The organism is Bradyrhizobium campsiandrae (assembly GCF_014529705.1).
Classification (GTDB): Bacteria; Pseudomonadota; Alphaproteobacteria; order Rhizobiales; family Xanthobacteraceae; genus Bradyrhizobium; species Bradyrhizobium campsiandrae.
This window is the reverse complement of the sequence record NZ_JAANIH010000064.1, coordinates 1-50,104: the sequence shown is the minus strand read 5'-3', so window position 1 is coordinate 50,104 and position 50,104 is coordinate 1. Positions and strand designations below refer to the sequence as shown.

The window sequence follows — 50,104 nt, the reverse complement described above, 5'->3', positions numbered from 1 at the left end:
GGATCGGTGGGCACGCAACCTTCGAATGTCACGCCGCCGCTCTCGTCCAAAACACAAACGCTGGTTTCTTCCATGGAGATGTCCAAACCGACGTACTGTTTCATAGCATTGCTCTCCCTTGCCATCATCCGCTGAGGCGGGATCCTACTGGATCTCGAGTCTTCGAGAAGCCGTCAGCCGCGATTACGCCATGTGAAGAACTCTGGCTTCAGGCTGGAACGGTCTGAACCGCGGCAGTGAGAGCCGAGAGGATTTGGCACAGCAAGAGGCTTAGCCAGCGGATGAGGCGACGGAAGTTGTAGCCGGCAGCGGCGAGGACGGCGTTGGCGGCGTCGCCTTGGCGGAACCAGAGATAGTTGCGGCCCATGCGGTGCTCGGCCTTGAGATGACCGATGACGGGTTCGACGGCGGCCCTGCGGCGCAGTTCGCGCTTGATCTTGGGCGTCACCCCTCGCTTCTGGCCGGAGATGAAGACCCTGAACTTGTGATCGGGCGGCGCGTTGTGGCCGCGGTATCCCTTGTCGGCGAGGATGCGTGCGATGACGTTGCCGACCAGCGTCTCCATGTCCGGGATCACGGTGGCCAGCGTGTGACCATCATAGGGGTTGCCGGGCAGCGCCTTCACGTGGGTGACGAACTGGCCGGCCTTGGCGCGGCTGATCGTGGTGGCAACGGAGACTTTGACGCCGAACTCGTAAGGCCGGTGGGCCTTGCCTTTGCCGATGCATTCGACCTCCGGCGCGTGCAGGGAATAGACCTTCGGCCCGCGGTGACGCTGCTGCTGCTCGCGGACGCGCCGTGCCAACGGCAGCAGCTTTGCAAATGCCGCTTCGAGCCCGCTGTTGCCCTCGATCTTGCGGCTGATGTCGCGGATCACGCGGCCGAGATAGGTCCGCAGCGTCTTGAGCTTCCGGTTGGCGCGTTTGAACTGCTTGGCGTGGGCATAACGCTGATGCTGGATCAAGGCGAGCTTGCCCACCCGCGCATAGGACTGGCGTAAGGCCATCCCGTGATGCTTCGCCAGCCGTACCAGCTTCTCGCGCGCCCGGTTCAGAAGTTTTGCATCGGTGGGGAACGTCACGTTCTTGGGCTGAACCGTGGTGTCGACGATCACCCGGGACAGCTCCGACGGCTTGATCGCCTTGGTCCTGGTGGCAACCGACAGGCTCTCCTGGATCAGCGCAGCCAGCCGTTCCTCGCCCATGCGGTGGCGCCAGCGCGTCAGCGACGAGCGATCGAACACCAGCCGGTGCTGGAAGAACTCCTCGCCGCAGAAGTGTTGGTAATAGGGGTTCTCGATCCAACGCTCGCACAGCACCTCGTCGGACAGGTCGTAGGTGTGCTTGAGGATCGCCAGCCCCGCCATCAAGCGCGTCGGCAGCGGCGGCCGCCCGGGATCATCGGTGTAGACCTCGCCGAACCGCTGCTCCAGGAAGCTCCAATCCACCGTCCGCCCCAGCGCCACCAGCGGATGCTTCATGTCGATGATCTGATCGAGCCGAGACCGGAAAAGATCCTGCTCCCCCGTCTCGCTCCGCTCCCGCGGTCGCATCTCGTCCCCTCGCCAAAGCAGTCAAAGGCGAGTGAATCACAAATCAAGTTTGCAAGGAATCCCGATCCAAAAGCCCGCTTTCCGGCAAAACCAGTTACGGCAAAATGCCGGTTCTGGATTCCAAATCAACAGCTTGGGATTTCTTCACGGACGACCCATTAAAGTCAAGCTGCTCCTGCTTCTCCTCACTCACGCCGTCGGTTGGTATCTTATCTCGGTTCCGTGAGCTACTCGCTTCTCTTCGCGGTCGGCGCATTGGCCGCCGCATGATGGGGTCAGAAGAGCAAGGCGTCCCAATTTGTCTTACGACCTACCGTTCCGGACTCTCAACGATATCACCTTGCCCATCGTCCCCACGGGGACGATACTTTCGGCTGGCGCGGATTTCTTGATGTATCTCGGTTTGTCTCCTTAGGCCGCGACGACGGTGATCGTCTTGACGTCTGGGGTCGCCGCCGGTTCGTGACCGAAGCGGAATTCCGCATCGTCGATCCACATACGGTGCAAAATTGTTGCGAGTTTGCGAGCGACCGCGACACGCGGGCGCGCCATTCCACGATGTTTGGCGATCTTCATGCCCATGCCCGCAAGGCACCATTTCTGCTGCGAATGAGGAGCGAATGCACCGCTTCGTAGAGCGCCGTTCGCGCCAGTTCGTCGCCACATCAGCTGATCCGCCCTTGAATATCCGTCTCGTGGGACTGGTAGCGTCGTGGGGTGAGCCCCAGATGAGCGCCGACGTCCCTCGATTTCCTGAACAGCTCGGGCTGGTCGATCGGCGCCCGGAACGCGAGCGCCGTCAGTGGACCTGATCCCACGCCATATTGCTCACTCATCCCGCAGCGGGGGGCCGCCATGGCCAACATCCTGATCTTTACCATGGCGTCGGGAATCCCTCACATGAGTCAGCCACCCCGCAGGTTGGTATCGGCCAAGAGCGACGCAGTTGCTCGCCCGATTTCCGACCCGCCGCCAGTGACGATCGCTACTTTGTTCGCGATATTCGCTACTTTGTTCGCGATATGTTGTTTTGCCTCGCGAATTCGTCCGGTTGGAACCACGGGCGACAGCATGAGCTTGCCGACGCCCACATCGAGAAGAAATCACTGTGCGGCGATTTCTTCGGCATGCTTCTTGACAAGCACGAAGTTGGGAAAGCCCTTGTCCAACTCCTCGTACAACGCGGCACGATAGGCCGGCTGTCCGCCGATAAATGGCTGGATCTCAGGCCGTTTGCCCGGAACATTTGCTGCCATGTACCACGACTTCGCTTTCACGAAAAGGCTCTTTTCGGCCACGTCGTAGCAACGCTTGCCCCACGCCTCGGCCGCATCGCGTCTAGCTTCGAATCGGCGGACGCCCATTTTGTCCATATTCTCAATGAACTTCACAACCCAGTCGCCTTCGAGTTCACCGCCGGTCGGCCCATTGATAAAGGCCGAAGGGGACTGAAGCGCATAGGTGTAGAGCAGGTTTGGATAGCCGGGAACTGCCTTGCCTAGATAGGTCAGAGATTGCTCCTTCCACAGATCGCCGATCGTGCGGCCATCCGCATCCTTGATGTCGACCGCCGAGATAGCGCCGGTGCAGGTGTCGAAGCCGATTGCATAGACGATTATATCGACCTCGTGCTCCTTGCCTCCGGCTACGATGCCTTTCTCGGTGATCCTCTCAATCGGTGTGGCCTTAAGGTCGACGAGATCGACATTATCCTGATTATAAAGGTCGAAATACCACTGCTGTAGACAGGGACGTTTCGTTCCAAAGGGGTGGGGCGGCTCGGTCGGGGCAAGAACCTCGACCAAATGTTTCTTCTTGATTAGCTTGCGCGTCTCATCGCGCCAGAAGTTGTAGTGCGCGCGATTGCATTCATCATCGAAGAATAAATCCACCGGCGCCGCCAGCCAGAAGGTGAAGCCTTTCTGCTCCCAGTTAAAGCGCATGACTTGCTGGCGCTCATCCTCGCTCATCTCCTTCCACGGCTTGTAGATCAGGTCATAGGCAAAGCCGGCAAAAGTTTGTTTGGTCCTCTCCATCACTGGCTGGAAGAGCTGCCTAATCTTGTCGTATTCCTCGCGGGTATATTTCTCCTGTCCCATCGGTAGAGCGAGGTTGGGAGTCCGCTGGAAGACGATGAGATGGTCCGCCTCGCGCGATGTTTCCTGGATGATCTGTACGCCCGACGCACCCGTGCCGATGACGGCAACCCGCTTGCCTTTCATCGCGACGCCGTCGCGCGGCCAACGTGCGGAATGATAGGACTGACCCTTGAAGGTTTCCGCGCCGGGAAAGGACGGCGTGATCGGTTTCGTCGTCGATCCCAGCCCGAGCAAAAGATATCGGGCGGTCCGGTTCTGGCCGTCGCTCGTCCTTACCTGCCAAACGCCGGCTGCCTCGTCGAACGTCGCCCCGCCGACGCTTGTCGCGAAGGTCATGTAGGGCCGGATGCCCCATTTGTCCGCGACATAGTTGAAGTAGGATTTCAGCTCCCGCCAGCCGGGGAACTTCTCCGTGAAATAATAATCCTTCCAAAGCGCCGGGTCGGTGTACTGGTAGACCCATATCTCGGAGTCAACGCGGGCGCCCGGATAGTGGTTCTTATCCCACGTCCCGCCCGGCCCGTCGCCGTCGTCGAATAGATGCACCCTGTAGTTGCGCTTCACCAGCTCATGCAGGATATGAAGGCCAGAAAATCCAGCGCCGACGACTATCACATCCAGATCGGTGTCTTTGTTGACTTTAGCGTCCATGTTTGTTTCCTCCTTATATGATGAATATGTCGTGCGCCCTTTCTCCCCTGACAGAGCGCCAGGCGCAGGTATTTGGATCCCAATAGAGCACCGTCGCGGAGCACAGACTTGCATTCATCCGGCTCGCGCGATTGGTACATTTCTCCCTGTGGGGATCAGCTTAGACCAAGCTTCGGGCGAACCCACTCGGCCATGCGCTTAACCGCATCGTCGGCTTCAGGCGCAGTTCCCGCGAGAAACTGGAAGACATGCTGCATGTCGGGGAAAACATCGATCCTAACGTCCACGCCCGCTTTCTTCGCTCGCTCCGCTATCCGCCGGCTGTCGTCGAGAAGAGTCTCGGCGTCTCCGACCGTGATGTATATCGGCGGGAATTTCGAATATTCGGTGTAAAGTGGATTTGCCAAAGGATCCTTTGGATTGCCCTTCTCACCGATGAAAAGACTACCCAAGGCCGTGGTGGTGTCTCGCGAAACCAGCGCGTCCCTGTCCTTGTTCGTGTCGTACGTTTGGCCCGAGGTGTCCATTCCAGCCCAAGGGGACATCGGCATGGTTGCCACCGGAAGCGGCAACCCCTTATCCCGCGCGGCGGCGATTGTCGTGAGCGCAAGCGCGCCGCCGGCGGAGTCGCCCGTCAACGCGACATGTTGCGGCTTCAACCCCTCCCGCTCCAGTAACCAGCGATAGGCGGTGACCATGTCGTTGACAGAACCGGGATGCGGATTCTCGGGGGCGCGCCGGTAATCGACAATCAGCGCCCGGCAGCCGACCGCCTTGGCGATATGTCCAAAGAGCTTGCGGTGAGTGTACATCGAGCCGACGACGTAGCCGCCGCCATGCGAGCAGAGCAGGACGCGATCACGCACGGCACCGTGGGGGATCGCCCACATCGCCGGAATGCCGTCGACCTCGATCTCCAGATAGTCGACGCCCCTCGGATCGGCGGTCACGTCGCCCCAATGGCTGAACAGACGTCGGATCTCGTCGAGGCCCATGTCCGGCTTGGCCGTCATCGCGGCGACCCATGACCGGTAGAGATCGGCGAGCTCTGCGGATTCCTTGCTTGGCATATCGGTGCTTCCTTCCCTTGGTGAGCGGAGGTATTCGGTCCCCTCCACGTATGGACACGCGGCAGTTCCCTTCACGGAACGAGGCTTGCGCGCAGCACGGCGCGCCTGTCCGCCTGAGCGAAAGCCTCGTTGATCTGGTCCAGCGGAAATTTGGCGCTGAGCAGCTGGTCGAGCGGCAGCCTGTCGCGGTTGCGCTCGAGGAAACGAAGCGCCTTGCCGAGCGTGTACGGCTCGTAGAGCGCGACGCCGAGCATCGACTTGTTGGTCATGACGAGGCGCGACGGATCGAACGGGTGGCTCTGGCCGGCGTTGATGTTGCCGATGCCCACATAGCGGCCGAACTGCGCGAGCATGCGTATGCCCTCCGGCACAACGTCGGCGCGCCCGACGAGCTCCATGACAACGTCGGCGCCGCGGCCATCGGTAAGCGCCTTGATCTGGTTGATGCGTGACTTTTCGTCCGTATCCTCGGCGATGTTGATGGTGACGTCCGCCCCGAACCGCTTCGCCATCGCGAGCCTGTCGCTGATTGCGTCGAGCACGACGACGAGCCGCGCCCCGAAGGCTTTCGCGACCGCCGTCGCATAGAGGCCGAGGCCGCCGGCGCCCTGGATCACCACGGTCTCGTCGAAGGAAAGGTTCGCCCGCTCGAACCCGGCGATGACCTGCGACAGGGCGCAATTCGCGCCGGCGACGATTTCGAGGGGAAGCTTGGGCGGCACCTTGTATATGGTCGAGCCCGGCTTCACGTAAAAATACTCGCCGTAGCCCCCGACGAAATGCGGCCATTCGGTAGCGTCGCCGGTCATCGCCATGTCGATGTGGTCGCAGGCAGCGCGGCGTCCGCGCAGGCAGGAAGGGCAGTGGCCGCAGCCGGTGAAATAGGCGAAGACGACGTGGTCGCCCTCGTGAAGCGGCTCGCCGTTGCTGTCGCGATCCACGTCCCGGCCGAGCGCGGCGATCGTGCCCGTCATCTCGTGGCCGAGCACCGTGGGCAGCTTGCCGCCGAGGCCAGCAAGCCGGAAGTCGCCGCGCCATGCATGCAGGTCCGAGCCGCAGATGTTGGCAATCCGCACACGCACGAGGACCGCGCCGGGCCGGGGCTCCGGCACCGGCATTTCGGCCATATCGAAGGGCTTTCGCGCCCCCCGGAACAAGGCGACGCGGCCGGTCGCGGTCATTTAGAAAGTCCTCCTGGCGGGGATGCGAGCAACATGCGGATGAGGCTGGCGGTCACGGGGCGAGCGTCGCGGCGCGCTCGCGAAGGGAGCGCTTGTCGACCTTCCCGACGCCGCTTTTCGGCAGCGCCGGGACGAAGACGAATCGATCCGGTATCCACCACTTCACAAAGCGGCGGGCGAGCCACGCGCTGAGGTGAGCCGGGTCGAGTTCGTCGCTGTCCTGCACGGGCACGACGAATGCCACCGGACGCTCCTGCCAGCGCGCGTCTGGCATCGCCACGACCGCCGCCTCCCGAACGCCGGGACAGGCAGCGAGTTCGTTCTCGAGATCCACCGAGGAGATCCATTCGCCGCCGGACTTTACGAGATCCTTCGCGCGGTCGATGAGGTGGATCGAGCCGTCGGAACCTTGCGTCGCAATGTCGCCGCTTCGCCACCATCCATCAACGAATCCGGCGCGGCTGCGCGTGTCGCGGTAGTATTCGGTGGCGATCCAGGGGCCGCGCACATGCACCTCGCCGGGGTGGCCGTCGTCGCGGGGCACGGGTTTGCCGCAATCGTCCAGCACCTTGAGTTCTACTCCGGGCACGGGAATGCCCTGCCGGACCCGGACCTTGATCCGCTCTTCCGGTCCGGCCTCGAACACGCTGCGCCGCACATGAGTGATCGTCGCGAGCGGGGCGGCTTCTGTCGCGCCCCAGGCGGTGAGGATGGGGACGCCGTACTCGTTGTGAAAGCGCTTCATGAGCGCCTCGGGCGTGGCCGAGCCTCCGAGCATGAGGCCGCGCAGGCTGCTGATGTCGCGCGGCTTCTTCTTCAGCTGCGCATAGAGTTCGACGCCGATCGTCACTGCGGCGGCGCAGAACGTGCCGCGCTCGGCCTCGATGAGATCGAGAATGTCCGCGGCAGTCGGATGCGGGCCTGGCAGCACGATCGTCGCGCCGACGGCGACCGCAGCGTAGGGCAGTCCCCACGAGTTGGCGTGGAACATGGGCACGACCGGCAGCACGGTGTCATGCTCGCTGATGGCGAGGACATCGCGAAGGCAAAGCGCGAGCGTGTGCAGGTAGAGGCCGCGTTGGGTGTAGACGACGCCCTTGGGATCCCCCGTCGTGGCCGAGGTGAAGCACATGCCGCAGGGGCTGTTCTCGTCGAGCTCGGGAAATGCGAAGTCCGGATCGCCTGTCGCGAGAAAGCTCTCATAGTCACAATCGCCGAGAGGCGCCGGCCGATCGTCCATGACGATGATGTGGCGGAGACTGCGCACCGAAGGAGCGACTCGTTCCATGGTCGGCAGGAGATCCGGATCCACGAAGAGGACCACGTCTTCGGCGTGGTTCATGATATAGGCGATGTGCTCGTCGGTGAGGCGGATGTTCACCGTGTGCAGGATGGCGCCAAGGCACGGAACGGCGAAGTAGAGCTCCATGTGCCGGTATGTGTTCCAGCCCAGTGTCGCGACCTTGTCGCCCGGCTTGACGCCGAGCCCAGCCAAGGCGCTGGCGAGCTGCCGGGTGCGCCGGCAGTAATCGGCATAATGGTAGCGAAAGAGCTTGCCGTCGGCTTGCCTCGATACGATCGCGTTCTGCGGGAGGTAAGACTCCGTGCGCTCCAGGAAGGTCTTCAGGTTGAGCTGCATGGCGGTCGCCCTGGATGTCAGGCCTGCGTTCTGGCGGAGAGGTCAGTTTGCGACATAGCCCCCGTCCACGAGTAGCTCGGCGCCATCAACGAACGACGGATTCGTCGGACGCGAGGAAAAGAACCGCCTGCGAGACCTCCTTAGGCTGGCAGGGCGCCGGCCCAGCAGGGTCGGGCCGAGGATCGCGCTTCGTGTCGCCTCGTCGCTATGCAGCAGATCCTTGGTCATCGGCGTGTCGATGACGCCCGGATGGATCGAGTTCACGCGGATGTTGAAAGGCGCGAGGTCCACTGCACAGGATTTCGTCAACAGGCGGACGGCGCCCTTCGAGGCGATGTAGGCGCCAGCCGACGGGGCGCCGATCATCCCGTAGATCGACGAGATATTGATCAACGAGCCTCCGCCCGACTTTTTCATCAGCGGAACCGCGGCACGCGTGCCGAAATACACGCCCCGCACGTTGACGTCGAATACCCGGTCCCATTCCTCCGTCGTGGTTTCATGCACGGGCTTCAGAATCAGGATTCCCGCGTTGTTGACCAGAACGTCGAGCCGGATGAATTCAGCCTTGCCATTCGCCGCGACGATTCCGTTCGCGACGGCCATGCCCTTTTCAGCCTCCCGGTCACAGCCGAAGACATGCGCCCCTTCGGCCGCGAGCAATTCGGAATGGGCCTGTCCCATTCCCATCGCCCCGCCGGTGACCAGAGCAACCTTGTCTTTGACCCGATCCATTGAAAATCCTCCCTGAAAGACACCGCGCGCTCAAATTCTCCCGTCATGCTGGCGGCTCGATCGTTATGAAAGTCCTCTCTCCCGACAGGCGCGCGATCCCAAGCCAACGCCGCTTCTAGTCGGCGACAGCGAGTTTGTTCTTGTCGAAGATCATACCCTTAAAGCCAGACTCCTTCACCGCACTGATCGCCTGCCGGTAATTGCCAAGCCCGCCCAGATAGAACATGACGGCGTTCTTCTTTCCGGGAATGTTGGCGCCGAAGATCCAAGACTGCGCGTTCGGAAACAGCGTCATGCCTGCGATGGCGCGGCAAGTCGTCAACCACTCCGCCTCGGCGTCTTCCGACGGCTCGATGGTGTCGATGCCGTGGCGTTCCATATGGGCGATGATATCGCCGATCCACTCGACTTGAGCCTCAATGCTCGGCGGCAGGTTCGTGAACGGGCCGTTAGGGCCGAGAATCATGAAGAAGTTCGGGAAATCGGTCTCCATCATGCCGAGATAGCCGAGGGGCCCATCCCGCCATTTTTGCTGCAGGGTAATGCCGCCCCGGCCGCGCATGTCGATCTTCGCGTAGTTGCCGTCCACCGCGTCGAACCCAGTGGCGAAGATGACGACGTCGAGCGGGTATTCCGCGCCGCTTTCGATCCGGATGCCGGCCGGGGTGAATTCGGTGATCGGATCGGCCTTTACATCCACGAGCGAGACGTTGTCACGGTTGTAGATATCATAGTAGCCGTCACAGCAAAGCGGGCGCTTGGCGTATAGATCGGATGGCATCAGCTTGCGTGCCGTCTCGGGATCCTTCACGATTTGTGCGATTTTCCGCTTAATGAAGTCAGCGGCAGCATCATTGGCCTCCTTGCTGGTTGCAATGTCTGAGAAGGTCTCGAACATGAAGCGGAATCCGCCGCCGCGCTCCCACGCCTGCTCAAAGACGCGTTCGCGCTCCTCTGCCGAGACCGACATCGCGGGCACGCTGCTTTCCACAAAGCCGAAAGCGACTGCGGATCGCCTGACCTGGTCCCAGATCGCGTCGTAGCTCGACTTGTATTGCCTGATCTGGTCCTCGCCTTCGGACCAATTCGCAAGGGGGACGACGTATTGTGCCGAGCGCTGGAACACGGTGAGATGCCCGACCTCCGGCGCGAGCGCGGCGATCGCCTGGACGCCGCTCGATCCCGTGCCTATGATTCCGACGCGCTTGCCCTTCAGATCGACACCATCGATCGGCCAAGCACCAGTGTGATATTGCCCGCCCTTGAAGCTGTCGAGGCCCTTGAAGTCTGGTTTGTTGGTCGCCGAAAGCAACCCGAGCCCGGTGACAAGGTATTTGGTGGTGACCGTCCGTCCCTTGTTGGTCGTCACCCGCCACAATCCCGATGCGTCGTCGAAACGAGCGGCTGTGACCTTGGTGTTGAATTGATAGCTGTGGCGCAGGTCATAGCGGTCGGCGACCTGGCCCAGATATGCGAGAATCTCCGGCTGGGTAAGATAGCGTCTCTTCCAGGCACCCTGCAGGAGCAGTTCCTTGTCGAATGAGTAACGATAGACGAAGCTTTCCGTATCCGAAAGCGCTCCGGGATAGCGGTTCCAGTGCCAGGTTCCGCCGACATCGCCGCCATTCTCATAAGCCTCCACGGTCAGGCTCAGCTCGTTGCGCAGCTTGTGCACGGCGTAGAGCCCGCTGAACCCGGCCCCTACGACGACCGCGTCATAGATCACCGGCTCGGTTTTTTTTGCGGCAACAACCAACTGTTCGTTCATCGAACCCGTTTCCTTCCCCTTCAGCTTGGCGCCACCGGCGCGGAGCATGACACGCAGGCGGCGCCAAGCTGCGGCGTCCTGAATGCCACCGCGGGCCTTGGGCAGTCTTGAACGCTCCATATGGAGTTTAGTACATTCTTGTTGCGTCGTTCGGTCGACTTGGCCGGGCCGAGCGGGCAGCCCCGCTTCAGCCTCGGCTCGCCATGCAGGGTGCGAAGGGGGCAGCCATCACTACCGCATGGCCATGTGGCGGCGGTAATAGGGGTGATGCACAAGTTGGAGATCCCGCGCCTGCTTGGGCGCCGGGGTTCGCGTGTGCACGATCTCGCCGTGGCGCTGATCGCGAGCCGGGTGATCGCCCGGGCTCGAAACTCTCGACCCTGCGCGCGCTAACCCCGGAGACCGCGACCTCGAGCCTTGGACAGGTGCTCGGGCTCGGCGCCAGTGCGAGATCTACGCAGCGCTCGACTGATTGGGCGCACAGCAGGGGCGGATCGAGCCGGTCCCGCGTTCGCTGCCATGGCCGCTGTCGCGCACTCCGCCGAAAGGGGACTCGGGAAGCGCAAGGCCAAAATGTTTGATGCTCACCATGCCGGCCTGAAGAGCTGCCGCTGCCATGTCGGCCCGTTCGTACGCCCACGATGGAGGCCGCCTTGTTCTGAGAGGCGGATTGAGCACTCATAAGCACGTGTTTAAGAGCGAGCTTAAGAGCGATTGATGGGTCAGATTTCGGTGCTGACAGGGCCGGAACGCCGGCGGCGTTGGAGCGAGGATGAACGGTGCCGGATCGTTGCGGAGGCCTTTGCGCCGGGATCGTGTGTGGCGCAGGTTGCGCGGGATCACGATATTTCGACGGGGCTGATTTACACTTGGCGGCGCCGGCTTCGCCAGGACCTTGCTGACCAGGGCTTTGTGGAAGCGGCGATGGAAGCGGAGCCGATCAAGGAAGCGGCACCGTCCGGTGAAGTGATCGTGGTGGAATTGACGGGGAGCGGACGGATCAGGATTTGCGGGTCGGCGCCGCCCTTGCTGGTGTCGGCGGTGTTGAAGGCGCTGCGATGATTCCGATCCCATCTGGCGTGCGGGTATGGCTGGCGACGGGCCATACCGATATGCGGCGCGGCTTTCCGAGCCTGGCTTTGCAGGTGCAGGAGGTCTTGAAGCATGACCCACTGGGAGGTCATTTGTTTTGCTTCAGGGGCGCCGTTCAGATCTGATAAAAATCATCTGGCACGATTGAACGAAGCCGCTGGCGCGGCATTTGAGGAGAGGTGGTAACGGCCGCCTCCTGTCTGAGAGGATCGAGGGTTTTCAGAGCCCAACCCTTCAGACAGGAGGTTTTCCGATGGCCCAGCTGAGCCCTCTCCGCCGACGCATGATCGAGGACATGACGGTCCGCAATTTGTCGCCGGCGACGCAACGATCATATCTCAACGCAGTATCGAAGTTCAGCCGATATTTTGGCCGATCGCCCGACCATTTGGGCTTGGAGGACGTCCACGCGTTCCAGGTTCATCTGGTGGCGACGGGGATCTCATGGCCTGCCCTGAACCAGATCGTCTGTGCGTTGCGATTCTTCTACGGGGTGACGCTCGGCCACAGCACGATCCCGGAGCGCATCGCCTACGCGCGGGAGCCACGCAAGCTGCCGGTCGTGCTAAGTGCCGACGAGGTGGTGAGCTTTCTGGAGGCGATCCCGAGCCTAAAGAGCCGCATAGCGTTGACGACCGTCTATGCCACCGGATTACGCGTGTCGGAGGTGGTTTTCCTCAAGATCGCGGATATCGACAGCCAGCGGATGGTGATCCGGGTCGAACAAGGCAAAGGCGGCAGGGACCGTTACGTTATGCTCTCGCCGCAGCTTCTGAAGATTCTAAGGGCCTATTGGCGGCTAACCCGACCGACACGCTGGCTATTTCCCGGCCGCGACAGTGAGCGGCCGCTTGATGCGACCGTGCTGCACGCGGCATGCCGCTCGGCCCACATCGCAGCCGGTCTGAACAAGCGCGTGACGGTGCACACACTACGGCACAGTTTTGCGACCCACCTTCTGGAGAACGGCGCCGACATTCGTGTCATCCAGGTGCTGCTCGGCCATGCCAGCCTGCAAAGCACGGCACGCTACGCCCAGGTTGCCACCAAAACGATCAGCCAGACCCCGAGTCCGCTTGACCGGCTGCGATTGGAGATCGTTCCACCCGGCTGATCGGGTATCATGGGTCCGGCTTTGGAGGTGGCGGACATATTCCGCCGCCACGGCGAAGCTTTTCGACAGGCGCATGCCGGTCACCTCGGCCGCGTCGAGCGACGCGTGATGGGCGCCATCACGGCGTGTCGGACGGCGGTGCTCGGTGGCCACGTCGAGCAATGCGACGACTGCGGTGCGACGCGCATCGCCTACAACTCCTGTCGCAATCGGCACTGTCCGAAGTGCCAGGGCGCGGCACGCGCGCAATGGCTTGCCGAGCGGCAAGCCGAACTCCTTCCCGTGCCGTATTTCCACGTGGTCTTCACCTTGCCGGCGCCGGCCAGAGAGATTGCTTTCCAGAACAAGGCGATGGTCTATGCCATCCTGTTTCGCTGCGCGGCGGAGACGCTCACCACCATCGCGGCCGACCCCAAGCATCTCGGTGCCCAGCTCGGCGTGACCGCCGTCCTCCATACCTGGGGCCAGACCCTGCAACACCATCCGCATGTCCACTGTGTCGTGCCTGGGGGTGGACCTTCGCCCGACGGCACACGCTGGGTCGCTTGCCGGCCCGGCTTCTTCCTGCCGGTCCGCGTCCTCTCTCGGCTGTTCCGCCGCCTGTTTCTGCAAGAGCTGCAAGCTGCCTTCGCGGCTGGCCAGTTGGGCTTTTTGGTAATCTCGCCCATCTCGCTGATTCCGCCGCGTTCACCCAGCGGCTCGATCAGCTCCGACGGACCGACTGGGTCGTCTACGCCAAGCCGCCATTCGGCGGGCCTGAACAGGTGCTGGCTTATCTCGGCCGCTATACGCATCGCGTCGCCATCGCCAACAGCCGGCTGATCTCACTCGCCGATGGTAAGGTGAGCTTTTCCTGGAAGGACTATCGGCAGAATCGCAAAGCCAAGGTAATGACGCTCGATGCCGGAGAGTTCATTCGTCGCTTTCTCCTGCACACCCTGCCGGACGGCTTTCACCGCATCCGCCACTATGGCTTCCTCGCCAATGGCGGACGCAACGATAAAATCGCCCTTTGCCGTCAACTCCTTGCTGTCCGCAACGCTCCGGCTGATCAAGAAGCCGGCGGCGATCCCCTCATCAAATGCGAGATCCCCGTCTGCCCACATTGCGGCGGCACCATGCGGCGCGTCGAAGTCGTCCCGCGAGCCGGCGCGCACGACCATCCGTTTCGTTGTGATACGTCATGACCTACGCCTGCACCATCCACCCCTTCCGTGATCACTCTCTCGGTGGCAACGTCCGATGTCGCCGTGGCCGCGTTCGTCACCAAACATCCCGCCAATCGTTCGGCCACGCATCCCAGCGTAGCAAATCCCTCGCTGGATCGGCCCCATTGCTCGATCAATGGGGCCGCTCACATCAGCTGAATGTCTCGCCGACGCGCTACGACCACAGGCGCGCCTTCTCCGCAGCCGCACTGGCTGCACTATCCCCATAGCGCCCACAACTCCGCGGCTTCATTCAATCCGGCTTCTATGAGGTCGCACGCTACGACAGAGCGCGCGGCTGGCCTTTGCCCCGCGACCTCACAGAACCCTCAAGATTCGGGAAGGCTGGCTGCAACGATTCGATGGCATCGAAATCGCTGACATTCACCTGGGAATAGTGCAGACCGGTGAGGTCGCAACCTTGCTCCGCGGCATAGTCGGACGCCGATTGCCGGGTTCCCCAGACGTGGACATCGGCGCCGCGCAAACGAAATCCCTGCGCAATCGCATTGCCAATACCGCTCGATCCACCGACCACCAGCACCGATTTGCGCGCGAAATCAATATCGTCCAAGGTTCCAACCTCCGCGGTAGGGTCATCTAAAACGGCGATTATTGTCGGACAATAATGTGGGTTATCGTCGCAAGTTGTCAAATCGATCGCACAATCCACCAGAAGATTCTGTGTATTGTTGATATTTTTTCGCACCGCGGTACTGTGTAGCATACCAATTTGTCGGACTAAAAATGGCGCTAGTCGACGATCTGAATGCTTCATCGCGCGAGCGAAACGAACCGGCATACCGATTGGTGGTACGCACCATTGAGGCCAGGGTCATGTCCGGCCAATGGGCAGTCGGCTACCGCGTGCCTTCTGAGACGGCATTGGCCGAGGCGTTCGATGTTCACCGTTCGACCATTCGAGAAGCGATACGGGTATTGGAGCAGAATGGCCTGGTTCGTCGTCACGACGGCGGCAAGCTTCTTTACGTCACCGCGCCGCGCGAGGCCGATATCTCGCAGAGGGTCACGGCGGCGATCGTCCTGCATGAGATCAGCTTCTTCGAGTTGTGGGAAAGCATGCGCTGTCTCGAGCCCGTGCTGGCCGAATGCGCCGCGACACGAATCGACAACGATATGCTCGAGGCGCTCCGGACCAATGTCGAGAACACCAAGGCGGCGCTTGAAGACAAGCAGAGCCTGGTCGACCTTGATATCGAATTTCATCAGATCATTGCCCGGGCCTCGCGAAATCGCGCGCTCCAGCTCAGCCGCCAGCCCATGAGTCAGCTGTTCTACCCGGCCTTCCTTCGGGTTTTCTCCCGCCTGAATGCCGGCGAGCGTCTGGTGTTTGCGCATGAGAAGATACTCAATGCTCCGAGGCCAGGCGGTTGAAAGCGCTCGAGGAGGAGAACGCGAAGCTGAAGAAGCTGTTGGCCGAGCAGATGCTCGATGCGGCCGCGCTACGCGAGCTTCTTTCAAAAAAATGGTAGGGCCCGCCGCCAAACGCGCCGCGGTGGCGCATCTGGAGGCCGCGATGGGCCTGTCGGAGCGGCGGGCCTGTTCGATCGTCGGTGCGGATCGGAAGATGATCCGCTACCGCTCTCGCCGGCCACCGGACATCGAGCTGCGCGCCCGGCTGCGCGAGCTGGCCAATGAACGCCGCCGGTTCGGCTATCGCCGGCTGTTCGTCCTGCTGCGGCGGGAGGGCGAGCCATCCGGGATCAACCGGATCCACCGGCTTTATCGCGAGGAAGGGCTCACTGTCCGCAAGCGGCGGGCTCGCCGCAAGGCGACAGGCACCCGGGCGCCGATCCTGGTCGAGGCGAAGCCGAACGCACGTTGGTCCCTCGACTTCGTCTACGATCAGTTCGCCAACGGACGGCGCTTCCGCGTTCTCAATATCGTCGATGACGTCACCAAGGAATGCCTGGGCGCGGTCCCGGACACGTCGATCTCCGGACGGCGGGTGGCTCGGGAACTGACGGCGATCGTTGAACGGCGCGGCAAGCCTGGCTCGATCGTCTCCGACAACGGCACCGAGTTCACCTGCAACGCCATGCTGGCCTGGTGCAAGGACACCGGCATCGACTGGCACTTCATCGCGCCGGGCAAGCCGATCCAGAATGCCTTCGTCGAGAGCTTCAACGGGCGTATGCGTGATGAACTACTCAACGAGACCCTGTTCTTCGACCTCGACGACGCCAGGGAAAAGATCGCGGCGTGGGTTGCCGACTACAACGGCGACCGCCCGCACTCATCGCTGAAATACCTCACCCCGGCGGCCTATGCTGCCACATTCACCGCAACGGGCGATCGGCTGCGCAACCCCGACCAGCTCCGCCGATCGCCCGTTGCTCCACCTGCGCCAATCGGCGTACAAACCCCCGAGACTCTAATTGCCTCTGGATGAAAACTCAGGGGCAGGTCAGCTGACTGAGCGTGACGGGAAGGAGGCGCGCTCCTGGATGGACAAGCATATCGTCGATTTCAGGCGCGGTTACGAACTCGCCAATTTCGATATTGAGTCACCGGTTGTCTGGCCGATGCCGATTGGGCCGACCGCCTGAAATGTGCGGAAGACCGCAGGTGACGCCCTGAAGGGCCTCACACCCTACGAATACATCTGCAAATGCTGGACTTCCCAGCCCGAACGATTCAAACTCAGCCCGCTCCAGCAAATGCCGGGACTAAACACCTTAGACTTCAAGCCATTGTTTGCACAGCGTCGCGTTGGCCAGCAGCTCGGTTGGAGTTCCTTCGAAGACGATTGATCCGTGACCCATCACGTAAACCCGCTGTGAAACCTTCATGGCAATGGACAGTTTCTGCTCCACAAGAAGCACTGAGATTCCTTTGTTTCTCAGCTCAATCAAATACTCGCCGACAAGATCAACAATACGGGGGGCGAGTCCTTCCGTGGGTTCATCGATTAAGATCATGTCTGGATTTCCCATGAGCGTTCTGCAGAGCGTGAGCATCTGCTGCTCGCCACCTGAAAGCACCCCCGCCGAGGTATGTCGGCGTTCCTTCAGATGCGGGAAAAAGTTATACATGTCATCCAAGGACCACTGCGCTTTCGATGGGACACCTCTACGTTTCTTTTCGCCCAGGATAAGATTCTGTTCCACGGTAAGGGCCGGAAATACGTCGCGGCCTTCGGGCACATAGCCGATCCCTCTGCGGGCAATTTCAAAGGCTCTCAGTCCGGTGATCGTCTCCCGCCGGAATTCGATCGAGCCGGTTGCAGCGACCAGGCCCATGGCGGCCTTCAAGGCGGTGGACCGGCCGGTGCCGTTCCGGCCCAGGAGGCTGACGATCTCGCCTTCGTTTACGACCATGTCCACGCCAAACAGGACATGGCTCTTGCCGTAGAACGCATGGACATCCTTGAACGCGAGAAGCTCACTCATTCAGTACGATCCACGGCCGAATATTCGCCAAGATAAGCTTCTCGAACCCGCGGGTTGTTGCGAATGTCGTTCGGCGAGCCCGATGCAATTATCTCGCCAAAGACCAGGACGGCGATCTTTTCGGCCAGGGCGAAAACGACGCTCATATCGTGCTCGACGACCAAAAGCGTCTTGCCCTGGGTAATCCTGCGGATCATCTCGATGGCCGCATCGGTTTCAGAGCGGCTCATCCCCGCCGTTGGTTCGTCGAGCAGGATGACGGCGGCGTCGCCAGCGATGGCAATGCCGATTTCCAGGGCCCGCTGTTCGGCATAAGTCAGCAATCCAGCAGGCGTGTTTTGCCGGTCTCGCAAACCGATCAGGTCGAGCACTTCATCGGCTCGTTCTTTGACGTCCGGCAAGCTGCTCAGTTTCTGCCAGAACGAGTACCGGTACCCGAGGGACCAAAGCACCGAGCAGCGGAGGTTTTCGTAAACCGATAATCGGTGGAATATATTCGTGATTTGGAAGCCACGGGATAATCCGCGTCGATAGATTTCGAATGGCTTCAGTCCCATGATACTGGAGCCGTTCAACAGGATTTCACCCGAGCTTGCCGGGAAACGACCCGTAATGAGATTGAAGAGCGTTGATTTTCCTGCGCCGTTAGGTCCAATTATTGCACAGCGCTCCCCCTTTTCGACCTGCAAATTGGCACCACGAATGATTTCGGCGCTTCCGAAGCGCTTGCGAACATCTCTGAGGTCAAGTGCACATTCGCTCACGTTCCAGTCCTTCGAATCGTAACCCCCGCAATCTCTGTCTGCGGTTTGTCGGCCCCGTCCCAAAATGCGACCCAAGCCCAACGCAGCGAGATTCCGCTCACGAAAACCAAGAGTCCGACCACGACGTAGCTCATGCGTAACGATGTATCGACAGAGATGCCAAACAATTTGAGCTCGGAGTCAGACCCCAAACTACGCTGGAACAGCATTTCGATAGCCAATATCGCGCCGAAGACGACCAGCAACCCGCTCACGCAGATTGCGAGCAGCAACGGCCACCTGAGAATGCTCCTCCTGAGCACCTTTGGCCGCACGGCTTCGACCAGAAGACCAGAGAGGCCCCCTGGGGCATACAGGACCATAAGGACAAAAAAGATGCCAAGATAAAGTTGCCAGGCGGGCGTATAGTTCGAAAGAAGTTCGGTGAAGAAAACGCCTAAGGCGGCTCCGATCAGCGGACCGAAGAAATAGTCAACGCCGCCGATGAAAGTGAAGAGCAGGATAGCACCGGAGCGCCCCGTGCTGACATTTTCCGCTGATACAATCTCAAAGTTGATAGCCCCCAGCGCTCCCGCGACACCCGCGAAAAAGGATGACAGAATGAACGTCAGGTATCTTACGTGCTGGGGATCGTATCCGATGAACTCGGCCCGCTCGGGATTGTCCCGTACTGCATTGATCATTCGCCCGAGCGGAGTCAGTGAGAACGCATAGATGGCCAGCGTGCAGATGAAGAGCCAAACCGCGATCAAATAATAGACCTGGATTTGCGGTCCGAAGCTGATCCCGTAAAGCGGACGGCCTACCACCCGGTTGAACGAGACGCCGCCTTCGCCCCCGAAGAATTCTGGCATCATAAGTGCGCATGCAGATACAAGTTCGCTGATACCAAGTGTAATCATCGCAAATGTAGTTCCGGATTTCTTGGTCGTCACATAACCGAACAGGACTCCGAAGAGCATGCCTGCCAAGCCGCCCAATATGGGTACGAGAGATATCGGAATTGAGATCGTCCCAGCTCCCGCCAGCCTGATGGCGTGCGCGGCAAAGTAGGCGCCGAGCCCGGAATAGACAGCGTGCCCGAACGAGAGCATGCCGCCCTGGCCGAGGAGCATGTTGAAGGAGAGCCCGAGCAGCATCATGGTGCCGATTTGGGAAAGGATCGATAACGATGCTCCTCCGCTGAAGATAAGAGGGGCAACGATCAGACCAAGCGCGAACACGGCCCACGGCAATGCACGCGGGAGTATCGTTCGTAAGCGCGCAGGGATTGCGTCGGGGCGCTGGGCCGGTTCCGGTTTCATCCTTCCCTCGTACCCATCAAACCCTTGGGACGGAGAATGAGAACCAGGACCAGCAGCATGTATGGCAGCATCGGTGCCATCTGTGCAACGGTAATGCGGAGAACGCTGCCGCGCAGCGCGGTCTCTTGGATTCCGAGCGCCGTTAGCAGGGTGAGAACAGAATAGTCCAGCGATACCGCAAAGGTCTGCACCATTCCGATCAAGAGGGATGCAATCAGAGCGCCGGCGAGCGAGCCCAGCCCGCCAACGACCACCACAACGAAGATGATGCTGCCGACAGTGGCGGCCATGCCGGGCTCGGTGACAAAGGCATCGCCGCCAATCACACCCGCGAGCGCGGCGAGACCACAGCCTCCTGCAAACACCAGCGTAAACACGCGGGGAACGTTGTGGCCCAGTGCCTCGACCATGGAAGGGTGTGTTAAGGCGGCCTGAACGACGAGGCCGACACGTGTCCTGGTCAGCGCGAGATAGATCGACAGCATCATGAGTGACGCAACGAGCATCATGAAACCGCGATAGATCGGAAAGGAGGTGCCATAGAGAGTAAACAACGGGCCATCCAGTTCTGCGGGAATCGAATATTGCACAGTAGCCCGTCCCCAAGTGACCTGAACCAGTTCCACCACGATGTAGGAAAGCCCGAAGGTGAACAGTAGCTCGGCGGCGTGACCGTACTTGTGAACATGGCGCAGGCCATAGCGTTCGACCGCCGCTCCGAGGCCCGCGACGATCGCGGGAGCCGCGAGGAAAGCAACCCAAAAGCTCAGGTTCACGCTGATCGAATACGCGAAATAGGCGCCCAGCATGTAGAAGCTTGCATGCGCGAAATTCAGGACGCCCATCATGCTGAAAATGAGAGTCAATCCGGAAGAGAGCATGAACAGCAATAGTCCGTAACTCAGTCCATTGAGCAATGTGAAAAGGATAAATTCCATAGCTGCTTCTCTTCCGGACGCGGATCATTCAAGGAGCCAGGAATGTCAGTCCGGACCCCAGCTAGGGCTCAGGACCGGGGTGGTCTCTTCATGGCGCAAGTCGTCGGCTGCGTGCTCGCAGATGCTTCGTACTTCTTCTCGGTCTTCCAGCCGTATCCAGTACCTTCCTGATCGTATTTGACAGTTTTGCCGTCTGCTTTGGTCCATACTCCGATGTAAAGTGGCTGAAGCAGCTGATGGTCGCTCGCACGCATTTCAACCTGGCCGTTCAGGCTCGTTGCCTTCATGCCTTCGAGCGCAAATCCAACTTTTACAGGGTCCGTAGAGCCACTCTCCTTGATCGCCTTCGAAAACATGGCGACGATCGAATAACTCACCATCCAAGTGAAATCGTCATTGTACTTTTGCTTGAACGACGTCGCGATATCTTCGCCTGCGAAGGTTTCATTGTTGATATTCCAGATCCCGACGTATCGAACGCGATCCGCACCATCCGCACCCATCGCGATGGGCGCGCCCTTGAGGTTGGCATAGTAAGTGTAGAAGTTGGCGTTTAGCCCGGCTTCCTTCGCAGCCTTGATGAGCAATGAAAGATCAGTGCCCCAGTTGCCTGTGACTACGCTATCGGCGCCCGACGCCTTGATCTTGGCGATATAGGGAGAAAAGTCCTTGACCTTTCCCAGCGGCACAAGGTCTTCGCCGACGAGTTCAAGATCGGCTCGTGCGCTCTTCAGATACTCCTTTTCACCGCGAGTGAATTGGTGTCCTGCCGCATAATCCTGGTTGATTATGTAGACCTTCTTGATCGCAGGATTCGTTGCCAGGTGATTGATCAGGACCTGAGATTTCATGTCTGCATTGGCGTCGAACCCAAAATGCCAGAAGCTGCATTTGTCGTTCGTCAGGCTCGGATCGACCGCTCCGTGATTGAGGAACATGACCTCCTTGCCCGGATTGCGTTCGTTGTGCTTGTTGATGGCGTCGATCAGGGCCAGAGCAGCCCCCGATCCGTTCGCTTGCGTTATGTAGCGGTAACCCTGGTCGATTGCGTTCTTTAGCTGGACAAGCGAAATCTGCGGACTTGCCTGATTGTCGAAGCCAACGAATTCAAGTTGGTTGTCGCCGGCCCATTTCTCCTGGTTGGCGCGTGCTGCCATCGCATGAAAGCTTTGCAGTTCATTCTGTCCCAAGGCCGCAAACGTCCCGCTCAATGGGTCAATGAAGGCAACCCTGACGGTTTCCGCGAGAGCCGGCGTCGAAAGCAGGGTGACGCAAATGACTGCCGATCCCGCCAGACTCGTTCGTTGATAAGAACTGCTCACTAGATCCTCCCTTGTAAGAAATCCTCTTCGCCAGCGGAAAAATCGACAGTTCAGCCGGACGCGGGGCATTTTGCGAGGCTGCCTCTGAAGCGGACCGCCCCGTTAATGCGAGAATAAGTCAGGATCAGCATATTTACAAGCTGAGCTATCTTGCTTTGAAGAATGCTAGCTGCGAAACCATGCCAGAAACTCTAGCGGCTTAAATATAGCGTAAAAACAATGCATTGTGGGCTATTTGGACGATGATCGAGAGGGGATTGACAGTTCAACGAAAGACTCAGATAAAATGAGGACCGCTCATTTTTGTTTGGGAGAAGACGTGATAGTTCGCTCTGAAGTGCGGGGAGACCTGTGGCTGACGATCAACCGACCGGATCGGCGCAATGCGTTGAACAGGGAGACTTCGGAAGCCTTGGCGGCTGAATTTCGGGCGGCAAATGCATCGAGCTATCGCGCAGTGGTGCTTACCGGCGCTGGTGACAGGGCGTTCTGCGCGGGAGGCGACCTTCAGCCAACTGCCGACGGCAGTCCGTTCAGCATCGAGCCGGATCAGCCTCATCACTTCTTTGCGGAATTGCTGCGTGCGATGGACGCCTGCCTTCTTCCGATCGTCGCGCGAGTCAATGGATCGGCGTTCGGTGGCGGGTTGGGGCTCATCTGCGCTTGCGACATTGCCGTCGGTGTCGACACCGCGAAATTTGGGACGCCGGAAGCCAAGGTTGGCGTGTTTCCGTTCATGATCATGCCCTACCTGCTTCGCGTCATGCCTTACAGGGATGTTGTCGCGATGGCGTTGACTGCAGAAACCATGACGGCGGAGCGCGCCTTCAGTAACGGGTTGCTCCAGCAAACCTGTACCGCCGACGAGCTCGACAGTGTCGTGGCCAACTGGCTCGACAAGATACGGGCCTGCTCTCCCACGGCTCTCAGGTTGGGCAAACACGCGATCCGATCCACCGCGGCGTTGTCGAGCGCCGATGCCCTCAATCTCATGCAGGCGCTCCTGCCATTGTCTGCCCTCACCCAGGACGCGAAGGAGGGTCTCAAGGCTTTCGGGGAGAAGCGAACGCCAGCGTGGAGCGGGCAATGACAAGCTTCGCCGCTGGCGCATTGCGGATCGGGTGCGCGTCATGTTTCTGGGGCGATACCGAATTTGGTGCCCGGCAGCTGGTCGATGGTGGAAACATCGATGTTCTGGTCTTCGACTATCTGGCCGAGATCACCATGTCGATTTTGGCGCGCGCAAAGGCCAAGGACCCGACCAAGGGGTACGCCGTCGACTTCATCAAGGTTCTCGCGCCGCTTCTACCGGAAATCGCGCATCAAGGCATTCGCGTCATCAGCAACGCGGGTGGCCTGAACCCCGATGCTTGCGCCGATGCGTTGCGTACGGAATTGTCCAAGGCGAGACTTGATCTCAGGGTGGCTGTCGTCAAAGGCGACGATCTGATTCCGCGGTTGAGCTGGCTCAAGGAGCAGTCGATTCGCGAGATGGGCTCCGGCGAGGAGTTGCCGCCGACCCTGGTGAGCGCCAACGCCTATCTCGGCGCGAGACCCATCGCCGCCGCGCTCGGCCGCGGAGCCGATATCGTCATTACCGGCAGATGTGTTGACAGCGCCGTCACTTTGGGGCCGCTCGTCCACCATTTCGGATGGAAGTGGGACGAATACGACAAACTCGCCCAAGGCTCGCTCGCCGGTCATATCATCGAATGCGGCACGCAGGGCACGGGCGGTCTCTTTACTGACTGGCGAGACGTTCCCGGCTGGGACGATATGGGGTTCCCGATCGTCGAATGTAACAGCGATGGTGCTTTCGTTGTGACGAAACCACCGAATACCGGAGGCCTGGTGACGCCGCCGACCGTTGCAGAGCAGATCGTCTACGAGATCGGAGATCCTCAAACCTACATCCTGCCAGATGTCATCTGTGACTTCAGCGAAGTTGCGCTGTCACAGGTCGGTCCGGATCGGGTCCGGGTGGTAGGCGCGAGAGGACGACATCCGGGCGACTCCTACAAGGTTTGCGCAACCTACGCCGATGGTTTCCGGATTACGGCGACGTTGATGATTGGCGGTATAGACGCCGCGGCCAAGGGCGAACGGGTGGCGCGCGCGATGCTGACCCGGCTGCGGAGAATCTTGAAGGAGAAGGGCTTCCGGGATTTCCGGGAAACGAACGTCGAGATCCTGGGCGCGGAAGCAATGTACGGACCGCATTCGCGCGCGCGTTCCGCGCGTGAAGTCATCGTCAAGGTGGGGGCCCGGCATGAATCAAAGGACGCGCTCGATTTGCTAGGTCGGGAGTGGTACTCCGCGGCCGCAGCGATGGCTCCAGGAATTTCCGGAGTGGCTGGCGGCAGACCGGCGCCCTCGGGTGTCGTGAGATTGTTCTCATTTCTCCTGCCCAAGGCTGTTGTTCCGGCCTCAATAGGAATCGACGGAGAAACCTTCAACGTCGAGATGGGGCAGGAATCATCTGCTCCGACACTTCCAGTTCGACCCGAAGTGCGCATACCGACGGCTGCCAGATCAACTGTCGAAGTGCCTTTGATACGGGTTGCCCATGGCCGTAGCGGCGACAAGGCGGATACGGCCAACATTGGTCTTATCGCGCGCCGGCCAGAGATTTTTCCCATTCTGGCCGAGCAGGTTACGGCGGAACGCGTCGCCGCGCATTTCAGCTATTTGCTGAAGGGTAGTGTCGAACGATATCTGATGCCGGGAATGCACGCTCTGAATTTTGTCATGACTCAATCTCTCGGCGGCGGCGGCGTTGCGTCACTGCGCTACGACCCACAAGGAAAGGCCTTTGCGCAGATGCTGCTGGATATGACCATCACAGTTCCGGCAACATTGCTGGAATCCGGGAGCCCGCAATGACGACTTCGCGACGTGCCGCCAAGCGAAGCCCGAACCGGCAATTGCTCCGCGAGCGGGAAATCGTGAACGCGGCCCGCTTGGTCTTCGAGACGGCCGGCTATGACAACGCGTCGATGGCCGAAATAGCCGCGCGTGCAGGAATCGTGGAGGGTACCGTCTATCTGTACTTCGACAGCAAGAAAGACCTGATGCACCGCGTGATCGCGGAATGGTACGAAGGCCTGATCGCGTCGGTGTCCGAAGGACTGACGCGGGTCGTGGGCGTTCGCGCGCGCCTTCGATTTTGTATCCTGAGGCACCTACGTGTCTACGTCGAAGATACCGGGCTCGCCGATCTCATGATCAGGGAATTGCGGCGCGACAGGAAGTTCTATGAGACCGAGATCTATTCCTTGAACAAGCGCTACGCTGCTTTTGTGACGGCGGAAATTCTCGACGGCATCAAGCAGGGTGAGCTCGGTCCGGATATCGTTCCGGAAATTGTGCGCGATCTGATATTTGGCGGCATCGAGCATTGCGCCTATCGGATCCTGTCGGGTCGCGGCGGCCTGGATATAGATCTCGTCGCCGATCGCATTCTCGGTACGCTCTGGCCGGGCATCGCGGCGCAGAAGGAGGCGTCGTCAGTATCGATCGAGGACCGCATTGCCAGACTTGAGAAATTGGTCGTTGCCAACGGCGAGGAGTCATGAAGCACATCCTCGTTGCGAACCGGGGCGAGATCGCGCTGCGGATTATTCGCACAGCCCATCGGCTTGGCATCAAGACCACCCTTGCGGCCCACGCCGTGGATCTCCAATCCATCGCCGCCCAGACTGCCGGTCAGACGGCACAGATCTTCGGCGATCCCCCGGTTTCTGCTTATCTTGATATCCCCCAATTGACCAAGGTTGCGTTGGACTACGGTTGCGACACGGTTCATCCCGGTTACGGATTTCTCTCGGAGAATGCAGCATTTGCCGCTCAGGTAGAGGCCGCGGGTCTCTGCTGGGTCGGCCCATCTCCCGACGTCATCGGTCTGATGGGGGACAAGATACGTGCGCGGGAGTTTGCGCATCGATGCGGTCTACCTTTGGTGCCGTTCGCCTTGGACTCGGGCCATAGGGAGTTTCGGGACGCAGTTCTTGCCTTGAGATTTCCCGTGCTTATCAAGGCGGCGGCCGGAGGCGGCGGGAAGGGTATCAAGATCGTCCGGCAAGAAATGGAGCTGGATCGTGCGATCACCCAGGCACGTAGCGAAGCGCTCAGGTACTTTGGTGACGAACGGGTTTATGCAGAAAGGTTTGTCGAAAGACCGCGGCACATCGAAGTGCAGATTCTCGCCGATCAATTTGGCAAAGTCATCCATCTAGGCGAACGTGAATGCTCGATCCAGCGGCGCTTCCAGAAGATTATCGAGGAGACGCCGTCAGTTGCCATCGATCCCGATCTGCGCTCGAAGATTTGTGGGGCGGCAGTCGCGCTGGCCAAGGCGTCTCAATATCGAAATGCGGGTACAGTCGAGTTTATTCTCGGCCCGGATCGGGAGTTCTATTTTCTCGAAGTGAATACCAGATTGCAAGTCGAACATCCTGTAACGGAGCTGGTGACGGGGTTGGATTTAGTCGAATGGCAACTGCGAATCGCGTCCGGTGAAGCATTGCCATTCGAGCAATCTGACGTCGCCAGCAACGGGCACGCGATCGAATGTCGGATCAACGCGGAAGATGTTCCATCGGGCTTTGTACCCAGTTCAGGAATACTGGCTCGCTACATTGAACCGCATGGGGAGGGAATTCGCGTCGATAGCGGAGTATGCGAACTAGATAGACTAACTAGCTCGTTTGATCCGATGTTGGCGAAGCTGATCGTTTGGGGGCCCGACCGAGGATCCACCATCGCGCGGACTGAAGAGGCGCTCCGCAACTTCTGCCTTCTCGGCCCGGAGACGAACATCGCCTATTTGCGCGCGCTGCTCAAGCAGCCCGAATATGTTGCGGGGCATATCGACACCGGCTTTATCGATCGCCATCACGAAGAAATATTGCGGTTCATGCAGGTCGAGAGTCGGCTTGACGCAAGAGTGACCGCCGCATTTGTCGCACTGATGATTCCGGAAGCCCGCGTTTCGTATTCGAGCCTTAGCGAACTTGGAGCGTGGAAGAACTAAATGACTGCGGTGTTGAGGTCAGGTTCCGAGTTTCTGGCGGTCATGGCGGAAGCGTCCGGGCGAGTCATGGTCGGGCGCAGCGAGGTGCGGATTGAGAATTTCAGTCGCAACGGCGGAACGCTGGCGGGTACGCTCGGAGGAGCGCGATGGGAAATCGAGGTGGCTCGGATTGGCGATCGGATCATTGCCTGGTCGAGTGGGCGGATCTGGCAGGCTGAGATTCAGCTTCTTCCGGTATCTGAAATCGACGCAGCGGGTGAACACTCGGACCAGATCACGGCTCCCATGCCCGGCTCCATCGTCCAAGTTCATGTTTCTCCGTCCCAGCCTGTCGCCGCAGGGGACGTCATGGTCACGATCGAAAGTATGAAAATGGAGACGGCGCTGGTCGCGATACGCGACGGGGTGGTCGCGTCCGTCCTCGTCGAAGCCGGAACAACGGTAGACCGCGGAGCCATATTGGTATCGTTCATGAAGCAGGAGGAAGCGGCTTCATGATGCGGCGAATAGTGTCTCGTGTGAATACTCAGAGCACGGAGTTCAAAGCCAATCACGCAAGAATGTCTGGTCTCGTCCAGGCTCTACGCGAACAGCAGCGTGCCACACGGTTCGATCGTCCGAAACGCGATCTTGAACGCATAGGGCGCCAGAACAAGCTCTTTGTCCGTGAGCGGCTCGAGCTTCTCATCGATGCTGGCAGTCCATTTCTCGAATTGTCTTCTCTTGCGGCGTGCCGCAGTTATGACGGGGAAGCGCCGGGTGCCGGTCTGCTAACTGGCATCGGACTTGTCAACGGCCGCCAGGTGATGGTCCACGCCTCCGACCCGAGCGTCAAGGGAGGTGCCTGGTATCCGCATTCGGTCAAGAAGATCATAAGGGCGCTCGACATCGCGTTGGAAAATCATCTGCCCGTCGTACATCTTTGCGATAGCGCAGGCGGATATCTCCCGCTTCAGCATGAATTCTTCGCGGACCGCCAATATGGCGGGCGTATTTTTCGTAACCAGGTCGAGTTGTCAAAGCGCGGCATTCCCCAGGTCGCCGTCGTGTTGGGCCACTGCACTGCGGGTGGCGCTTACGTTCCGGCGTTATCGGATTACAATATTATTGTTCGCGGCAACGGGGGGATCTTCCTGGGCGGTCCGCCGCTCGTGAAAGCAGCAACGGGAGAAGTGGTGTCAGCGAACGACTTGGGCGGGTGCGACGTACACACACGCATTTCAGGTACAGCTGACTACCCGGCGGCCAATGAGCAAGATGCCATTCATCTTGCCCGCGAGATTGTCGGCGAAGTCTTTCCACCGGCCCAACCATGGCTGGCGGATCGAATAGAGCCTGAGCAACCATTTTACGAGCCGGATGAACTCTATGGAATCATTCCGGCAGACCGTAAACGGTCATTTGACGTTCGAGAAGTCATTGCGCGCATGGTCGATGGAAGCAGGTTTCACGAATATCAGCCCGCCCTCGGCACGACCCTGGTCTGTGGTTTCGCGCGAGTATTCGGATGGAAAATCGGCATCGTTGCGAACAACGGCGTTCTCTTCAACGACAGTTCGCTCAAGGCGGCCCACTTCATCCAGCTATGCGACCGGGACAAGGTTCCGCTTCTCTTTCTGCAGAACATTACAGGATTCATGATCGGGCGGGAGTACGAAGCGCGCGGCATCACCAAAGATGGCGCCAAGATGATCACCGCGCAGGCAAGCGTGAGAGTGCCGAAGTTTACTGTGATGGTGGGGAGCTCTTTTGGTGCTGGTAACTATGGCATGTGCGGTAGGGCGTTCGATCCCAGATTTCTGTTCTCATGGCCGAACAGTCAGATCGGTGTGATGGGTGGCGACCAAGCTGCGAATACGTTGACAGATATCAAGCGAGGTCAGCTCGCGCGAAACGGTGCCATCGCCGATGAAGACGAAATCGCGTCGATGCGGAATGCGATCCTGGAAGACTATGAACGGCATTCGGATGCCTATTGGTCGACGTCGGAGCTATGGGACGACGGCTTGATTGATCCGGCCGACACACGAAACGCGTTGGCAGTCGCGATCGCCGCATCTTTGCATCGGCCTCTGGACCCTTTGGCATCTGGGATCCTACGATTATGAAGAAGGGTCTGTACGGAGAGAGCACATGAACTTGCTGAACTATTCGCAGAGCGATTTGGTGGAGGAACTGCGCTCGACTGCCAGAGGCTTCTCCGATGGCGAGATCGCACCCCGCGTGGAGGAAATGGATCGCTCCGACAGGTTCCCTCGGGAGCTCTGGCCACAAATGGGAAAACTTGGATTGTTCGGCATCACGGCGCCGATGGAATTCGGCGGGCTCGGTCTAGGATATCTCGCGCATGTCGTTGTCACCGAAGAGATCTCGCGCGGGTCGGGTGCGTTGGGCGTGAGCTATCTTGCTCACTCCAACCTTTGCATCAATCAGATTACCCTGAATGGGACCACGGCACAGAAGGCAAAGTATCTGCCGAAGCTTATTTCGGGAGAGTGGGTAGGAGGGCTGGCGATGTCGGAGCCCGAGGCTGGATCTGACGTTGTCAGCATGCGCCTCGAGGCGACCCGCCGAGGTGACAGCTACGTGCTGAATGGCACCAAGATGTGGATCACTAATGGGCCAGTCGCTGACCTCCTGGTGGTCTATGTGAAGACTGACCGGAAGGCAGGGAAACGCGGTATCACCGCTTTTATCGTCGAAACGTCGGCAAGTGGCTTCAGCGTTGCACAGACGCTGGATAAGCTTGGCAATCGAGGTTCTCCCACCGGAGAGCTGGTTTTCCAGGACTGCGTCGTTCCCGCAGAGAATGTGCTGGGAAAGGTCGGTGGTGGTGTCCGGGTCTTGATGAGTGGCCTCGACTACGAGCGGACCGTGGGCGCCGCGATCCCGCTCGGCATTATGCAGGCGTCGATGGACGTCACGCTTCCGTATGTCCGTCAACGAAAGCAGTTTGGCGAGCCGATCGGCAGCTTTCAGCTGATGCAAGGAAAATTGGCCGATATGTACACGCGGTTATCGACGTCGAGGTCCTATCTCTACACGGTTGCGCGGGCACTCGATGATGGGAGTCCTGGCAGTACGGCGAACCGCAAGGATGCCGCAACCGCCTATCTGGTATGTGCCGAGAACGGCATCTGGGTCGCGGATCAGGCGCTGCAATGCTTCGGCGGCAACGGTTACATCAACAGCTACCCGGCAGGACGATTGCTTCGTGATGCGAGATTGCACACGATCGGCGGTGGAACGGCTGAAATTCGTCGGTGGCTCATTGGTCGCGAACTTTATCAAGAGTCGCAATAGGAAAGTACTCCGAGAGAAGGTGGCAGCAATGACCAATCAAGCGGAGCTACTCAGAAAACTGACGGACGAAGGCGAGAGCGTTGTTGCGCGCTTGAAGAAGTGGGCCGTAGAGACACCCGATCGCCGATTCTTCTTTTATGGGGAAGACCGCACTGGTCTGAGCTTCCGACAGTTCGACGAAGTGACCGACTGCATTGCTGGAAATTTCGCGGCGAGGGGTGTCAAGAAGGGCGATCGTGTTGCGATTTTGGCGCGGAATCAAAAGCTCTCTGTTTTGTCGATGTTTGCGATCTGGAAGGCAGGCGCGGTATTCTGTCCGATCAATTTCAATTACACGGGTGCGCTCCTTCATTCGCTCATTCTGGACCTTGAGCCATCTCTGCTCATTGCGGATGACGAAGCAAAGCCTGCGATTGATGAGGTCTTGCGGCTTGGTCGCGGCCTCGCAGATATCAAGCGAATTGTGATCGATCGTCCCGAACCGTTAGGGGCGATCCCCAATCATATGTCCGGCGGCGTGCCGATCCTGGAAAGCTGGTACGAATATCTGGAACCATCGCAGGCTCGTCCAATCGACCTCGATTTTGATGATATCGCGAATATCATCTATACGTCAGGGACAACTGGGCCTTCAAAGGGCGTGCTTCAGACTCATCGCTGGATCAACCAGATGACGTTCTTCTTGCGGAAGCTGCTCACGCCCGATGATGTGATCTATAATGATCTACCACTTTACCACATCGGAGGCGCAATCTGTAATGTTGCACGTGCCGCATGGGTGGGCTGTGAGGTGGTTTGCTGGGACCGCTTCAGTGTGAGCGACTTCTGGGATCGCATCGAAACAAGTTCTGCAAGCTGTGCAATCTTGCTCGATGTCATGATTCCCAGATTGATGAAAGCGCCAGCAAGCATTCGGGACCGCAACAACACCTTGAACAAGGTAAATCTTCAGCCGCTGCCGCTCAATCACAATGAAATCGCCCGGCGATTTGGATTTGATGTCGTCGCCACCGGGTTTGGCCAAACCGAAAGCGGCAATTCATTGGTCGCTTATATCCTTGAGACCAATGAGGAGACTGAAACGCCGGCATCCATCCGGCGAGGCATGGGCCGAGAGGGGATCCGGCGCGTTATGGAGGCGTATGGTGCGACCGTGGTTTCGGCATCTGACGCCTCTTGGAAAGGTTTCATGGGGCGCGAGACCATGTTCGTGGACGCGGCAATTCTCGATGAGCATGATCGAGAATGCAAACCCGGCGAAGCCGGCCAATTGGCGATCCGGCCCAAAGTACCGGGTTTACTGTTTTCCGGCTATCACAGGCGTCCCGAAGACTCCCTCAAATCGATGCGGAATTTCTGGTTCCATACCGGCGATGTGGCACGCAAGGAGCCTAGCGGCATTTTCACCTACATCGACCGGATGGCGGATCGAATCCGAGTGCGCGGCGAGAACATCTCCTCTTTCCAGATAGAGGATATCTTCAACCAGAATCCTTCGATCAGCATTTGCGCTGCATTCCCCGTTCCTGCCCTGGAAGGCGACGAGGACGACGTGGTTGTTTTTGTTGTCCCCTCAAAGGACGTTCCCGACCTGGAGAAAGGTCTACGAGAATGGATCAAGACGGCGATGCCGAAATTCATGCAACCGAAATATATCCGTATTGTTGATGACATTCCGCGCACGCCGACGAACAAGATCGAAAAATTCAAACTCAAGAGGATGTTCCTCGAACAACGCGCCAACGGATTGTCGTCAGCAGGGAGCAAGGGATGAGGCCGGCGTTTGATGAGGCGGAGGAGCTGTCGCTGCTGCGTGGCACCATGCGCCGTTTTGTAAATGACCACATGCCAAGGCCCGAAGCGGCGCGATGGGATGCAGAATCGATCTTTCCTGTCGAGGTGTTTCGCAAGCTGGCTGCGCTTGGAGTGTTCGGTCTGTCGATTCCGGAGGAGTATGGCGGGGCTGGACGAAACATTCCGGCCACGATGATCGTCATCGAGGAATTGTCGCGAAGGGGCGTCGCGATGTCGATACCTTACGTGCTCGCTGCCTGCTATGGCGGCATGAACATCCTTGAGTGCGGGAATGAAGACCAGAAGCGCGCACTGCTTCCAAAATGCGCCGCGGGCGAGTTGATGCTTGCGTTTGGAGTAACTGAGCCGGACGTTGGGGGCGACGTGGCCAGCGTCAAGACCACCGCCAGGCGCACTGGCGACGTGATCAAGGTCAATGGAACGAAGCGGTATATCACCGGGGCGAATATTGCTGATTACATCTATACCCTGGTTCGTTCCGACGACGCCTTGCCGAGATACAAGAATCTTTCGATCCTTTTGATCCCGAGGACCGCTAAGGGCGTCGAGATTCGCAAGCTGGATATGCTCGGGCTGCGAAGCGGCGCCTGGACCACTGAAATCATCTTCGACGATGTGGAGGTGTCGGTCCAGAATATCGTCGGTGGGGAGGCGGGCTGGAACGAGGGCTGGTCGTATATCGCCGGACCTGGCCTTGATGTCGAGAAGCTCGAAGTCGGCGCAATCGCGCTGGGAATCGCCGAGGCTGCCGTGGACGACGCCTGGGAATATGCCGAGACGCGCGAGCAATTCGGAAAGCCCATCAGCAACTATCAGAACATCCGGCATATGCTCGCCGATGCGAGAACGGACCTGCACGCGTGCCGCTTGATGCTGTATAGCGCGGCAGGTCTGGCACAGGCCGGGCGCCCCTGCGGAATCGAGAGCTCGATGGCGAAGCTGTTCATCTGCGAGCGCGCAAAACAGGTCGTTCTTAACTGCCAACTGATCTTCGGTGCATATGGATGCGACCTTGATTTGGACATGCAGCGCTACGTGCGGGACATCCTTATTCTTCCGATCGCCGGCGGATCCTCGGCCATTCAACGAAATAACCTAGCAAACAGAATGCGCCTTCGTCTCTAGCCAGACGAAGTTCGGAGAAGCAAAGTGAAGTATGGATCCGTATTCCGTCCGGGACTTTTTGCCGGCCAGCACTTCGTGATCACCGGTGGCGGCAGCGGGATCGGTCGTTGCACCGCGCACGAACTCGCCTCCTTGGGAGCGCACGTCGCCTTGGTAGGTCGCAATCCTGATCGGTTGATAGCCGTGGCCGCAGAGATCGAATCGACCGGAGGCATAGCCCCGACCACTCATGTCTGCGATATCCGCGACGAGGAAGCGTCAAAAAGAACGATCGCGGCAATTCTGATCCAACACGGCCAGATCGATGGTCTCGTGAACAATGCGGGCGGTCAGTTTCCCTCACCATTGAGGGATATAACTCGGAAGGGTTGGGATGCCGTCATTGCCAACAACCTTACCGGCGGCTTCTTGATGGCGCGGGAGTGCTTCACACAGTGGATGGAGGCAAACGGCGGCTCCATCGTCAATATGATCGCGGACATGTGGTGGTCGATGCCCGGAATGGGACATTCCGGAGCCGCGCGGGCGGGAATGCTGAATTTCACGATGACTGCCGCGGTGGAATGGGCCGCCGCCGGCGTGCGGGTCAACGCTGTCGCGCCTGGTGCGATCGCATCGTCAGGGCTGGATACCTATTCGGAGCCAATGAAGGCTCGGCTGCAGGACTACTGGCGGCATATCCCGGCAAAGCGACTTGGAACGGAGGCGGAGTGCTCCGCGGCGATTGTCTTTCTGCTTTCGCCGGCAGCTGCTTTCATCAGCGGCAGTTGTTTGCGTATCGATGGCGCCCAGCCGAACGGCAAGAGTATCTGGCCCATGCCGAACCACAAGAAGTCAAAGCCGTTCCGCGGCTTCCCGTTGGAGCGTGCTCCGGCATACCTGGAGCCGCGCGAGCCCAAGGAATAACCATGCCACAGGGTGGCATCGCGGCACGTGACCATTGAAGGGGGAATGCCTGCATAAGGAGTGACTATGCTGGGTCTCATGCAAGACAAACCGCTTCTGATAAGCGATATCATCACATATGCCGAGACTTATCATCCGCTGCGGGAGGTCATATGGCGAACAGCATCGGGGTCGATCTGCCATTCGAACTATTCGACGGTCGCGGGGCGCGCAAAAAAGCTCGCCAACGCGCTGCGAGCTTATGGAATCAAGACTGGCGATCGCGTCGCCACGCTTGCCACCAATTCCACGCGCCACCTTGAACTCTACTATGGAGTATCGGGCATCGGCGCGATTTTGCACACCGTCAATCCGCGCCTGTATGATGAGCAGCTGATATACATCATCAATCACGCCGAAGACCGGATGCTTTTCGTGGATCCGGAATTGATTCCCATTTTGGTTCGGTTGAGAGAACAACTCCCGAGGCTGGAGCAAATCTTCGTTCTGGGAGATGTCGACAGGTCTGCTGTCGAGAATTTGGAGCTGGAAAGCTACGACGACTTTATTGAGCCGCATGCTGCAGCGATTGCCTGGCCAAGCTTCGACGAGAGGACCGCGTCGTCACTTTGCTATACGTCCGGCACGACCGGAAACCCGAAAGGCGTTCTATACTCCCATCGTTCGACCGTGCTGCACGCCATGAATGCCGCCCACACCAACGCGTATGGGATTTCCGTTCATGACGTCGCGATGCCGTTGACGCCGATGTTTCACGTCAACGCCGGAGGCCTTCCCTATATTGCTCCGCTTTGCGGTGCGGCTTTGGTTCTCATCGGGCCAAAAATTGATGGTGAGATCATGCAGTCTCTTATTGAGTCGGAAGGGGTGAGTTTCACCACAGGCGTACCGACAATGGTCACGATGCTGATGGAGTATCTGGATCGCAGCGGCAAGCGCATTGACAGTCTGAAGCGTGCTGTGATTGGCGGGTCCTCCGTACCCGCGGCGATGATCGATCGCATGCGCACCCAGTACGGCTGCAAAATCATGCAACTTTGGGGAATGACGGAGACGAGCCCCGTTGGAGCGCTCTGCACGGAAACGCCGGCTGTGTCGGTCCTACCGGAAGCGATGCGAAGAGAAATCATGTTGAAGGCCGGACGCGTGTTGTTTGGAATGGAGGTCAAGCTGGTGGGGGATGAAAGCATGGCCACGTCTCCAGAACGAATCCGGAAGGGTGCATTGTGGGTGCGTGGTCCTTGGACGGCGAAGGCGTATTTCAAGCAGGAAGATCCGCCAATACTGGACAAGGATGGCTGGTTTCCCACGGGCGACGTGGCTGCGCTGGACGAGTACGGTTTCCTTCAGATTCTGGATCGAACCAAAGACGTCATAAAATCCGGAGGAGAGTGGATCTCATCGATCGATATCGAGAACATCGTGTGTGGGCACCCTGAAGTCCGCCAAGCCGCTGTCATCGGAGTGCATCATCCAAAATGGGAAGAGCGGCCACTGCTGATCATTGTTCCGGTTCCAGGGACTTCGCCGACGAAGAAAGGCTTGCTCGACTATCTAAGGCCGAGAATCGCGAGTTGGTGGATGCCTGATGATGTCGTGTTCGTTGACGACATGCCGATGACGGCGACCGGGAAAATTCGTAAGACTTCACTCCGCGAAAGATTTAGAGATTATCAGTTGCCCAAAAAACAGAACTCTAGCAGACCTCAGCAGCCGTAGCGCGGCGGATGATCATCGTGGAATCTTAATCCACAGCATCAAGCTCGGACATAGTGGCCTGTCGGAGGCAACCGTCGCCGGATCGAGTTGTGTACGTCAAGTTCAGCAAATTCGATCATGGGGTCCGGCTGAGCCATCCCCTCGGAGCCGCCGTCGCTCGCTTGCCCAACAGTGCAGCGTGGCGAGCGACGGCGGCGGAGAGGGGTGGCCCATCCCCTTGGTGGGCCAGAGCATCCGCTCAAGCTGCCTGGCGTAGTGTCTCCTTCTTGTGTTCCTTCAGCAGATCCATGTTGAGATAGCGATGATCCTCGAGCCAGGCTTCGTGGCGTTCGACGGTGAGCGCCCGGACAAGCCGCAGGCAGCTCTCGGCATTGGGGAAGATCCGCACCACGTAGAGGCTGTGAGCCTTTTCCGCATTCGACGTCGCGCCCGCCCCATTGATGTCGAGGGTGACCTGCCACTGAAGTTTCATCCAGCGGCAGTTAGAGTCTCGGGGTTTTGTACGCCAAGTGGCGCGGGTGGAGCAACGGACGATCGGCGGAGCTGGTCGGGGTTGCGCAGCCGATGGTCCGTTGCGGTGAGGTGGGCGGCGTAGGCCGCGGGTGTCAGGTATTTCAACGACGAGTGTGGGCGCTGGAGATTGTAGTCGGCGACCCAATTGGCGATCTTGGCTCGGGCGTCATCGAGATCGAAGGTAAGCGTAGCGCCGCGGCCCTTTAGATTGTCTGTGCGCGATTTTGGGAGCGCCGCTAGAAGAGTCATCTTCGGCAAGGGTGCTCACAATGGACGACCGTTCGGACGACATAAGACGACCATTGACACAGCGTATCGAAGTGTACGCCGGCGCAGGCCGTAAGCAGTGGCCGGATGATTTGAAGGCCCGGATTGTCGCGGAAAGCCTTGAGCCGGGCGCGGTTGTAACAGATATCGCATGCCGGCATGGCTGCCGGCCCCAGCAGGTGCATGACTGGCGGCGCCGGGCGCGTTCAGGTCAACTGGTGCTGCCAGCTGCGGCGGGTGCACTGTCGTTTGTGCCGTTGGTGTCGGAATCGTATCCGTCCGGTGAAGACCGCCTTGCCGAATGAGGCGTGTTGTTGAGAACTGTCCTTATGGACAGTGATAGGCGCAGCGCCCAAGTCGAGCGGCTTGAGGTAGTGGAGACGGGTCGGCGGAGGCGCTGGTCCGAGGACGAGAAGCTCAAGATCGTCCTGGAGAGCTTGCAGGCGCCGCGCCAGGTCGCGGCAACAGCGCGGCGGTATGGCGTTTCGCGCTCATTGCTGCTGCGATGGCGACGGTCGTTTCGGCCTGAGCCGAGGGATGCTCCCCAACCTGGCTTCGTACCGGCGATGGTGATCGCAGAATCAGGTCTGACGCCTTGCCCAGTCGCGCCGACAAGCAGCGGCGGGTCGATCGAGATCGAGTTTGCGGCCGGGGCTCGGATGCGGATCACGGGGACGGTCGACGCGGCGACGCTGAAGGCCGCCGTGGCGGCGCTGGCAGATGGAAGCCTGCGGTGATCCCATTGCGTCGGGCGTGCGGGTGTGGATTGCGACCGGCCACACCGACATGCGTCGCGGCATGAACTCGCTGGCCTTGCTGGTGCAGGAAGCGTTCACGCGAGACCCGCACGGGGGCGACCTCTATGTATTCCGTGGCAAAAGCGGCAAGCTGATCAAGATCCTCTGGCACGATGGGTTGGGCATGTCGCTCTACGCCAAGCGGCTAGAACGCGGCCGTTTCCTCTGGCCGTCGCCGGCGGATGGCGTGGTGACCATCACCCCGGCCCAGCTGGGCTATTTGCTGGAGGGCATTGACTGGCGGATGCCGCAACACACGTGGCGGCCGCAGGCCGCCGGCTGATCGCCAGGATTTGAATCGATACCACGATCTGCGGTTCGGACAGCGACGGCAAGTTATGATTCTCTGGTTGGCATGGGCGCCGATGATTCTTTCCCTGACGATGTGACCACGCTGAAGGCGATGCTGCGCGCCGAGCGAACGGCCCGGTTGGCCGCAGAAGCCGAGGCCCAGGCGGGGACATTGCTGATCGAGAAGCTCAAACTCACGATCAAGAAGCTGCGGCATGAGCAGTTCGGACAGTCCTCCGAGCGAGGCGCATTGCTGGACCAGCTCGAGCTACAACTCGCCGACCTGGAGGAGAACGCGGCGCAAGCTGAGACCGCGACGCAGATGGCAGCCGACAAGATTACGGTGCCATCGTTCGAGCGCCGCAAGCCGGCCCGCCGTCCGCTGCCGGAGCATTTGCAGCGGGAGCGCATTGTCTATCCGGTGCCTGCGACTTGCCCATGCTGCGGCGACAGCCGATTGCGCAAAATTGGCGAGGACGTGACCGAGACGCTGGAGCTCGTTCCGCGCCAGTGGAAGGTGATCCAGCATGTGCGCGAGAAGCTCGTCTGCCGGGCCTGCGAAGCGATCACCCAGCTGCCGGCTCCTTCGCACCCGATTGCGCGCGGGCGTGCAGGGCCCAAACTGCTGGCCCATGTCCTGTTCGGCAAGTACGGCCTGCACCTGCCGCTTCATCGTCAGAGCGACGTCTACCAGCGTGAGGGCATCGACCTCGACGTCTCGACGCTCGCGGACTGGGTAGGTGCCTCCGCCGCAAGCCTGATGCCTTTGGTCGATGCGATCCGGAGCCACGTCTTCGCAGCCGAGCGCATCCACGCCGATGACACCACGGTGCCAGTCCTGGCCAAGGGCAAGACCCGGACCGGACGGCTCTGGACCTACGTGCGAGACGACCGTTCGTTTGCCGGCCCAGATCCGCCGGCGGCCGTGTTCTTCTACTCGCCCGATCGTGGCGGTGCGCATCCGGAGCAGCATCTGGCAGGCTACGCCGGACTGATGCAGGCTGACGCCTACGCCGGCTTTGGCAGGCTCTACGAGGCCAATCGCAAGGGCGGCCCGATCATCGAGGCCGCATGCTGGGCTCACGGCAGGCGCAAGTTCTTCGATCTCGCACGGCTGAGCAAGGCGCCGATCGCGGCCGAGGCGGTCAAGCGCATCGATGTCCTGTTCGCCATCGAGCGCGAGATCAACAGACTTCCTGCGCAGGAGCGTTTGCGTGTGCGCCAGGAACGTAGCCGCCCTTTGATGATCGAGCTGGAGGTGTGGTTGCGCGAGCAGCGCGCCAAGCTCTCCAGGAACAACGACACGACCAAGGCGATCAATTACTGCCTCAGCCGCTGGGACGCATTTAGCCGCTTCCTTGATGACGGGCGGCTTTGCATGTCGAACAATGCTGCTGAACGTGAGCTACGGGCGGTCGCCATCGGGCGAAAAAATTGGACCTTCGCCGGCTCCGATGACGGCGGCCGGCGTGCTGCTGCCATCTACAGCCTTATCGCCACCGCAAAGCTCAACGACGTCGACCCGCAGGCTTGGCTTGCCGACGTGCTGGCGCGCCTACCTGATCACTCTGCCAAGCGCATTGACGAACTGCTGCCTTGGAATTGGCAGCCCCAAAGCGTCGCTCACGCAGCTTGAGCGCGTTCAGCCTTCCCGAAAGTGGCCTAGCCGGGGGCCTTCGCCGGATGCGTACTCGGAATCGTCGCCATCGGCGGCTGCAGCTCCCTCCGGGTCGCCGGAAGCAGCCGTTGTGACGGTTGAGCTCCATAGGGCACGAGTTGAGGTGCGAGGGACGCCTGGCCTTGCCGTGTTGAGTGATGTGTTTGTTGCGTTGCGCCGGACACGTTCATGCTGACGGCTCCCGCTGGCCTCATGATTTACGTTGCGACCCGACCTGTAGACTTCAGGAAGGGCGCGGATGGCCTGGCGCTGTTGGCGAAGGAGACGCTGGGCCACGATCCGATGAAGGGCGTGGCGGTGGTGTTCCGTGCGAAGCGCGCCGATCGGGTGAAGATCGTTGTCTGGGATGGTAGTGGCCTCGTGCTGTATTGGAAGCGGCTCGATAGCAACGGCTTCAAATGGCCTCCCATCGTGGCCGGCGTGATGCGGATGAACGCCGCGCAGTTGTCCGCGCTTCTGGCCGGCATGGATTGGACACGCATGCATGCGCCTCGAATCCCGCAGCCGAAAGCGCTTGCGTAGGACATAAATTCTTCGCTGCATCGGGGCGCGAAGCGTGGCAGACTCGGGCCAATGAGTGATTTGCCTGATGAGCTGCCGAGCGATCCAGCTGAGTTGCGTGCCTTTGCCGCGGCTCTGCTGGATCGCTGCGCCAGGCTCGAGCGGTTGCTCAAGCTTGCAAAGGACGCGCAGTTCGGTCGGTCCTCGGAAAAGCTTGACGCTGATCAGCTCCAGCTTGTTCTGGAGGATATCGATCAGGCTGTCGCGGCTCTCGAGGCAGCCGAGGACCGCGCCAATCCCAAGACACGCGAGAAGAGAGCTGCCGAGCGCAGGGCCAATCGTGGCAAGCTGCCGGAGCATTTGCCGCGCATCATCGAGACCCTGATGCCCGCTGCAACCTGCTGTGCGCATTCCAGGGATGGTGATCAGGTGTTCCAGGCGATGGTGATCACGGATTCCAGTGATCGTGATCAGGTGCGGAGGCGAACACGGCTGACGGGGTTAAGTGTGCTGGAAATGGCCTCCTCGTCAAGGTTGGCGGGTTGGTTCGAAGATCGTCTCGGCGGTCCATGGGAGGGCCCCGTGCGCGGCGCGGAGTGCCCCCACGAGCGACGTAGCGACGCGCGCGGGAGGGGCCTGTGGGCCGGCGGGGCGATCGGGCGCGAGGTGCTCACGGTTTTTCTTTTCGCCAGCCTGACGCCGCAGGCTGTCGCCTTTGAGCTCGATGCGGTGGGCATTGTGAATGATGCGGTCCAATATCGCATCGCCGAGGGTGGGATCGGCAATGACGTCATGCCATTGCGACACGGGGACCTGACTTGTGATCAACAAGGATCCCTTGTCGTAACGATCGTCGACGATCTCAAGCAGATCACGGCGCTGGTCGGCGGTGAGCGGTTCGGGTCCCCAGTCGTCGAGGATGAGGAGATTGACGCGCTCGAGCGCGGCGATCAGGCGCGCCAGACGGCCTTCTCCGCGCGCCTGGGCGAGATCGGCGAACAGGCGGGATGTTCGCTTGTAGAGGACGGAGAAGCCGTCGCGGCAGGCCTTGTTGCCGAGCGCGCAGGCAAGCCAGGACTTGCCGGTGCCGGTTGGGCCGACAATGACCAGGTGGTTGCTGTCACGGATCCATTGACAGGTGACGAGGTTCTGGAAGAGCGAACGATCGAGACCACGGGCGGTGCGATAGTCGACGTTCTCGATGGTGGCGGCTTGACGGAGCTTGGCACTGGTCAAGCGGCGCGTGAGGCGGCGGTTGTCGCGGGCAGTGACCTCGCGATCGACGAGGAGGCCGAGCCAATCGGCGTGCGGCATCCCGGCCGCCTCGGGATTGTTCTGCAGTTCGACGAAGGTATCGGCCATGGCGGCGAGGCCGAGTGCGCGCAAGCGATCGACGGTGGGGTGAAAGAGCATGCTAATCTCTCCTGATCAATTGTAATAGCTGCGGCCACGGATGTTGGTGTGGAAGAGGATGGGCGCCTCCTCGGCATGAGGAGCAGTTCTGTCAGTGCCGTTCTTGAGGATCGCGGCGACCGATTTGTACGAACGGGCGTTGAGCAGGAGGGCCCGCGCGCAAGCGGCGTCGACGCGTTCCTGGCCATAGCGCTTGACCAGCCCGAGAATGCCGATGGCCGAGCGGAAGCCCTGTTCCGGATGCGGCCGCGACCGCAGGATGACGTCGATCAGCGTCTCGGCATCGGGGCCGACCTTGGCCGCTTCGGAACGGATGCGCTCATGGGTCCAGTCGCGATAGCGGCGATGTGAACTCGGCATATGCTCGGGAATCGTCGTCGGGCGATGCGGCAGGGTGCTGCGCAGATGCGACGCCACCCGCTTGCCGCGGAGGAATATCTCGACGGTCTTTTGGGTAATCCGCGCCTCGACCTCCTGATGCACGAGGTTGTGAGGGACGCTGTAGTAATGCTTGGCGATCTCGACGTGATAATCGAGGTTGACCCGGCAGCGCTTCCACTCGGCATACTCGTACGGTTCATCCGGCAAGGGGGTGAGCGCCGGATGATCGAGCTCCTGAAACAGTTCGTGCCGACTTCGCCCCCAACTCCGGAGAGGTCGATCGTTCAGCTCGACAAGGAGCGCGTAAATTGCCTCGTTGAGGGCGGCGAGCGAGAAGAAGCGGCGGTTGCGCAGACGCGCCAGAATCCATCGCCCGACGATTTGGACCCCGACTTCGACCTTGGCTTTGTCGAAAGTCGTCAAATGCAGGGCGTGTCGGCACGACTGGCCTCAAGGTGCGGATCACGCACCCGTTTCATCCGCTGAACGGCCGCGCCTTTGAGCTGATCTGCCGGCGCCGTCATTGGGGCGAAGACCGGGTGGTCTACGCGGCTGACGACGGGCGGCTTTGCACGATCGCAAGCGCGTTCACCGACATCGCCCCCGCGGATGAGTTCCGACTGCTGGCGGCGGGTAGAGCGGCCTTCCGCACCGCCGATTTGCTGGGGCTGTGCGAGGCGTTGGACCGGCTTGCTCAGCGGTTGGGGGCCAGCAATGCGTAAAGCTCACTACGCCTCATATGTAAAACGAACAATGCCGCTACGCGATCAAAGCGCAGCGCGATATACCGTATTTATGGACATAACAACCGCATTTAGTGTCGACGTCATGATTGACATCCAACATATAGAGGCATATTTATCTTTACGAAGCATTGAGGCCGTCCATGGCGAACCCAAAACGACGGGACCCGAAGAGCGAGGCGCTGGCGCAGGACGGTGTCCTCAATCCCAACCCCGAAGCCGTTCGCGACGTTCTGTTCACCAGCAACCCATTCTTCGATACCAAGGATCTGGTCCAGGTCCGCTACGAGATGGTGCGGCGCCATCAGGTCGATGGCATTGCCATCAGCGAAGCGGCCGCGGCGTTCGGCGTTACCCGGCCGACGTTCTACAAAGCTCAGAGCGCACTGAAGACAGTTGGGCTCGCCGGTCTGCTGCCAGGCCGGCGAGGTCCCAAAGCCGGCCACAAGGTCTCCTCCGAGGTCATTGCCTTCGTGACCGATCTCAGAGCGGCAAAGCCAGAGATGACGACCTCGCAGTGTCTCGATGCAATCGAGTCACGCTTCGGCGTCAAGGTGCACAGGCGCAGCCTGGAGCGGGCGCTGGCGCGCAAAAAAAAACGAATCCATCGAGCCTGATTGTCGCGCCAGCGGACACGGCCGCGACTTACGAGAAGGTGCGCGCCGCAGTGCTGTCCGCCGAAGCCACCACGGGTCCCGGCCTCGGCATTCTTCGCCGCCAAGGTTTGGCGGCCTGGATGCGGGCACTGGGGCACGACCCTCATGCCGAGGCGGCTTGCCGCGCTCCCCAGCCTCCGCCCTTCGCCAAACCCGATCCGTCGGCGAGCGACGTCACCCGCCTAATCGCCGGAATCATCGTCTCCCTCGCTATGGAGCCCATCCATGCCTGAGCTCAAGGTCACGGCCGACCATCTCAAGCGCGATGCGTACCTGTATGTCCGCCAATCCACATTGCGGCAAGTCGCCGAACACGGCGAGAGCACGCAGCGCCAATATGCGTTGCGTGCGCGCGCGATTGCGGCAGGCTGGCCGATCGAGCGCATTCGCGTGATCGATCGCGATCTCGGCAAGTCCGGTTCCAGCAGCGCCGCACGCGACGGCTTTCAGCAGCTCGTGAGCGAGGTGGCGCTCGGCAAGGCCGGCATCGTCATGGGCCTGGAAGTCTCGCGGCTGGCGCGCAACTCTGCGGATTGGCATCGCCTCATAGAACTGTGCGCGTTGACGGCGACGCTCATTCTCGATGAAGACGGCATCTATGATCCGGCCGGCTTCAACGATCGCCTCCTGCTCGGTCTCAAAGGCACGATGAGCGAGGCTGAGCTGCACATCCTCAAAGCGCGCATGCGTGGCGGCCAGCTCAACAAGGCCCGGCGCGGCGAGCTGGAGATGGGCCCGCCGGTCGGGTTGGTCTACCGGACTGACGGCACCATCGGTCTCGATCCCGACGCCCAGGTTCAGAGCGCCCTTCGCATGGTCTTTGAGACTTTCGAGCGGACGGGGAGCGCAGTCCAAACGGTCCGCTTCTTCCGGGAGCAAGGCTTGCAGTTCCCACGCCGGCTGCGGACGGGTGCCAACAAAGGCGACCTCCTGTGGGCGACGCCGCAGCACTCACGCATCCTACAATCCGCGCTACGCCGGTGCCTTCGTCTATGGCCGCACGCGCATACGCCACCGGCCCGATGGGGGCGTCAGCGTCGTCAAGGTCGCCAGGGCGGACTGGCAGTTCGTGATGCCGGGCATGCACCAGGGCTACATCGACTGGGAACGGTTCGAAGCCAACCAGCGGCGCCTGACCGACAATGCCGGCGCATTCGGTGGCGAACGGCTGTCGGGGCCGGCGCGCGAGGGACCGGCGTTGCTTCAGGGGCGCGTGCTATGTGGTTTGTGTGGCGAACGCATGGGGGTGCGTTACAGCCGCGAGCATGGCAGTACGATCCCGACGTATATCTGTCAGGAGAGCGCGGTGCGCCGTGCCGGAAAAACGTGTCAAACGGTGCCCGGCAAGATCGTCGATGCGGCAGTTGTTGCGCTGCTGATCGAGATGATGACGCCGATGACGCTGGCCGTCACCCTGGAAGTCCAGCGCGAACTTGAGACGCGCGCTCACGAGGCAAATACCGCACGTCGCCAGCATGTGGAGCGGTTGCGCTATGACGCCGAGCTTGCCCGCCGACGCTACATGAAAGTAGACCCCGACAATCGACTCGTCGCCGATACTCTCGAGGCGGAATGGAACGACAAGCTGCGCCGTCATGCCGAAGCTGCCGAGGAATACGAACGTCGCAGCAAGCAGCAGGCTGCGACACTCAGCACCGAGGTCCGCCAACGCATTCTCGGTCTTGCCGAGCAGCTGCCACGAATCTGGAACGACTCGCGCGTCGACTTCCGTGAGCGCAAACGCATCGTGCGCCTGCTCATCGATGACGTGACGTTGATCAAAGCGCAGAAGATTACCGCCCATGTGCGTCTGTCCGGCGGGGCTACGCGCACATTGGAACTCGAACGGCCGCTGCCTATCGCCCAGCTGCGCAAGTTCAAGCCCGAGCTTGTCGCGACCGTCGACCGGTTGCTCGATCAGCATTGCGACCGCGAGATTGCCGACATTTTGAACCGCGACGGATGGCGCACTTGGGAAGGCATGCCCTTCAACCTGAAGAAGATCGCGTTCATTCGCGGCGCCTACAAACTGGCAAGCCGGTACGATCGGTTGCGCCGCCGCGGCATGCTCACGACGCGCGAGATCGCTGCGAAGTTCGGCATCTCGGAGACGGCCGTGCACGAGTGGGGTCGTCAGGGGCTGATTACGAAGTGCTTCAGTGATAATTTGAATCGTGGCCTGTGGGCATTACCAGTGCAGCAGACCATCCTCAAGGGGTGTGGCGGTCGAGGTGGGCGACCGGCGCGGCTCGTCCCAATCACCGCGCCATCATCAGAACAAGGTGCAGTATGAAGCGATCGCCTTGGCAAAAGCCGCCAACTGCAAGCGGTGTGGGTACGACCTGCCAAAAGGTACGAATCACGCACCCCTTTCATCCGCTTTGCGGGCACGAGTTCACGCTGATCTGCCGACGGCGTCATTGGGGTGAGGACCGAGTGGTCCATCAGGGTCGAGATGGGCGAGTTCACACGATCCCCAGCGCGTGGACCGATATTGATCCTGTGGATGAGTTCCGACGGGTTGGTGGCAGAGCTGCCTTCCGGACCGTCGACTTGTTGGCACTGAGCGAAGCGCTGGGGCGGTTTGGCGAGGGCACGGGAGGGGGATGATGCGTAAAGGTAACTATGCCTCACATGTAAAAAGAATAATGCCGATCCAAGGTGTTAACGTCGCACGTAATGCCTTATTTCTATCGCAAAAGTCTACATTTTGTGCCGATCAGATGATTGACAGTCGATATATAGAGGCATATTTATATTTACGTACGATCGAGGCCGCGGATGGCGAAGGCAAAGAAGCGGGATTCAAAGAGCGAGGCGCTGGCGCAGGAGGGCGTGCTCAATTCCAATCCGGAAGCCGTCCACGACGTGCTCTTTACCGGCAATCCATTCTTCGATGCGAAGGACCTGGTCCAGGTGCGCTACGAGATGGTGCGACGCCACCAGGTCGACGGCGTGCCGATCAGCGAGGCTGCCGCAACCTTCGGCGTCACCCGGCCTACCTTCTACAAAGCCCAAAGCGATTTGCAGGCAGCCGGGCTCGCGGGTCTGCTGCCGAGCCGGCGGGGGCCCAAAGGCGGCCACAAGATCTCCGACGAGGTGATCGTCTTCGTGACCGGCATCAAGTCCGCAAGCGCGTTTTTAGATTGGCGGCGCGGTACCGAAGCTTCAAAGCGCGCCGCTGCGAGTGCGCCGGTAATCTAAAAACGTGTTGGACGAAGCCGCCTAGCGCGCCGGTGCCGCTATGGAAATTGGATGCTGCATCCCAGCGGATAATGCCGTCGCTGAGGCTTCGGGGGCATGCTGGATGCGGTCTTGATGGCGAAACATTCTAATTGAGATATGTTCTCCCGGTCGGAAAGACCGGCGACGCCTGCGCTTGGAGGGCTCGATGCCGGAAGCGCGACAATAGGAGTCCTGCTGTCTACCTTGGCAGATAGAAAGAACGATGATCAATGATTGGAAAATCCCAACCGTCATGAAGTGTCCAGAAAAGGTGGGTCTTGTGACGCAACGGGCGCGAGCACCTCGATGCACGCCATCTGCCCTTGACGGCAAAAGGGACATTCCCGCAGGGAAACTCCGGTCAGCTCCTCGACCTTGTCGCGATAATCGCGTCCTTCCTTCGGTTTTGCCGGCGTATCGGACTGCCGCATTCCGAGCAATTCGCGGCACCGGGCGAGCTTTTGCTTGCGGTAGCGGTTGCCCATGAATCCGTAATAACGGATGCGCTGAAATCCGTCGGGCAAGACATGGACGAGGAAACGCCGGATGAACTCCCCGGCGTCGAGCGTCATTACCTTTTGCCGGTTCTCGTTGCGATAGTCCTTCCACCGGAAGCGTACCTTGCCATCCTCGATATCGACGATCCGGTTGTTGGTGATTGCCACCCGGTGTGTGTAGCGTCCGACATATTCCAGAACCCGTTCAGCGCCCGCGAACGGTGGCTTGGCATAGACCACCCAGTTGACCTGGCGGGCGGGATCCAGATAGCGCCGGAATGCGACGGGATCGTGAAGCCATTCCAATGACGAAAAGAACCGCAACTCGCCGGCATCGAATGCCCTTTGCAGACCTTCGAGAAACAGCCGCCGGAACAGTCGGGAGAGCACGGCGACTGGTAGGAAGAAGCCGGGACGGCACGCGACCCCAGCGGCTGCCATCTGGCGACAGCCCGCCGCCGGGCACGACGCAGTGGAGATGGGGATGATGGCTGAGGTTCTGCCCCCAGGTGTGAAGCACCGCGAAAAACCCAATCTCTGCGCCGAGATGTCGCCGATCGGCAGCGATGGTCCGCAACGTCTCGGCGGCCGCGTGGAACAGGATTTTGTAGACTGTGCTGGCATTCTGGAAGGCAATCGCGGCGATCTCGTCGGGAACGGTGAAGACGACATGGAAATACTGCGTATCGAGTAGCTCTTCCCGCCGAGCCTCGATCCATTCCGCTCGGGCGAGCCACTGGCACTTAGGGCAACTGCGGGAACGGCAGCTGTTGTACGCGATCCGTCGTTCGCCACAGCGGTCGCACTGTTCGATATGGCCTCCGAGCGCCGACGTTCGGCAGCGCTCGATGGCAGTCATTGCTGCGCGTCGTTCGGTCGATAGCGAGGCCCAGTGCTGCTCTCGCCAGGCAGCACCGTAGCGACGGAATATATCCGCGACCTCCGGACCTGAGCGGCCCATGAGGCTGGCCGTCAGAAATGTTCGGGCGCTGGCGGCGAGGAGGCCTTGGGGATCGGACGCGGCAGCAGTTCAAGCGGGCTCGTCGCCGCGCAGACCTTGTTGGTAGCGATCCGAAGATACTGAGCGGTCGTTGACAGGCTGCGATGGCCGAGCAGGAGCTGGATGGTGCGGAGATCGGTTCCGGCTTCGAGCAGGTGCACCGCAAATGCGTGCCGCAGCGAATGCGGCGTCACCGGCTTGGAGAGTTTCGACACCCGATGTGCCTTACGGCAGGTGGCATCCACGGCGCCTGTCGATATCGGTTCTCCAACAACGGCGCCGGGAAACATCCATGCTCCGGTGGGTCGCACGGCGCGCCAATAGTTCGTCAGCACCTCCAGCAACCTGGCCGACAGCATGACGTAGCGGTCTTTCTGTCCCTTGCCCTGCTCGACGCGCAGCACCATGCGCTGGCGATCGATAGCCTCAGGCTTCAGCCGGGTCGCCTCGGAAATACGTAGGCCGGCGGCATAGCATGTCGTCAGGATCGCCTGGTGTTTGAAGCTCTCGATGCAGCCAAGGAAGTGCAGCACCTCCTCGGGGCTGAGAATGATGGCCAGTGTCTTTGGCGCCTTTGGGCACGGAATGATCCGGTCGAAATCCCAATCGAGGCCGAGCGTGATGCGGTAGAGAAATCGAAGCGCTGCGACGGTCACGTGCACCGAGCGTGGCGCCAGCTTCTTCTCGTTCGTCAAATAGACCTGGTAGGCGTGGATATCCTCCGGCCCAGCAAAGCCGGCGATTTAGCGAAATGCCGGGCGAACTGCGAAACCTGTAGCAAATACGAATCCTGCGTGTGTCGTGACAGGTTGCGGACCTGCATGTCTTCCATCATGCGTAACCGAAGTGAGGTCATAGCGAACTCCTTGACAAGAGGGACGCTGCGCGCGGGCAGCAACACCATCTTGCCAGTGGCAGCGCTTCTGAAATGGCGTGGAATACGTCGCTGTGCGGGTGGTGCCAGGGTCAGAGACACGGGCTGGCTTCAAGGGAATACGCGGCGCTCAACGCGGATACCCTCCCGCGGAGCGGGTTCGTCCAAGAGCGATTACGTGCCCGGGCACGTAATCGCTCACGACAAGCCGCGGCACCCCGCCAAAAAACCGGAACATGCGGACATGGGCCTCGATCCAGTCCGCCAGTTTCTGCGTTCAGGTTGCCTCGGCGTAAGTGTAATTGGAGGCGCCAAGGACGGCGACGAAGATCTCCGCTTCACGCACAACCCCGGTTGCGCGATCGACGATCATGATTTTCTTGCCGGAGTAATCGACAAATACCTTGTCGCCGGCCGGGTGGTCCTGCCGCGTGGTCGGCGACAGGCGCCGTTCGAACTCCCGGAACAGATCGCAGAAGCGGCTGTAGCCATAACCTGCCGGGTCAACCGCGCGATACTCTTCCCACAGCACCATCAGATTGACGCCAGGCCGCTTGAGTTCGCAGGCGAGCGAGCCCCAATCTGGCTCGGCTCGCCGGCGGAACCCGCGCTTGACGCCGGCATGGGCGAACAGACGCTGTTCAAGAACCGTGTCCGTGAGGTCGCCAGCCAAGGGCCACGCAAGCCCGGCGGCTGAGGCCCGCTTGAGATTGTCCTGGATCGTGCTGCGCGCCACTCCGAGCGTGCGTCCGATCTCCCGGGCGCTTACCCCGTCACCGGCAAGCCGTAGCATTTGTCGTATCTGTCGCATGGTCAGTTCTCTCTTGGCCGGCATCCGCTTCCCCTCGTTGATCAACGAGGGACTTGATGCCCGAGGGACTGACCCAAACGAAAACCCCGGCCTTCCTCAGAAGCCCGGCCGGAAATTGATCGGAATCCCGGCCGGCTTCATTTCGGAATGGTGGCCGGCTTCACGTCGGAATACCCGGCCGGAATAAATCGGAATCCGCATGTTCCAGGCGTAGAGACTACAACAGCGCATCAGAACACCCATCTTGCTATGTGATTGAAGAGACAAGGCTTTGCTGACCGGGAAAGCGATCCCGGGGTATCGCGGGTTCTGTCGTGCCCGTTCGGTGATCGATCGGGCGGCTGATGTCGTTAGCGCGGCCCGGGCAAAGATCCATGGCCCGTCTGGGAGAGGATGGATTGCCACGATCTCTCCAGCTTCCGCGGCAAGCCGCAGCGTTTTGGGTGCGATCTGCAGAAGCTTCGCGGCGTTGCTCAGGTTGAGCCAAGGCTCTACCCCGTCCTCGGCGGGCTTGAACACGGGGATGCGATAGTTCGAGCGCAACGATGTCACCCGCTCGCGGGTCCATCGGTTACCATTTCGTAAGCGAGGCTTTTCTCCCATTTGATTGATGGGTTTCCGCTCGGTTTGTGCTCTGCGATTCTTGGCTGTTGAGGCAGCCAGGAGGAGACTGACGGATGGAACTATCGGGCGAGGAGTCCGAAGCT

At 60.2% G+C, this 50,104-nt stretch carries 44 protein-coding genes and 10 pseudogenes; 30 read left to right on the top strand and 24 right to left on the bottom strand.

Annotated features, from left to right (window positions below):
• Positions 1 to 208: 208 nt before the first annotated feature.
• From G8O24_RS33820 to G8O24_RS33775, 10 genes and pseudogenes are all read right to left on the bottom strand, one after another.
• Positions 209 to 1,552 (bottom strand): IS5 family transposase, encoded by a 1,344-nt coding sequence (locus G8O24_RS33820; RefSeq protein ID WP_188106859.1) that lies wholly within the window; start codon positions 1,550 to 1,552, stop codon positions 209 to 211.
• 411 nt (positions 1,553 to 1,963) lie between these two features.
• Positions 1,964 to 2,367: pseudogene (locus tag G8O24_RS33815) on the bottom strand (transposase); the annotation flags it as partial.
• Positions 2,368 to 2,457: 90 nt separating this feature from the next.
• Entirely contained in the window at positions 2,458 to 2,625 is a 168-nt protein-coding gene (locus G8O24_RS33810) for a hypothetical protein (protein WP_188106858.1), read from the bottom strand.
• A 30-nt stretch (positions 2,626 to 2,655) separates the two neighbouring features.
• The gene (locus G8O24_RS33805) at positions 2,656 to 4,302 is read right to left on the bottom strand and encodes a flavin-containing monooxygenase (protein WP_188106857.1); all 1,647 of its coding nucleotides are present in this window, start codon (positions 4,300 to 4,302) and stop codon (positions 2,656 to 2,658) included.
• Positions 4,303 to 4,457: 155 nt separating this feature from the next.
• Entirely contained in the window at positions 4,458 to 5,372 is a 915-nt protein-coding gene (locus G8O24_RS33800) for an alpha/beta hydrolase (protein WP_188106856.1), read from the bottom strand.
• A 71-nt stretch (positions 5,373 to 5,443) separates the two neighbouring features.
• Entirely contained in the window at positions 5,444 to 6,553 is a 1,110-nt protein-coding gene (locus G8O24_RS33795; protein WP_188106855.1) for a zinc-binding dehydrogenase, read from the bottom strand.
• Positions 6,554 to 6,605: 52 nt separating this feature from the next.
• Complete coding sequence (locus G8O24_RS33790; RefSeq protein WP_188106854.1) at positions 6,606 to 8,192, bottom strand: long-chain fatty acid--CoA ligase; 1,587 nt, start codon at positions 8,190 to 8,192, stop codon at positions 6,606 to 6,608.
• A 42-nt stretch (positions 8,193 to 8,234) separates the two neighbouring features.
• Complete coding sequence (locus G8O24_RS33785) at positions 8,235 to 8,927, bottom strand: SDR family NAD(P)-dependent oxidoreductase (RefSeq protein WP_244646152.1); 693 nt, start codon at positions 8,925 to 8,927, stop codon at positions 8,235 to 8,237.
• Positions 8,928 to 9,042: 115 nt separating this feature from the next.
• Positions 9,043 to 10,695 carry a flavin-containing monooxygenase gene (locus G8O24_RS33780; protein WP_188106853.1) on the bottom strand — a complete coding sequence of 551 codons (1,653 nt, stop codon included), beginning with the start codon at positions 10,693 to 10,695 and terminating at the stop codon, positions 9,043 to 9,045.
• Positions 10,696 to 11,148: 453 nt separating this feature from the next.
• Positions 11,149 to 11,322: pseudogene (locus G8O24_RS33775) on the bottom strand (aldehyde dehydrogenase family protein); the annotation flags it as partial.
• 90 nt (positions 11,323 to 11,412) lie between these two features.
• On the opposite strand from G8O24_RS33775, the gene tnpA (G8O24_RS33770) reads away from it, so the two are divergent.
• From tnpA (G8O24_RS33770) to G8O24_RS33755, 4 genes and pseudogenes are all read left to right on the top strand, one after another.
• On the top strand, positions 11,413 to 11,757 hold the full coding sequence (tnpA, locus tag G8O24_RS33770; RefSeq protein ID WP_188106852.1) for an IS66-like element accessory protein TnpA: 345 nt from the start codon (positions 11,413 to 11,415) through the stop codon (positions 11,755 to 11,757).
• Positions 11,754 to 11,912, top strand: a complete 159-nt coding sequence (tnpB, locus tag G8O24_RS33765; protein WP_202988795.1) for an IS66 family insertion sequence element accessory protein TnpB — start codon at positions 11,754 to 11,756, stop codon at positions 11,910 to 11,912. Before tnpA (G8O24_RS33770) ends, tnpB (G8O24_RS33765) begins: the two co-directional genes overlap by 4 nt.
• Before the next feature lie 128 nt (positions 11,913 to 12,040).
• Positions 12,041 to 12,901, top strand: coding sequence for a site-specific integrase (locus tag G8O24_RS33760; RefSeq protein WP_188106851.1), 861 nt, complete (start codon positions 12,041 to 12,043; stop codon positions 12,899 to 12,901).
• A 6-nt stretch (positions 12,902 to 12,907) separates the two neighbouring features.
• Positions 12,908 to 14,088 (top strand): annotated as a pseudogene (locus tag G8O24_RS33755) (IS91 family transposase).
• A 301-nt stretch (positions 14,089 to 14,389) separates the two neighbouring features.
• On the opposite strand, the gene G8O24_RS33750 reads toward G8O24_RS33755, so the two are convergent.
• A complete protein-coding gene (locus G8O24_RS33750) occupies positions 14,390 to 14,683 on the bottom strand; it encodes an SDR family NAD(P)-dependent oxidoreductase (protein WP_202988794.1) in 294 nt (97 codons plus the stop codon).
• A 173-nt stretch (positions 14,684 to 14,856) separates the two neighbouring features.
• Between G8O24_RS33750 and G8O24_RS33745 the strand changes: the two genes are divergently transcribed.
• Complete coding sequence (locus G8O24_RS33745) at positions 14,857 to 15,504, top strand: FadR/GntR family transcriptional regulator (RefSeq protein WP_188106849.1); 648 nt, start codon at positions 14,857 to 14,859, stop codon at positions 15,502 to 15,504.
• Positions 15,480 to 16,522: pseudogene (locus G8O24_RS33740) on the top strand (IS3 family transposase); the annotation flags it as partial. The gene G8O24_RS33745 and the pseudogene G8O24_RS33740, both read left to right, overlap by 25 nt.
• A 286-nt stretch (positions 16,523 to 16,808) precedes the next feature.
• On the opposite strand, the gene G8O24_RS33730 reads toward G8O24_RS33740, so the two are convergent.
• From G8O24_RS33730 to G8O24_RS33710, 5 genes are all read right to left on the bottom strand, one after another.
• Entirely contained in the window at positions 16,809 to 17,522 is a 714-nt protein-coding gene (locus tag G8O24_RS33730) for an ABC transporter ATP-binding protein (protein WP_188106848.1), read from the bottom strand.
• On the bottom strand, positions 17,519 to 18,286 hold the full coding sequence (locus G8O24_RS33725; protein ID WP_188106847.1) for an ABC transporter ATP-binding protein: 768 nt from the start codon (positions 18,284 to 18,286) through the stop codon (positions 17,519 to 17,521). The genes G8O24_RS33730 and G8O24_RS33725 overlap by 4 nt, the downstream gene beginning before the upstream one ends.
• Complete coding sequence (locus G8O24_RS33720; protein WP_188106846.1) at positions 18,283 to 19,590, bottom strand: branched-chain amino acid ABC transporter permease; 1,308 nt, start codon at positions 19,588 to 19,590, stop codon at positions 18,283 to 18,285. Before G8O24_RS33720 ends, G8O24_RS33725 begins: the two co-directional genes overlap by 4 nt.
• Positions 19,587 to 20,528 (bottom strand): branched-chain amino acid ABC transporter permease, encoded by a 942-nt coding sequence (locus G8O24_RS33715; protein WP_188106845.1) that lies wholly within the window; start codon positions 20,526 to 20,528, stop codon positions 19,587 to 19,589. Before G8O24_RS33715 ends, G8O24_RS33720 begins: the two co-directional genes overlap by 4 nt.
• 68 nt (positions 20,529 to 20,596) lie before the next feature.
• A complete protein-coding gene (locus tag G8O24_RS33710) occupies positions 20,597 to 21,850 on the bottom strand; it encodes a branched-chain amino acid ABC transporter substrate-binding protein (protein ID WP_202988793.1) in 1,254 nt (417 codons plus the stop codon).
• A 319-nt stretch (positions 21,851 to 22,169) separates the two neighbouring features.
• Here G8O24_RS33710 and G8O24_RS33705 point away from each other — a divergent pair, with 319 nt between their 5' ends.
• The 11 genes from G8O24_RS33705 to G8O24_RS33655 all read left to right on the top strand — a co-directional run bounded on the left by G8O24_RS33705 (position 22,170) and on the right by G8O24_RS33655 (position 35,750).
• A complete protein-coding gene (locus G8O24_RS33705; protein WP_188106843.1) occupies positions 22,170 to 22,940 on the top strand; it encodes an enoyl-CoA hydratase-related protein in 771 nt (256 codons plus the stop codon).
• Entirely contained in the window at positions 22,937 to 24,733 is a 1,797-nt protein-coding gene (locus G8O24_RS33700; RefSeq protein WP_188106842.1) for an acyclic terpene utilization AtuA family protein, read from the top strand. The genes G8O24_RS33705 and G8O24_RS33700 overlap by 4 nt, the downstream gene beginning before the upstream one ends.
• A gap of 62 nt (positions 24,734 to 24,795) precedes the next feature.
• Entirely contained in the window at positions 24,796 to 25,425 is a 630-nt protein-coding gene (locus tag G8O24_RS33695; protein WP_188106841.1) for a TetR/AcrR family transcriptional regulator, read from the top strand.
• Complete coding sequence (locus tag G8O24_RS33690; RefSeq protein WP_188106840.1) at positions 25,422 to 26,882, top strand: acetyl-CoA carboxylase biotin carboxylase subunit; 1,461 nt, start codon at positions 25,422 to 25,424, stop codon at positions 26,880 to 26,882. Before G8O24_RS33695 ends, G8O24_RS33690 begins: the two co-directional genes overlap by 4 nt.
• Positions 26,883 to 27,380: a biotin/lipoyl-containing protein gene (locus G8O24_RS33685; RefSeq protein ID WP_188106839.1), complete on the top strand. Its 498-nt coding sequence runs from the start codon at positions 26,883 to 26,885 to the stop codon at positions 27,378 to 27,380. It abuts the gene before it with no gap.
• Positions 27,380 to 28,990, top strand: coding sequence for an acyl-CoA carboxylase subunit beta (locus G8O24_RS33680; protein WP_188106862.1), 1,611 nt, complete (start codon positions 27,380 to 27,382; stop codon positions 28,988 to 28,990). The genes G8O24_RS33685 and G8O24_RS33680 overlap by 1 nt, the downstream gene beginning before the upstream one ends.
• 25 nt (positions 28,991 to 29,015) lie before the next feature.
• Positions 29,016 to 30,185, top strand: coding sequence for an acyl-CoA dehydrogenase family protein (locus tag G8O24_RS33675; protein WP_188106838.1), 1,170 nt, complete (start codon positions 29,016 to 29,018; stop codon positions 30,183 to 30,185).
• Positions 30,186 to 30,213: 28 nt separating this feature from the next.
• Positions 30,214 to 31,959, top strand: coding sequence for an AMP-binding protein (locus tag G8O24_RS33670; RefSeq protein WP_188106837.1), 1,746 nt, complete (start codon positions 30,214 to 30,216; stop codon positions 31,957 to 31,959).
• On the top strand, positions 31,956 to 33,125 hold the full coding sequence (locus G8O24_RS33665) for an acyl-CoA dehydrogenase family protein (protein WP_188106836.1): 1,170 nt from the start codon (positions 31,956 to 31,958) through the stop codon (positions 33,123 to 33,125). The genes G8O24_RS33670 and G8O24_RS33665 overlap by 4 nt, the downstream gene beginning before the upstream one ends.
• Positions 33,126 to 33,149: 24 nt before the next feature.
• Positions 33,150 to 34,031 (top strand): SDR family oxidoreductase, encoded by an 882-nt coding sequence (locus tag G8O24_RS33660; RefSeq protein ID WP_188106835.1) that lies wholly within the window; start codon positions 33,150 to 33,152, stop codon positions 34,029 to 34,031.
• A 66-nt stretch (positions 34,032 to 34,097) separates the two neighbouring features.
• The gene (locus G8O24_RS33655; protein ID WP_188106834.1) at positions 34,098 to 35,750 is read left to right on the top strand and encodes a long-chain fatty acid--CoA ligase; all 1,653 of its coding nucleotides are present in this window, start codon (positions 34,098 to 34,100) and stop codon (positions 35,748 to 35,750) included.
• Between the two features lie 238 nt (positions 35,751 to 35,988).
• Here the strand turns inward: G8O24_RS33655 and G8O24_RS33650 are convergent, their stop codons facing one another.
• Entirely contained in the window at positions 35,989 to 36,222 is a 234-nt protein-coding gene (locus G8O24_RS33650; protein ID WP_283815619.1) for a transposase, read from the bottom strand.
• Positions 36,219 to 36,452: pseudogene (locus G8O24_RS33645) on the bottom strand (integrase core domain-containing protein); the annotation flags it as partial. The pseudogene G8O24_RS33645 and the gene G8O24_RS33650, both read right to left, overlap by 4 nt.
• 80 nt (positions 36,453 to 36,532) lie before the next feature.
• Between G8O24_RS33645 and G8O24_RS33640 the strand changes: the two are divergent.
• From G8O24_RS33640 to G8O24_RS33615, 6 genes and pseudogenes are all read left to right on the top strand, one after another.
• Positions 36,533 to 36,835, top strand: a complete 303-nt coding sequence (locus G8O24_RS33640) for a transposase (RefSeq protein ID WP_188106833.1) — start codon at positions 36,533 to 36,535, stop codon at positions 36,833 to 36,835.
• A 24-nt stretch (positions 36,836 to 36,859) separates the two neighbouring features.
• The gene (gene tnpA / locus G8O24_RS33635; RefSeq protein WP_188106832.1) at positions 36,860 to 37,267 is read left to right on the top strand and encodes an IS66-like element accessory protein TnpA; all 408 of its coding nucleotides are present in this window, start codon (positions 36,860 to 36,862) and stop codon (positions 37,265 to 37,267) included.
• On the top strand, positions 37,251 to 37,610 hold the full coding sequence (gene tnpB, locus G8O24_RS33630) for an IS66 family insertion sequence element accessory protein TnpB (RefSeq protein ID WP_188106831.1): 360 nt from the start codon (positions 37,251 to 37,253) through the stop codon (positions 37,608 to 37,610). Before tnpA (G8O24_RS33635) ends, tnpB (G8O24_RS33630) begins: the two co-directional genes overlap by 17 nt.
• A 72-nt stretch (positions 37,611 to 37,682) precedes the next feature.
• The gene (gene tnpC / locus G8O24_RS33625; protein ID WP_188106830.1) at positions 37,683 to 39,254 is read left to right on the top strand and encodes an IS66 family transposase; all 1,572 of its coding nucleotides are present in this window, start codon (positions 37,683 to 37,685) and stop codon (positions 39,252 to 39,254) included.
• A gap of 210 nt (positions 39,255 to 39,464) precedes the next feature.
• Positions 39,465 to 39,818 carry an IS66 family insertion sequence element accessory protein TnpB gene (tnpB, locus tag G8O24_RS33620; RefSeq protein ID WP_188106829.1) on the top strand — a complete coding sequence of 118 codons (354 nt, stop codon included), beginning with the start codon at positions 39,465 to 39,467 and terminating at the stop codon, positions 39,816 to 39,818.
• 51 nt (positions 39,819 to 39,869) lie between these two features.
• Positions 39,870 to 40,334: pseudogene (locus G8O24_RS33615) on the top strand (transposase domain-containing protein); the annotation flags it as partial.
• A gap of 156 nt (positions 40,335 to 40,490) precedes the next feature.
• Here the strand turns inward: G8O24_RS33615 and istB are convergent.
• Both istB and G8O24_RS33605 read right to left on the bottom strand, forming a co-directional pair.
• Positions 40,491 to 41,210, bottom strand: a pseudogene (gene istB, locus G8O24_RS33610) (IS21-like element helper ATPase IstB); the annotation flags it as partial.
• A 15-nt stretch (positions 41,211 to 41,225) separates the two neighbouring features.
• The gene (locus G8O24_RS33605; protein ID WP_188106828.1) at positions 41,226 to 41,798 is read right to left on the bottom strand and encodes a Mu transposase domain-containing protein; all 573 of its coding nucleotides are present in this window, start codon (positions 41,796 to 41,798) and stop codon (positions 41,226 to 41,228) included.
• Between the two features lie 15 nt (positions 41,799 to 41,813).
• On the opposite strand from G8O24_RS33605, the gene G8O24_RS33600 reads away from it, so the two are divergent.
• The 7 genes and pseudogenes from G8O24_RS33600 (at position 41,814) to G8O24_RS33575 (ending at position 46,194) form a co-directional block, all read left to right on the top strand.
• Positions 41,814 to 42,077, top strand: coding sequence for a hypothetical protein (locus G8O24_RS33600; RefSeq protein ID WP_188106827.1), 264 nt, complete (start codon positions 41,814 to 41,816; stop codon positions 42,075 to 42,077).
• Positions 42,047 to 42,313 (top strand): DUF5372 family protein, encoded by a 267-nt coding sequence (locus G8O24_RS33595; protein ID WP_202988792.1) that lies wholly within the window; start codon positions 42,047 to 42,049, stop codon positions 42,311 to 42,313. The genes G8O24_RS33600 and G8O24_RS33595 overlap by 31 nt, the downstream gene beginning before the upstream one ends.
• 164 nt (positions 42,314 to 42,477) lie before the next feature.
• Positions 42,478 to 42,951: a helix-turn-helix domain-containing protein gene (locus G8O24_RS33590; protein ID WP_188106826.1), complete on the top strand. Its 474-nt coding sequence runs from the start codon at positions 42,478 to 42,480 to the stop codon at positions 42,949 to 42,951.
• Between the two features lie 264 nt (positions 42,952 to 43,215).
• Positions 43,216 to 43,653: pseudogene (locus G8O24_RS44595) on the top strand (recombinase family protein); the annotation flags it as partial.
• Positions 43,654 to 43,678: 25 nt separating this feature from the next.
• Positions 43,679 to 45,283: a recombinase family protein gene (locus tag G8O24_RS33585; protein ID WP_311972349.1), complete on the top strand. Its 1,605-nt coding sequence runs from the start codon at positions 43,679 to 43,681 to the stop codon at positions 45,281 to 45,283.
• A complete protein-coding gene (locus G8O24_RS45760) occupies positions 45,280 to 45,600 on the top strand; it encodes a DUF5372 family protein (protein WP_188106825.1) in 321 nt (106 codons plus the stop codon). The genes G8O24_RS33585 and G8O24_RS45760 overlap by 4 nt, the downstream gene beginning before the upstream one ends.
• Before the next feature lie 171 nt (positions 45,601 to 45,771).
• Positions 45,772 to 46,194, top strand: coding sequence for a helix-turn-helix domain-containing protein (locus tag G8O24_RS33575; RefSeq protein ID WP_188106824.1), 423 nt, complete (start codon positions 45,772 to 45,774; stop codon positions 46,192 to 46,194).
• A gap of 272 nt (positions 46,195 to 46,466) precedes the next feature.
• Here the strand turns inward: G8O24_RS33575 and G8O24_RS33570 are convergent.
• The 4 genes and pseudogenes from G8O24_RS33570 to G8O24_RS44040 all read right to left on the bottom strand — a co-directional run.
• Positions 46,467 to 47,673: pseudogene (locus tag G8O24_RS33570) on the bottom strand (IS91 family transposase).
• An 11-nt stretch (positions 47,674 to 47,684) separates the two neighbouring features.
• Positions 47,685 to 48,568: pseudogene (locus tag G8O24_RS33565) on the bottom strand (tyrosine-type recombinase/integrase).
• Positions 48,569 to 48,863: 295 nt separating this feature from the next.
• Positions 48,864 to 49,421, bottom strand: a complete 558-nt coding sequence (locus tag G8O24_RS33560) for a helix-turn-helix domain-containing protein (protein WP_244646147.1) — start codon at positions 49,419 to 49,421, stop codon at positions 48,864 to 48,866.
• A gap of 72 nt (positions 49,422 to 49,493) precedes the next feature.
• On the bottom strand, positions 49,494 to 50,104 hold a 611-nt coding region (locus G8O24_RS44040; RefSeq protein ID WP_497717863.1), incomplete at its 5' end, for a MerR family transcriptional regulator.

Excerpts from the sequence above, each read along its gene's own strand:
- G8O24_RS33820 (WP_188106859.1), bottom strand. The coding sequence starts at position 1,552 with ATGCGACCGCGGGAGCGGAGCGAGACGGGGGAGCAGGATCTTTTCCGG.
- G8O24_RS33810 (WP_188106858.1), bottom strand. The coding sequence starts at position 2,625 with ATGCTGTCGCCCGTGGTTCCAACCGGACGAATTCGCGAGGCAAAACAA.
- G8O24_RS33805 (WP_188106857.1), bottom strand. The coding sequence starts at position 4,302 with ATGGACGCTAAAGTCAACAAAGACACCGATCTGGATGTGATAGTCGTC.
- G8O24_RS33800 (WP_188106856.1), bottom strand. The coding sequence starts at position 5,372 with ATGCCAAGCAAGGAATCCGCAGAGCTCGCCGATCTCTACCGGTCATGG.
- G8O24_RS33795 (WP_188106855.1), bottom strand. The coding sequence starts at position 6,553 with ATGACCGCGACCGGCCGCGTCGCCTTGTTCCGGGGGGCGCGAAAGCCC.
- G8O24_RS33790 (WP_188106854.1), bottom strand. The coding sequence starts at position 8,192 with ATGCAGCTCAACCTGAAGACCTTCCTGGAGCGCACGGAGTCTTACCTC.
- G8O24_RS33785 (WP_244646152.1), bottom strand. The coding sequence starts at position 8,927 with ATGGATCGGGTCAAAGACAAGGTTGCTCTGGTCACCGGCGGGGCGATG.
- G8O24_RS33780 (WP_188106853.1), bottom strand. The coding sequence starts at position 10,695 with ATGAACGAACAGTTGGTTGTTGCCGCAAAAAAAACCGAGCCGGTGATC.
- tnpA (WP_188106852.1), top strand. The coding sequence starts at position 11,413 with ATGGGTCAGATTTCGGTGCTGACAGGGCCGGAACGCCGGCGGCGTTGG.
- tnpB (WP_202988795.1), top strand. The coding sequence starts at position 11,754 with ATGATTCCGATCCCATCTGGCGTGCGGGTATGGCTGGCGACGGGCCAT.
- G8O24_RS33760 (WP_188106851.1), top strand. The coding sequence starts at position 12,041 with ATGGCCCAGCTGAGCCCTCTCCGCCGACGCATGATCGAGGACATGACG.
- G8O24_RS33745 (WP_188106849.1), top strand. The coding sequence starts at position 14,857 with ATGGCGCTAGTCGACGATCTGAATGCTTCATCGCGCGAGCGAAACGAA.
- G8O24_RS33730 (WP_188106848.1), bottom strand. The coding sequence starts at position 17,522 with ATGAGTGAGCTTCTCGCGTTCAAGGATGTCCATGCGTTCTACGGCAAG.
- G8O24_RS33720 (WP_188106846.1), bottom strand. The coding sequence starts at position 19,590 with ATGAAACCGGAACCGGCCCAGCGCCCCGACGCAATCCCTGCGCGCTTA.
- G8O24_RS33715 (WP_188106845.1), bottom strand. The coding sequence starts at position 20,528 with ATGGAATTTATCCTTTTCACATTGCTCAATGGACTGAGTTACGGACTA.
- G8O24_RS33700 (WP_188106842.1), top strand. The coding sequence starts at position 22,937 with ATGACAAGCTTCGCCGCTGGCGCATTGCGGATCGGGTGCGCGTCATGT.
- G8O24_RS33690 (WP_188106840.1), top strand. The coding sequence starts at position 25,422 with ATGAAGCACATCCTCGTTGCGAACCGGGGCGAGATCGCGCTGCGGATT.
- G8O24_RS33685 (WP_188106839.1), top strand. The coding sequence starts at position 26,883 with ATGACTGCGGTGTTGAGGTCAGGTTCCGAGTTTCTGGCGGTCATGGCG.
- G8O24_RS33680 (WP_188106862.1), top strand. The coding sequence starts at position 27,380 with ATGCGGCGAATAGTGTCTCGTGTGAATACTCAGAGCACGGAGTTCAAA.
- G8O24_RS33675 (WP_188106838.1), top strand. The coding sequence starts at position 29,016 with ATGAACTTGCTGAACTATTCGCAGAGCGATTTGGTGGAGGAACTGCGC.
- G8O24_RS33670 (WP_188106837.1), top strand. The coding sequence starts at position 30,214 with ATGACCAATCAAGCGGAGCTACTCAGAAAACTGACGGACGAAGGCGAG.
- G8O24_RS33665 (WP_188106836.1), top strand. The coding sequence starts at position 31,956 with ATGAGGCCGGCGTTTGATGAGGCGGAGGAGCTGTCGCTGCTGCGTGGC.
- G8O24_RS33655 (WP_188106834.1), top strand. The coding sequence starts at position 34,098 with ATGCTGGGTCTCATGCAAGACAAACCGCTTCTGATAAGCGATATCATC.
- G8O24_RS33650 (WP_283815619.1), bottom strand. The coding sequence starts at position 36,222 with ATGAAACTTCAGTGGCAGGTCACCCTCGACATCAATGGGGCGGGCGCG.
- G8O24_RS33640 (WP_188106833.1), top strand. The coding sequence starts at position 36,533 with ATGGACGACCGTTCGGACGACATAAGACGACCATTGACACAGCGTATC.
- tnpA (WP_188106832.1), top strand. The coding sequence starts at position 36,860 with ATGGACAGTGATAGGCGCAGCGCCCAAGTCGAGCGGCTTGAGGTAGTG.
- tnpB (WP_188106831.1), top strand. The coding sequence starts at position 37,251 with ATGGAAGCCTGCGGTGATCCCATTGCGTCGGGCGTGCGGGTGTGGATT.
- tnpC (WP_188106830.1), top strand. The coding sequence starts at position 37,683 with ATGGGCGCCGATGATTCTTTCCCTGACGATGTGACCACGCTGAAGGCG.
- tnpB (WP_188106829.1), top strand. The coding sequence starts at position 39,465 with ATGCTGACGGCTCCCGCTGGCCTCATGATTTACGTTGCGACCCGACCT.
- G8O24_RS33600 (WP_188106827.1), top strand. The coding sequence starts at position 41,814 with ATGATCGAGCTCCTGAAACAGTTCGTGCCGACTTCGCCCCCAACTCCG.
- G8O24_RS33590 (WP_188106826.1), top strand. The coding sequence starts at position 42,478 with ATGGCGAACCCAAAACGACGGGACCCGAAGAGCGAGGCGCTGGCGCAG.
- G8O24_RS45760 (WP_188106825.1), top strand. The coding sequence starts at position 45,280 with ATGAAGCGATCGCCTTGGCAAAAGCCGCCAACTGCAAGCGGTGTGGGT.
- G8O24_RS33575 (WP_188106824.1), top strand. The coding sequence starts at position 45,772 with ATGGCGAAGGCAAAGAAGCGGGATTCAAAGAGCGAGGCGCTGGCGCAG.
- G8O24_RS33560 (WP_244646147.1), bottom strand. The coding sequence starts at position 49,421 with ATGCCGGCCAAGAGAGAACTGACCATGCGACAGATACGACAAATGCTA.